The sequence below is a fragment of the Nonomuraea sp. NPDC049028 genome, assembly GCF_043197735.1.
Lineage (GTDB): Bacteria > Actinomycetota > Actinomycetes > Streptosporangiales > Streptosporangiaceae > Nonomuraea.
This window is the reverse complement of the sequence record NZ_JBICTR010000004.1, coordinates 744,893-800,869: the sequence shown is the minus strand read 5'-3', so window position 1 is coordinate 800,869 and position 55,977 is coordinate 744,893. Positions and strand designations below refer to the sequence as shown.

The window sequence follows — 55,977 nt, the reverse complement described above, 5'->3', positions numbered from 1 at the left end:
GGAGTCCCCCGCCCAGGCGAGCGTGATCCGGCCGCCTTCGACCACCACCGAGACGTAGGTGCACGCGGGGGCGTCGTCCACCGAGGTGGCCAGCTTGCCCACGGCCCGGCTGGCCAGGCCGAACGCCTCCTCGGTGGAGACGCCCCTGCCCAGGGCGGCGCAGGCCGTCTCCACCGCGGCCGCCGACGCCTCGTCCGCGCGCGGCGAGCTGCCCACGCCGTCGCAGACGACGACCACGGTCCGCGTGTCCGTGGACAGCAGCGCCATGGCGTCCTCGTTGCGGCTGCGGCGCAGGCCTTTGTCGGTCACGCCCGCCGTACCGCCGTCGAGTTCGAGCTCCGCGTGGTCGCGGCTGGTGGGCTGGCGCACGCCGCACCGCTCGCAGTAGCCCTCCGCGTCAACGGCGGGGGCGCCGCAGGACGTACAGGCAGGTGCTCCGAGTGGATGCCCGCACGCCTCGCAGAAGGAGTCGCCGGCGAACACAGGGGTCTCGCAGACCGGGCACCGGACGTCCGCCTTTGGAGCGGCGGTGTCGTCCATCACACCCACGTCCGGGGCCGGACGGCGTTGGCCTGGTCGACGAGGGCCTGGCGCTCCTGGCGGGAGCTCGCGGCCACGGCCAGGCGGCGGAAGATGCCCTCCAGCCGCTTGCGTAGGCCGGGTTCGGTGAACTCGGCGCCCGCCAGCTTCAGGCCGCCCGGTGGTTTGTTGTTGTCGAGCCAGGTCAGCGCGCTCTCCAGCAGCTCGGCGGTGAGCAGTTCGCGGCGGCGCGGGTCGAGGTCGGTGAGGTCGTCGAGGCGGTCGGCCGCGGCCGACAGCTCGTTCGGCTTGCCCGGGTCGGCCGCCCCCGTCGTTCTGGCCACCGCGGCCACGACCGCGAGCTGCGCGGCCACGCGGTGGCTCGACGTGGTCGGCACCTCGTCGAGCACCGCGATCCGGCCCGCCCTGGCCAGCCCGAACGCGGCGCTCACGTAGGAGCGGTCGGTACGCCACACGCTCTCGTACCAGCGGACCGGGTCGCCGTTCATGCACTCCAGCGCGAACGCCAGCCCCAGCTTGGGCGCGCACTCGCCGGGCAGCAGCGAGAAGCACTCGTCGAAGATCGGCGCCGCCCGGTCGGCATGACCCGAGGCCAGCAGGTGGACCGCCCGGTACCAGGTCACCCGCCAGTCGCCGGGCAGCGTCCGCCCCGCCTCGTCCAGCGCGGAGAGCGCCTGGTCCGAGCCCTGCTCGGCGAGCAGCCGGGCCTTGGTCAGCAGCGTCTCGGGCGTCCGGGCCATCCCCTCGACCTGGCTGACCAGCACGTCGGGATCGCGGCCGACGAGGCCCGCCAGCGCGCCCGCCGCCGGGTCGGCGGGGTCGGCCAGCGGCACCGGCAGCGCGGCCGCCGCCTCCAGCGGGTCGAGCCCGGCGAACACCCGCCCGCGGTCGGCGGCCAGCGCCGCCCCCGCCGCGAGCCGCTCGGGCCCGAACAGCGCGGACTGCGCCGGGTACGGCACCCCCTCCGCCAGCGCGCTGATCTCGCGCAGCACGCCGACGAGCTGTTCCTCCATCTCCTCGGCGCTCTGGAACCTGGCGGCGGGATCGGGGGCGGTCGCCCGGCGCAGCAACCGCGCGAACGCCTCGTTGCCGCAGTCCGCCGGCAGCGGGTTCTCCACCCCGCCCTTGGCCGGGCTGAACGACGGGATGGTCAGCACCGCCAGCGTCCTGGCCACCGTGTAGAGGTCGGAGGCGACGGACGAGGGCTGGGTCTCCAGCTCGGGCGCGTGGTAGCCGACCGTGGCCCAGGAGGTGCCCGGCGGCGAGCCGACGCGCTGGACCGCGCCCAGGTCGATGAGCTTGAGCCGATTGCCGACCCTGATCACGTTGGCCGGCTTGAGGTCGCAGTAGACCAGGTCGTGCTGGTGCAGGTAGCCGAACGCGCGCAGGATCTCCCGTCCGTACATGAGCGTCTCGCGCAGCGGCAGCGGTCCCTGGCGGCGCAGCTCGTGCAGCGACTGGCCGCCGACGTACTCCATGACGATGTAGCCGAGGCCGCCGGAGCGCTGGAAGTTGATGATCTTGACGATGTTCGGGTGGTCGACCGTGGTGAGGAACTTCCGTTCGGCCTCCGCCGCCGCCAGCGCCTCGGCGTCGGCGGTGTTCAGCAGGCCCTTGAGCACCACCCAGCGGCCGTCGAGGTTCTCGTCGGCGGCCAGGTAGATCCAGCCGAGGCCGCCGTGCGCCAGGCAGCCCAGCACCCGGTACTGGCCGGCCACCAGGTCGTCCTTGGCCAGCTTCGGGGTGAAGGAGAACGAGGTACGGCAGTGCGGGCAGAACCCGTCGGGCAGCCCGGCGCGCCCCTGCCTGGAGCGGCCGACCGGCTCGCCGCACGCCGGGTTGGCGCAGAACCGCTTCTCCTCGGGCACCATGGGATTGGCCATGATCGCGGTGGCCGGGTCCCGGTAGGGCACCGACGGCAGGTCGGCGAGCTCGCCCAGCACGCCCGGCCGCGACCGGCCGCTGCTCAGCGGGCCGGTCATCTGCCTGCTCACCGGCCGCGTGTCAGGGGAGTCCGAGGGGCTCGACGCCGTCGCCGGGGTCGAGGCCGCGGCGGGCGCGGCGGACGCCGCCGCGTGGCCGCACAGGTCGCAGTAGCCATCTTCGATCGTGCCCGTACAGCCTGGCTGGGCGCATCGGGTCATCGGCCACCTCCGTGGATCGCACGCTGATACAGGTCGACGGCTTGTGCCGCCTTCGTCAGATCGCAGGGAGCGCTCCACAGCAGCAGCCGCGCCCGCTCGTACAGCTCAGTCGCGCCCGGGTCCTCCGCCAGGCCCTTGCGCACCGCCATCGCCTGGCACGCGCCGAGCCGCCCGCGTAGCTCATCACGCCTGCCGAGCAGCCCCATCAGCGCCGTCGCCGTGGCCCGTGCCTGCTGGGCGGCCTGCTGGGCGCCCTGCTCCAGGGCCGTCAGCCGCCCGGCCCGGTCGAGCCAGGTGCCGGGCGCGGCGTCGAGCGCGTCCAGTTCGTCGGCCAGCGCGTCCACCTTGCTCCGCGGCTGTGCCTGCGGCGGCAGGGCTATCTTCACCACGACCCTGCCGTGGGCCACCCTGGCCTCGCTCTCGGCCGCGCGTACCCGGTCCAGCGCGGCCACCAGCTCCTCGCGCCGCCTGCCGTACTCCTGACTGACCTGTAGCGCGCGCTCCAGGTCCGCGCGGGTGCTCGCCAGGAGGCGGGTGACGCGCTCCAGTTCGTGCTCCGGCGGCGCCGAGCCGAGCGGATCTTCGAGTACGGCGGTCCGCATCCGCCGCAGATCGGTCTCCGTCTGGGTCAGGTCAAGGCTCTCACCGAGCTGCCGCCGCAGGTCGCCGACCGCGCGCAGCTCGGCGTCGGCGGCGTCGAGGCGGGGTAACGCCGCGGACCAGACCGTGTCGATCTCCGTCAGTACGTCCGTGGCCTGCTGGAAGGCCGTGTCCATCCGGGCGACCGTCTCGTCCAGGGTGAGCCGCTCGTCCGCCTGGGGGAGGAGGGATCGTTCCTCGACGGGCTTGGCGGCGGCCTTCAGCACCACCGAGCGGCCCGACAGCAACTCGGTCAGGGTGGCGAGCTGCTCCGCGCCGAGGCGGCCGCGGGCGCCCTTGACCTGCTCGGCCGCGCGTAACACCCCCCGATAGGTGTCGTAAAGCGCCCACAGCGCGGCGATGGCGCTCTGCGCGGCGGCCCAGCGGGTCTGGGTCGGGCCGCGTAAGGAGGCGCCCTTGAGTAACTGGTAGGTGGTGTGGGCTTCAAGATCGAGCAGGTCGCCGGAGATGCGGTCGCGCTCGTCGGCTCGGGCGCGCAGTGCGTACTCCGCACCCTCCCTGCTCATGGGTGGTCCCAGACTCATCACGCTCCCCGTGATACGGGCCCCCGCGCCCCGTTGTCTACCGGCTAAACGGCAAAACCGACCGGTTGGTTCCGGGAGGAGGCCGGTTGGTTCCGGGAAGTATGCCGGTTGGTTCCGAGAGTAGGGGAGACCCTGACTTGTCCCTGATTCAACCCTGCCTCACCTGCAATCCGCTTGAACGATCTCGTAACGTCAGAGACATGGGACGCATACTTCTCGCAATCCTGGCGATCATCGCCGTGTTCATCCTCATCGGCCCCCTCGTGGGCTTCGTCTTCACGCTGATCAAGTGGGGACTCATCATCGGAGCCGTGGCCTTCGGCATCATGCTCGTCTCCAAGTGGGCCCGGACGTAGCTTTCCTACGGCCTAGCGGCGCATAGTGGGTTGATGGAGGCGCGGCCCGCGGTCGACGACGCCGCGCTCGGGCGCGAGGCACTGTCCGTGCTCGAGGCGAACTGGACGGGAACCTCCACCGTTCCCGCCCCAGGTCTCTACCCGCACCAGTGGAGCTGGGACTCGGCGTTCGTGGTGATCGGCCTGGCCAGGCACCGGCCTGACCGGGCTCGTGCCGAGCTGCTCAGTTTGCTGGCCGGTCAGTGGGCGACCGGCATGGTGCCGCACATCGTCTTCCACACCCCCGAGGCGTACTTCCCGGGCCCTTCGGTCTGGCGCTCACAGGATCACGACGCCGCGCCGCGCGTGCTCACCTCGGGCCTCACCTCGCCGCCGCTGCACGCGCTGGCCCTGTGGTGGCTCTACCGGCACACCGGCGACGCCGACTTCGTCAGGCGGGCGTTTCCGGCGCTGGCCGCCCAGCACGCCTACCTGGCCGCCGCGCGCGACCTGGGCGGCTCGGGGCTCGCGGCGATCGTGCACCCCTGGGAGTCGGGCATGGACGACAGCCCGGCCTGGGACCAACCGCTCGCCGCGCTGCCCGAGATCAGGTACGGCTACCGCACCGTCGAACTTGAGCAGCGTTACCCCGACAGCGACCACGACCGCTACGTCTGGCTGGCGCTGCGCTACCGCAACGCCGGCTACCGAGCCGAATACCTGCGCGACGAGCACCCGTTCGCCGTCGAGGACCCGATGTTCAACGGGATCTGGCTCGCCTCCTGCCAGGCCATGGCCGAGCTGGCGCCGCTGGCCCGCGCCGACCCGGTGCCCCACGCCGAGCAGGCCCAGCGCATCAGGTCGGCGCTCCTCGACCGCCTGTGGGACGGCTGCTTCTACGCCCGCGACCTACGGGCCGACCGGTTGATCCGGGTCTGCACGGTCGGCGGCTTCGGCCCGCTGCTCGACCCCGAGCTGCCCAGCGACCGCGTCCACGCGGCCATCGAGATGCTCGAATCGGCCAGGTTCATGGGCGCCACGGGCTATCCGGTGCCCAGCTGCGAGATCCGCGCCGCCCAGTTCGACCGCACCCGCTACTGGCGCGGCCCGTCCTGGGTGAACACCAACTGGCTGCTGCGCCGGGCGGCCGACGTCCACGCGCTCGGCTCGCTCGGCCGGCAACTCGCCAACGGCACGCTCCGCCTGGTCAGGCAGGCGGGGTTCCGCGAGTGCTTCGACCCGTTCGACGGCAGCGGCCGGGGGTGCCGGGACTTCTCCTGGAGTGCCGCGCTCACCCTCGACCTGCTCGCCGATAGCGTGAAGGAATGAGTTTCCTTCGCCGCCTGCCCGCCGACGTCCGCAAGGCCCTGGTCACCGAGCCGGGGGAGCGGGTGCTGACCTTCGCCGCCACCGGCGACGGGCACGTGGTGGCCACCAATCTGGCGCTGCACCTGCCCGGCGGGATCCGCGTGCCGTACGAGACGATCGACCGGGCCGCCTGGGACGAGGAGGGGCTGAACATCCTCACCATGTCCGGCGAGCGGCACCGCGTGGAGCTGCCGGAGCCGCGGCTGCTGCCCGAGACGGTCCGGGAGCGGGTCAACGCCACCATCGTGGTGAACAAGCACGTGGACCTGCCCGGTCGTGGCGGGGTACGGCTGGTGGCCAGACGTCCGCCCGGCGGTGAGGTGCTGGGGTGGACCCTCGTCTTCGACGACGGCCTCGATCCGAACGACCCGGGCGTACGCGCACAGGCCGAACAGGCCCTTGAGGGCGTACGGCGCAGCATGGGGGTCTGAGGAGCCGGATCGAGCGGGCGGCATGAGTTCGGGCGCCCGGTAGACGAGCGGGACATGCGTGCGCGCCGGGCTTGTGAGTGGGGTGGGACCCCGGGCTTGTGAGTGGGGTGGCACGCGGGTGCCCCGGGCATGGGCGGTGGTTCGTCCTGCGCTCATGCCCGGGGCCCGGCGTTGCTCGCGGCAGTTCCGCGTCAAGTTCCGCGTCAGTGCGGAATGCCGGTTTGGTCGGTCTTCTTCTGGCCGGCCTGCTCGACCTCTTCGCCGGGCCAGCCGGTGCCGGTGTCGTGGTGGTCGTGGCCGTTGAGGAACGGGATCCGATGCTGGAGTGTGTCCCCCACCTTCGACTTGGCCACTCCAGCCGCCTTCGACAGCTGGGCGCCCATCACGCCCGCGGTCTCCTGGAACCTGGGGCTGTCGGCAACGCGTTGGGCGGCCCGTTTGATCTGCTCATAGCGTTCGCGTCCGGCCCGGCTGCCCAGGACATAGCCGACGGCGAGACCAATGGCGAATGTCATCCGATAACGCATATTGCACCTCCGCTGTCTCCGGGCCTACCCGAATGACGATGCGACACGCACTCCTCGAGTGCGCTAATCTATTCCTGCGCCCAGGGGAGCGGCCCGCAAGGCCCGCCGATCAGCGCGAACGTACGATCCCGCGTAGCTCAACGGCAGAGCAGCCGGCTGTTAACCGGCAGGTTATAGGTTCGAGTCCTATCGCGGGAGCTTCGGCAAGGCCGAGGTAGGCAGAGCTCAGGCCCCTCTCCGGGATCAAGGATGAGGGGCCTGAGTCGTTCCGGGAGCCACTACCCGGTTTGGTCAGCGTGGCCGAAGACGGCTTCCATGGTCTCAGCGCCATGGACGATGACCGGTCTGATCGGGTGTCGGTAGACGGTTGCGTGGTGGTGGGCGTCGAGTCCCCGACGAGATCGGCGATGCGTTCCACCGAGACGTCCCCATCGCTCAGGATCGAGACGAAGCAGTGGCGGAGCTCTCGTACCTTCCAGCGGTTCCCGATGCCCGCCCTTCTTGTGATCCCCGCAGCACGCGCCGTCACTTCCCGTGCAGATCGACGAAGCGGCCAGATGGCACGTGCCCGGAGATAGGCTGATCTGATCTTGTCCGATCGGCCTTGGAGACCACGTGGCGCACCCACTCGTCGTCGGCATCGCCGGCGGCTCCGCGTCAGGCAAGACTACGATCGCCACCTGGTTGCGTACCGCCGTCGAGCAATCCGGACGCACCGTAGACGTGCTCACCAGCGACCCGTACATGTGTCACGACGTCGATCGCGGCCCGACTTTCGTCTCCCCCACGACCGGTGAGGTGACCTTCGACTACAACCGGCCCGAGTCGGTCGACTGGCTCGCTTTCCTGCGCGACCTCGACAGCCGGACCAGCGACGTAGTAGCGCCGGACGTGCTGCTTGTCGAAGGGCTCATGATCTTGCATATCGCAGCGGTGCGCGAACGGCTCGATCTGCGGCTCTTCGTCGAACTCGACGCGGACGAGCGTGCGCTGCGTCGGCTGCTGCGGGACATGAAGGAGCCGCGCGGACTGAGCGAGCCGGAGATGATCGCCAATTACTACCGGGAGAGCGCTCGGGTCGGGCACACGCTGTATATCGAGCCGTCCCGGCAGTACGCCGACATCATTGTGCGCGGTGACGCCCCGCTGGATCGGTTGCAACCGTTGTTGCTGGCGATGATCGATCGGCTGCTCGGGGAGCACAGTGCCCGGGAGCCCTCGACCTAGCAGCCGTCGCACCTACGTCACTGAATAATTACTTTTGCCAGCGATGCCTGGTCCGAGTCCTATCGCGGGAGCAAGGCTGAACCCCCTTCCCGGGTCTCCGGGGAGGGGGTTTCTTGTTGCGGCTAGACCGCGGTGTCCCGCTTGCCGGTCAGCACTCCGTAGAGCGCCCAGCCGAGGCCGAGGAGGACGCCGCCGATCCCGGCGACCAGGCCGATGGCGCCGCTGCCGAGGAGGGCCAGAATGGCGATCAGCGCGGCGAAGACGAGCGACAGGGCGAGCATGACCGTGCGGTAGGTGTGCTTGTTCATGACCATGACGATCACGGTTCCGGCGTCGCCGGGGTATCCACCGATCGGTGGACATATAGCCATGAGGGGGTAAAACTGCAGATCATGGGGAGTCCCGTGGCGGCGCGGGCCGAGAACGCCTGGCTGCGTTCCTATCCGTTCTGGGACGCGTACTTCGCGGTGGTGCTCATCACCACCGTCATTGCGATGGTGGCGGACGGCGGCCCGCCCATCGCCGTCGGACTGGTGCTCCTGATGGCCCTCTCCTACGTCCTGTTCGGCCGCAGAGCCGTCCGCGCGGACGCCATCCCCGTGCGGGAGAGCTGGTGGTACGCGGCGAGCGTGCTCGTCCTGGTCACCGGAGCCGGGCTGCTGGAGTCGGCGGCGGCGATAGCGCTGTCCGCGCTGGTGCCGATGGCGTTCATGTCGCTGCGGGTGGCGCACGCCGTGGTGCTGACGGCGGCGTTCTTCGCCGCGCCGATGATCAACGGACTGACGACGGCGGGGGCGGATCCGCTGATGACCCTCCTCGCCCTGGCCGTCGGACTGCCGGCGAGCGCGCTGCTCGGCACGTTCATCAGCCGGCTGTACCAGCAGAACCGCGAACGCGCCGAGCTGATTGAAGAGCTCGACCGCACCCGGGAGGAGCTGGCGGAGGTCAGCAGGGAGGCCGGGGTCCTGGCGGAGCGCGAGCGGCTGGCGGGCGACATCCACGACACTCTGGCCCAGGGGTTCACCAGCATCATCATGCTCCTCCAGGCCGCTGAGGCCGGTCGGGGGGCCGAGCGGCACGTGGCGCTGGCCGTACAGACGGCGAAGGAGAACCTGGCCGAGACGCGGGCGCTCATCGCGGCGCTCGCCCCGCCCGCGCTCGACGGCACGTCACTGGGGCAGGCGCTGCGCCGGTTGGGGGAGGGGTTCGAGGTGCCGGTGGAGGTGACCGTCAGGGGCGAGCCCATCGCGCTGCCCGCCACGGCCGAGGCGGTGCTGGTGCGGGTTGCTCAGGAAGGGCTCGCGAACGTGCGCAAGCATGCCCGCGCTCGGTCCGCACGGCTGGCGCTGGACTACGGGGACGCGGCGGCGCGGCCGTCGGTGACCGACCCCGGGGGCGGGGCGGGGCGGCAGTCAGTGACCGACTCCGGGGGCGCGGCAGAGCGACTGTCGGTGAGCGATGACGGGGTAGCGGCAGTGCGGCTGTCCGTGAGCGACGACGGGGATAGAGCGGTGCGGTTGTCGGTGAGTGACGACGGTGACGGCTTTGAGCCGTCCACCACCCGTGACGGGTACGGCCTGCGGACCATGCGTGTCCGGGTGGCGCGGCTCGGCGGGACCGTCACCGTGGCGGCCGCTCCTGGGTCGGGCACGACGGTCACGGTGGAGTTGCCATGCTCGCCGTGCTGATCGTCGACGACCACCCGATGGTCCGCGAGGGCCTGCGCGGGATGCTCGTCGCCGAACCGGACATCGAGGTGGTCGGCGAGGCCGGATCCGGTGAAGAGGCTCTCGCGGTCGCGCCACGGCTGCGGCCCGACGTGATCCTCATGGACCTGCGCATGCCGGGCTGCGACGGAGTGACCGCGATCCGGCGGCTGGGCGCGGGCTACCGGGTGATCGTGCTGACCACGTACGAGAACGACGCGGACATAGAGCGTGCCATGTCGGCCGGCGCCGCCGGGTACCTGCTGAAGGACGTGTCACGAGCCGACCTGGCGGCTGCGGTACGGGCGGTGGCGGGCGGCGAGACCGTCCTGTCGCCGTCGGTGTCCGCCCGCCTGGCGACCTGGCACAAGGCCGGACCCGAAGGGTGGCGCCTGTCGGCGCGGGAGCGGCAGGTGCTGGAACTGGTCGCGGAGGGGCTGACCAATGGGGAGATCGGCCGGCGGCTGTTCATCGGGGAGGCCACGGTCAAGACGCATCTGCTGCGGGCGTACGGCAAGCTGGGCGTCTCCGACCGGACCTCGGCGGTGGTGGTGGCGATGCGGCTCGACCTGGTGCGGCGGCCCGGCGGATAGCGTCTTTCACGCTTTGTAGTCGTAAGGTCACGGGATTTTCGATTTGCCGGGACAAACGGCTGTGGACGGTGAAGGATGGCAGGAGCTGCGGGCACGTCGTGAAGGCGGTGTGGAGAGGGCGCCGCCTGCCAGGAGGTGCCGCCGACCCGGAATCGGCGGGGCGCTCCGTTGATGGAAAAGTGCTGGTTACTGCGTGCGTACCTGGATCAGGTCCCTACGTCCCTTCGATGCCATCGCCGTACAGACGCTCATCGAGCGAACGATCGACATTCGCGAGGCGGAGCGCTTCATCAGGCTCTTCCACGCCGAGAATCCCGGCGCGGGTGACGTGCACGCGCGTCTGCGTGAGGTCGCCAAGGAGATCGCCCGTCATGGGACTTATGCCCATACCTTCGAGGAACTGCAGTTCGGTGCCAGGGTGGCCTGGCGCAACAGCAGCCGCTGCATCGGGCGGCTCTACTGGCGCTCGTTACGGGTACGCGACCGCAGGCAAGTGACCAGCGCCGAGGGCGTGGCCCTCGAGTGCGTGGCTCATCTGCGCGACGCGACGGGTGAGGGCAAGATCCGGCCGACGATCACCGTGTTCCCGCCGGACACGCCTGAGCGGCGCGGACCCCGGGTGCTGAACGAGCAGCTCATCCGGTACGCCGGGTATCGCATGCGCGACGGGTCGATCGTCGGGGATCCCCGCTATGTCGACTTCACCGAGAAGGTCAGGCGGCTGGGCTGGCGGGGCGGGAAGGGCGGCAGGTTCGATGTGCTGCCCCTGGTCATCCAGCCGGGGCGCGGGCAGAGGCTGCTGTGCAATCTGCCGGGCGACGCGGTGCTGGAGGTGCCCCTCACGCATCCGGACCATCCGTGGTTCGCCGACCTGGGGCTGCGCTGGCATGCCGTGCCGGCCATTTCCGGCATGTGCCTGGAGATCGGCGGGCTCTGCTATCCGTGCGCGCCCTTCAACGGCTGGTACATGGGGGCGGAGATCGGCGCCCGCAACCTCGCCGACACCGACCGCTACGACCAACTGCCCGTGGTCGCCGGGCGGCTCGGGCTGAACACCGCCTCCGACCGGTCGCTGTGGCGGGACCACGCGCTGGTCCAGCTGAACGTGGCCGTGTTGCACTCGTTCGAGCAGGCGGGGGTGACGATGACCGACCACCACACGGAGTCGAACCGGTTCCTCACCCACCTGGGACGGGAGGAGAAGGCGGGGCGCGTGTGCCCGGCCGACTGGTCGTGGATCGTGCCGCCCATCTCCGGCGGCACCACACGCGTCTTCCACCGCTACTACGACAACCCCACGATGACCCCAGCCTTCGTCCACCACGCTGGCTGACCGGAGGTTCGTCTTGTGTTCCACCTCCCCCAACTCCAGCAACCCACTCTGACCTCTGCTTTCGTTCGCTTCGCCCGCTGGTCGGAGGGTTGTCTTGCCCTTCATCGCTAGAATATGATTCTGTTGCCCTATGGCGGAACTCGTTCTCTCCTCGGCCGATCAAGGCGTGCTCACCCTGACCTTCAACCGTCCCGACCGGCTCAACGCCTGGACGGACGCGATGGGCCGGTGTTACTTCGACCTCCTCCAGGAGGCCGAGAAGGACCCGAACGTGCGGGCCATCGTGGTGACCGGCGCGGGCAAGGGATTCTGCTCGGGCGCCGACTTCCAGACGCTCAGCGCCATCCAGACCGGAGACTACGACGAGACGCCGGACCCGCGCCCCAACACCTTCCCCACGACCATCGCCAAGCCGATCATCGCCGCCGTCAACGGCGCCTGCGCCGGTCTGGGTGTGGTCCACGCGCTGGCCTGCGACCTGATCTTCACGGCCGAGGACGCCAAATGGACCACGGCCTTCCCGCGCCGCGGCCTGATCGCCGAATACGGCCTGTCGTGGATCCTGCCCCGCCTCATGGGCCAGCAGAGAGCCATGGACATCCTCCTGTCGGGGCGGGTCTTCACCGGCGCGGAGGCCTACGAGCTCGGCCTGGCCAACCGCTCGGTCCCGGGCGACGCGCTGCTCGCCACAGCCCAGGAGTACGCCCTGGAGCTCGCCACCCACAGCTCCCCGGCCTCCATGGCCGTCATCAAGCGTCAGGTCTGGAACGACTGGGACATCACCCTGGACGAGGCGGCCAAGACGGCGACCCAGGAGATGCTCGCCTCCTTCAACCGCCCGGACTTCGCCGAGGGCGTCGCGAGCTTCCTGGAACGCCGCCCGCCGAACTTCCCGCCCTTGTAATCAGAGGGGTTCCCGAAGACCACGCAGAAGATGTCCGTGCGCACGTTGCGGCGGCGAGCCGGTGAACCGGAGGAGCGTGCCCCTGGACGGGCCCCGGCCCCGGTTGGCGGGTGGGGCCCACCGGGCCTGCCGTAACAAAAGATGTTGATCTAAAGAGAAGTCAGGAAATACGCCGAGCACCCGAAGAGGGGGTGGCGGGGAGGAAGCGGGGGGCCTGCCAGCCGCGCTCGGCGTAAGCCGCGCTCACCGACTCCTTCACGGCCTCCAGGCGCTCGTCGGACACCAGCGCGATCGCCGAGCCGCCGAAGCCGCCCCCCGTCATGCGGGCGCCCCGGGCGCCGCCGCGCAGCGACGCCTCCACGGCCAGGTCCAGCTCCGGCGACGACACCTCGTACTGGTCGCGCAGCGACAGGTGGGAGGCGTTCAGCAGCGCCCCGATCTCCGTGATCGCCCCGGCCCTGAGCAGGCCGATGAGTGCCTCGACGCGGTGGTTCTCCGTGACGACGTGCATCGTGCGCTTGCGCTCGGCGCCCTGCAGCTGGTCGAGGGCCCCGGCCAGGTCCGTGACGTCGCGCAGCGCCGCGACACCCAGCTTGCGGGCCGCCGACTCGCACTCCGCGCGGCGCTTGGCATACTCGCCGCCCGCGTGCTCGTGGTGCACCTGCGTGTCGATGATGAGGATGGTCAGCCCGTGCGCGGCCAGGTCGAGCGGGATGTTGCGGGAGCCGAGCGAGCGGCAGTCGAGGAACAGCGCGTGCCCCTCGGCGCTCAGCGCGGACGCCGCCTGGTCCATGATGCCGCACGGCATGCCGACGAAGTCGTTCTCCGCCCGCTGGCTGAGCAGGGCGAGCTCCATGGGCGTCATGCCCAGGTCGTACAGGTCGTTGAGGGCCGAGGCGATGGCCACCTCCAGCGCGGCGCTCGAACTGAGCCCGGCGCCCTGGGGCACGTCGCCGTCGATGGCGATGTCGGCGCCGCGCACCCGGTCGCCCAGCATCGCCAGGACGCCGACCACGTAGCGGCTCCAGCCCTGCGACTCCTCGTGACTGGAGATCACCAGCGGGTCGCCGGACGACTGCAGGGACAGCAGCCGGATCGTGGCGTCCTCGCGCGGGCTGACGGCCGCCGTGACGCCCCACGGCACCGCGAAGGGCAGGACGAAGCCGTCGTTGTAGTCGGTGTGCTCGCCGATCAGGTTGACGCGGCCGGGCGCGTGCCAGACCGTCCGCGGGTCGGCGCCGAAGGCGGCCCGAAAAGCATCGACAACGCGCATAATCCAACACTCCTCAACAAAGGTCCGACCGTAGACTAGCGCCATGGAGGAGTTGGTGGATCCGGCGCTCGCCTCTGTCCGGGTCTTCCTGGTCCGCGACGACAACAAGGCCCGCAAGCTCAAGTACAACCTGGGCCATCCTCGCGTGCTCACGTTCGGCGGTGCCTACTCCGGTCACATCAGGGCTGTCGCGGCGGCCGGGCGCCGGGATGGGTTCGCGACGATCGGGGTGATCCGGGGTGAGGAGACGTTGCCGCTCAACCCGTCGCTGGCGTACGCGGAGTCCTGCGGCATGCGGCTCACCTATCTCGACCGGGGGACATACCGCCGCAAGCACACCCCCGAGGTGCAGGCCGCGCTGCGCGAGCAGTGGGGTGACGTGGCGATCCTGCCGGAGGGGGGCAGCAACGCGGCGGCCGTACGCGGGTGCGCCGAGTTGCCCGGCGAGATCGGCGGCGACTACGACGTGATCTGCTGCGCGGTCGGCACCGGCGGCACCCTGGCCGGGATCGCCGCCGGGTTGCCGGAGGGCCGGCGGGCGATCGGGTTCGCGGTGCTCAAGGGGGCCGGGTTCCTCGACGATGAGGTGGCGCGCCTGCAGCGCGAGGCTTACGGGCGCGTGTGGCCGAACTGGTCGGTCAACCTGGACTACCACTTCGGGGGCTACGCCCGCTCGACTCCGGTTCTCGATGACTTCATCGCGAAATATCGGGTCGAGGGGGTGTATGTCGGGAAGATGCTCTACGGCGTCTTCGACCTGGTACGGCAGGGCGTCTTCCAGCCGGGCACCCGCATCGTCGCGGTCGTCACCGGTGAGCCGTGGAGCCCGGCGACCGACCAGCTAGGGAGCCCGGCGACCGACCAGCTAGGGAGCCCGGCGACCGACCAGATAGGGAGCGCGGTGACCGATCAGGCGTGGAGCCCGGCGATCGATCAGACCTCGACCCTGGCAACCCATCAGCCCTCGACGCCGGTCCAGGAGTGCGGCGCGCCCACCGGCTTGGACTCCGGCGATCCCCGCTGCCGTAGGTAGATCGACAGCGCCACCATGGAAAGCACGGCGAGCAGCTCAGACTGCCAGTTCTGCAGGCTCCGGTTCCAGAACTCCGGCGAGGTGAAATAGGCGCCCCACGAGACCGGATCCCGCAGGTCGAGCAGCCGCTGCGAGTTGTACGTCGCCACCCCGGCCACCGACTGCGCCAGCCACGACAGCACGAAGACGATCCCCATCACCAGCCCGAGCGAGTTGCTGTACAGCTGGAGCCGAAGCCCGCCGGCCCGCGCCCAGGCCGGGGAGTCGGGCCGGGCGTGGCGGCCGACGAGTTGCTTCTCGTCCGATTCCAGACCCGCCTCCTTGGGATCCTTGGACTCCGGCGAACCCTTCTGCACCAGCCAGATCGTCATCGTGATGAACAGGAAGAACTGCAGGTATTCGGACTGCCAGTTCTCGGCCACGTCCACGGCGAAGTCCGAGGACGTCACGTACGTGAAGACCGGCACCGGTTCCCCGCCGTTGACCAGCTGCTGGTCGTTGAACTGGCCCGTCCCCGCGATGGCCTGCCCGGCCAGCGTCAGCAGGAACATCACCAGGAACGCCAGCGACAGCCCGTTCTCCTTGATCTTCTGCTTCATAGGCGGACCAGTCCTGTCGTGAAGAACCAGATCAAACCGGTCGCGATGACGATGAGCGTGATTGTGAACATCACCCGCATCAGCTCTCCACCTCGCAGTCATAGGGGCGGTCTCCCTGCGGGCGGCAGCTCGCGGCCGTGACCCGCCACCCGTCCTGGTAGTGGTGGAGGAAGAGCGTGTCGCCCGCCAGCCGTACCTGGGCGTCGTCGCCCCAGACCTGCGCCGAGGTGACCGGTCCGGCGGCGCCCAGCTTGAGCTCGCGCAGCGCGTCGGCGCACGTCTGGCCGGGGTCGGGCAGCTTCTCCGCGGTCTGCTGGGAGAGCAGCGCGCAGGCGGCGTCCTCCTGGTGCGCGGCGAGGGCGGCGTGGAAGCGCTCGGCCGTGCGGGCCGGGGCGGTCGCGTCCACCGCGCAGCCCGCGGTCAGCGAAATCGACAGCACGGCACAGCCCGCGAGCGACGAAATCGACAGCACGGCGCGCACCATTCTCATGCGCCCCCCGCTACCCAGTTATGTGGCGGGCATGCTGTCAGCCGAGTTGGTCGAGGATGGGGGTGACCAGCTGGTTCAGCTCGCGTACCAGCACCGCCAGGGCCCGCGCCGCGCTCTGCTCGACCTCGTCATGCGGGCCCTCGGGCTCCGGCGGCAGGTCGTCGAGCGGCACCGGCACCTCGACCAGCAGCGTCGCCCGCAGGAACGGGATCCTGGCCAGGTCCTGCTGCGTCGGCTCGACGTACTGCCCGAACGTCTCCTGCCAGCCCAGCCAGCCGCGGTCGCGCCACCAGGCCCGTGAGCGGGTGAGCTCCTCGGGCAGCGGCGAGACCAGCCGGATCCGCGCGTTGAGCGTGCCGTCCCACGTGTTGCGGTGGCAGGTCGCCTCAAGGATGCGGCGGTCCCAGCGCACGTAGCCGGGGTTCAGCGACGGCGGCGTGGCCAGCCGCCAGGCCGCGCAGGCGAACCTGACCGGCGCGATGTCGCCCCACTCGAACTCTTCGAGGTTCTTGCGCACGTGTACGGCATAGCGCCCGTCACGATCCCTGTCGAACTCCTGGTCGATCCAGAACGCTTTAGCCATGGCCCCTACGCTACGGCGCTCCGAACCGGGATGGTCGGAAGGTCCCGAGATCGGGGAACGTGCTGTGACCAGAGCGACACATGTGTAGCTTTTTCACAGTATTAAATGACTGGGGAGTGCAATATGGAGTCAGAGCAGCTGGCCGCGGCGATGAAGTGCTGGGAAGCGGGGGATCCCGACGCGGCGGCCGTGCTGTTCAGGGAGATCGCCGCCGCCGGCGATCCCGAGGCGTCACACCTGCTGGCCTGCCTGCTGGAGGAGCAGGGCGATCTCGACGGCGCGGAGGCCGCGCACCGGTCGGTGATCCTTTCCGGCGATCCGGTCTTCGGGCAGCGCTCGGCCATCGCCATGGGCATGATGCTGGTCGCCGCCCGCGAATGGCCCGCCGCGCACCGGGTGCTGATGATCGCGTGCGACGGCGCCGACTTCGAGGTGGCCGCGCTCGCCGAGACGGCGCTGGTGCTCGTCCTGACCGAGCTGGGCGATGTCGAGGGCGCGAAGGAGGCGCTGGAGCGGGCGCGCCGGTGCGACAGTCCCGCCGTGGCCGCGATGGCCGCCCAGCTGGAGCTGCCCGACTTCGCCCCCCAAGATCCGGGTACGGCGCGTGACCTGTTCGAGCTGGCGGACAGCGAGGACGACTACCGTGAGCTGCTGACCTGTGGCGATCCCGATGTGGTGTCGCTGTCGGCGTTCCGGCTCTACCGGATCCACGCCGACGAGGGGGATCTCGCGGCCGCCCGTGAGGTGTGCGAGCACGCGATCGCCGTGGGACACCCCGACCACCTGGCCACCGCCCACCGGCTGCTCGGCGCGGTCCTGGTCGATCTCGGCGAGTACGCCGAGGCGGCCGCCTCCTACGCCGAGGCCGCCGAGGACCCCAGGCCCGAGGAGCGGCTGCCCGCGCTCATCGAGCAGGCCAAGGTGACCGCGCAGCTCGGCGACGTGGCGGCGACGAAGGCGATCTTCCACCGGGTGGTCGCCAGCGGCCAGCGGGAGTACGCCGTCGAGGCCCAGGCGTGCCTGGCGCAGATGCACACCGAGGCCGGAGAGGTGGCCGAGGCGCTCGCGGCGCTGCGGGCCGTACTGGAGGCGGGGGAGTCGGACTGGTCCTCGATCTCCATCACGCTGCTCGGCCTGCTGCTCGACCGGCACCCGGACGAGCGGGGGAGCGTCATGGCGCTCGTGGCCGAGGCGGCCGAGCACGACGACCCCGACGCGGCGTTCAAGGCCGCGCTGCTGCTCGACCACGCGGCACGGCAGCAGCCGCTCGCCGACCCGGTGGAGGAACAGGCGCTCCTGGACGTCGACGAGGCGCTGCGCCACCTGCAGGCGGGCGACCTGGCCGGGGCGCGACGGCTGCTGCGCGGCGCCATCGACTCCGGCGCCGCCACGCAGTCGGTCCGGGCCATGATGACGCTGGCCGAGCTGGAGCTGGGCGAAGGTGATCGGGAGCAGGCCGACGAGCTGCTGTCGTACGTCGCCGAGGGCGACGACCTGCTGCAGGGCTTCAGCGCCGAGTTCTTCCTGCATCTGCTGCGCGAATCGGGCGACGAACCGCACCCGGTGCTGCGGGCGGTCATCGACCACCAGCGCCTGGGCAGGGAGGAGGGGCTGGTCCGCTACCGCGAGGCCATGGAACACCCCGCGACGGCCGCCATCGGCACCGCGGTGTTCGCGCAGGTGCTCGCCTCCATCGGGTACGACCTGTCGGACGCGGCCCGGCTGTTCCACGCGGCGGCCGACTCGGGTGACCCGCTCGCGCTCTCCTATACGGCCACCATCTTCAAGGACGTCCTGGTGAACCAGGGCCAGAGCGAGGAGGCGGTCGCACTGCTGCGCCGGGCGCGGGCCGACGGGCATCCGGTGCTGGCGGCGTGGGTGGCGTACGGGCTGGGTGAGCTGCTCGGTGAGCGCGCGAACGAGTCCGGCGAGGGCGGCTCTGACGGTTTCGGTCAGGACTCCGACGGGGGTGTGGACGCGGGTACGCGCGAGCATGACCTGGCTGAAGCGCGGGCCGCGCTGACCGCCGCGATGGAGACCGGCCACCGGGGGCTCCGGCTCGAGGCGGTGGGCGCGCTGCTCGGGCTGTTCGAGCGCCAGGGTGACCTGCTGGCCGCGTGCCGCCTGCATGAGCGGCTCGTCGCCGAGGGCGACCCGGTCCAGGCGCCGCGTCACGCGTGGCTGCTCGGGCTCACCCGGGTACGGATCGACGACCTCGACGGCGCGCGGGCCGCGTTCGGCCGTGTTCCGGAGTCTCACCCGGAAGAGGGGGAGACGGGAAGCTACGCCCGGTTCCTGCTCGACCGTGACTTCCGTGCGGCGGCTGCGGCGTTCGAGGCGATCGCTGATGACGGCAGGTCGTGGATGGCGTCCATGCTCGCTCTGCAGGCCGCGCACGCGTGGCGGCGGCAGGGCGAGACGGCCGCTGCCGACGGGTCGCTGTCCTTGCTGGTCGGCGCCGGTCACCCGGACTTCCGGCAGGAGGCGGCCTGCTACCTCGCCGCCCTGCGCCACGACGCCGGTGACGCGCACGGTGCGATCGCCGCCTGGCAGCAGGCGGTGGCCGGTCCTGACGAGCGCCTCGCCGCCGTCGCGCGGCGCGACCTCGGCCGGGCCTGGCACGCGCTCGGCGACCTCGACGCGGCGGCGCGGACGTACCGAGAGATACTCGCCGGGGACGACGGGGCGCATGTGGCTGAGGCCGCGCTGCGGCTGGGGGAGATCCTGGTCGCGACCGGCCTGCCCGGCGAGGCCCGTGAGGTGCTGCGGGAGGCGTTCGGCGAGGTGGCGGCGGCCCCGCGGCTGGCCCGGCTGCTGCGTGACGGCGGCGACCTGGACGGAGCCCTCGTGGCGGCGGCCACCGCGGTGCGGACCGGGCCGGACGAGGAGGCGGCGGAGGCCGAGTGCCTGCTGGGCGGGCTCCTCGCGCGGACCGGCGACCTCGAGGGCGCGCGGGCGGCGTTCGAGCGGGCCGTGGCGATCGATCCTGAGGCGGCGGGGGCCACGCTGCTGGAGGCCGGGCGCCACCTGGAGGAGGCGGGTGACCCGGAGGGCGCCCGCTCGGCCTACGAGCGCGCGGCGGCCCAGGACGCGGACCCGCGGGCCGCGGCCACGGCCCGGGTCCGGCTCGGTACGGCGTCGCCGGAGGAACGGCCGTGGGTACTGGCCGCCGAGGGCGACCGGCAGGGCGCGCTGGCGGCGCTGACCGAGCTGACCGGGTCGGCGCCGATGGCGGGGCTCCTGCTCGCGCTGGACGCCGGCGACATAGCCGAGGTACGCCGTCTGCTGACGGAATCCCACGCGACCGCGACAGCCGGGGTCCTTGCGGAAGGAGCGCTCACCGAGGCGAGCGAGTTCCCCGCGAGCCGAGCTGAGGCGAGCGGGTTCCCCACCGATGACGCGTTCGCCGAGACGCTGGAGATGGCCAGGGCGAGCCGCGACGAGGACTTCGCCAGGGCGCTCTACCAACTGGTCATCGAGGTGGGCGACCCCCAGTGGGCCGCGCGCGCCGGTCTCGGGCTCGGCGCCGAGCTGGCCGGGGACGGTCAGCACAGCCAGGCCGAGCTGTGCTTCCTGCCCGCGACCGAGAGCGACGACGACGAGATCGCCCTCATGGCGTGGCGCAACGTCTCCGTCGTCCGACGCCGGCGCGGCGACCTGGACGGAGCCGCCGAGGCGCTGCGGGCCGCGCTGCCGGCCACCGCCGTCGAGCTGGCCGCCCTGCTGGAGGAGCGCGGCGACCTGGCGGGCGCCGGTGACGTGCTCGAGCGTGGCGCCGCGGCCGGCGATCTCGCCTGCCGGTGCCACCTGCTCGTCAACCTGCTCCAGCGGCAGGAGTACGCGGCCATCGCCGCCGAGGCCGAGCTGGCCGTCGGCACCGGCGATCCCGAGACGGTGGCCATGGGCTACTGGGTGTGGGGCGACGCGCGCAAGGCGACGGGTGACCTGGCGGGCGCGGTCGACATGTACCGCAAGGGGATCGACACCGGTCAGCAGATCCCCGGCATGCGCGCCGATCTCGCGGAGGCCCTGCACGCGCTGGGCGACAAGGCGGCGGCCGTCGGGCAGGCGCGGCTGGCCGTCGAGTCGGGTGAGGCCGACGCCGCGGCCAGGGGCGGCATCCAGCTCGGCTGCTGGCTGCACGAGGACGGTGACCTGCTCGAGGCGGCCGAGGCGTTCGGCGCCGCGGCGGGGACCGGGTCCGCGCTGGCCCAGACCGCCCTGGACAACCTGAACACCCTGGCCTACCAGGCGTACGAGCGGGGCGAGCACGCGCTGGCCGTACAGGTGCTGGCGCATTCGGGGCCGCACGCCGGTGCCAAGGCCAGGGAGCTCGCGGAGCTCTGCGACGACCCCGAGGCCGTCCACCTCTACTACGAGCTGGTCGGCTCCGACGCCTTCACCGAGCTGGGGGTGGCCGAGCGGCTCGCCGAGCTCGGTGAGACGGAGCGGGCGCGGGCCGTCTACGAGCGGCTGAACGAACACGAGGATCCCGATGTGCGGTTCGTCGCGGGCGGCAGGCTGCTGGCACTCCTCGACGCCGAGGGCGACTCCGCCGCCTTCTACAGCCTGGCCGAACAGCAGGCGGGGGACGCCGACAGCCCGGTGCGGTCGGTGTTCGGCAGCCTGCTCGGCATGCTCCAGGGTCGCCAGGGCGACACCGAGGCGTCGTTGCGCACGCTGCGGGAGGCGGCCGAGGGCGGTGAGCCCACCGCCCTGAGCGTGCTGGCCCAGGCCCTGGTCGGGACCGGAGAGGTGGCCGAGGGCAGGCAGGTGTACGAGCGGGTGCTGGGCGCGGGCGACGAGGAGCTGGCGGCCAGGGCGATGGTCGCGCTCGGCCACAGCTACCACGACGAGGACGAGGACGAGGCCCGCAAGTGGTACATCCAGGCGGTGAACTCGGGCACGGGGCACGTCAGCGCGCTCGGGGCGATGTACCTGGGGGCGCTGGCCAAGCGGGAGCGGGACTTCCCGGAGGCGCTCGGCTGGTACCAGCGGGTCATCGACTCGGGAGACACCGAGTCGGGCATGGCGGCCGCGCATCTGGGGGAGCTCTGTTACTGGCTGAACGACCGCGACGGGGCCGTGCGCTACTACGAGCTCACCCTGGGGTTGACCGAGCAGCCCGAGCTGGTCGCCGAGGCCGCCTTCCGCCTGGGGGAGATCCGGTACGCCCACGGCGACCTCACCGTGGCCAGGCGGATGCTCCGGCTCGCCGCCGGCACCGACGACTCGACGTTCGCGGCCGACGCCGAAGAGCTCCTGGCGAAGCTGGGGTGAACTTGCGGTTAATTAAATGACTGCATAGTCTCATCTAGTCAAACATTTGAGGTGAGACGAGATGGCCAGAGTGGGACGGCCCCCGCAGGATCCGAAGCGTCAGCTGGAGCGGGCGCACCGGATTCTCGACGCCGCCGCCGAGCTGTGCCTGCGCTGGGGCTACGACAAGACGACCATCGACGACGTGGCCCGGCAGGCAGAGGTCGCCAAGGGCACGATCTACCTGCACTGGAAGACCCGCGAGATGCTCTTCGCGGCGCTGATCCGCCGTGAGCGGGTCCTTCTGGTGCGCGAGGTCCGCGAGCGCGCGCCCGCGGACCTGCGCGAGCTGCTCCGGGAGCTGGTCGGCGGGCTCTTGCGCCGGCCGTTGATGAGGGCGCTGATCCTGGACGACTCGGAGGTGTTCGGCAAGCTCAGCAGGCAGAAGAAGAGCAGCCAGACCACGCTCGATCTGGGCGCCGCGTTCGGGACCTACCTCCAGGACCTGGCCGGGCGGGATGTGCTCCGCTCGGACCTGACTCCCGCCGAGCACCTCGCGACCCTCGCCTCGGTCATCTACGGGTTCCTGCTCACGCAGAACATGATGCCCGAGCAGATGCGGATGCCGGAGGACCGGCTCGTCGAGCTGGTCGCCGACACCGGCGTCCGCGCGATGGGCACCGGCGCCACGCTGTCGGACGACGACGCGCGGGCCGTCAGGCTGGCCACTCTCGGCTACCTCGACACCATGGAGGAGATCGCGGAGCGGAAGCTCGCGCTCTCCCTGGGCGCTAAGGAGCGTGTCACGTGAGGGTGCTACTCCCTCTCGACGATGCCGCCGCGGACCTCGCGACAGTGGGCGGAAAGGGCGCTTCCCTGGCCAGGCTGACCAGGGCAGGACTGCCCGTTCCCGGCGGTTTCCACATCACCACCGAGGCCTACCGGGCCTTCGCCGCGGACTTCCGCGACCGGATCCTCGACGCGGCCGCCGCCGGCGACGCCGCCGGGATCGCCGCCCTGTTCGCCGGGCACGACATGCCCGCCGCCGTCGCCGCGGAGATCCGCACGGCATATGAGGCGATGGGCGATGACGTGCCGGTGGCCGTCCGCTCGTCCGCCACGGCCGAAGACCTGCCCGGCATGTCGTTCGCCGGACAGCAGGACACCTACCTCAACATCAGGGGCGAGGCGCTGCTCGACGCCGTCAAGCGCTGCTGGGCGTCGCTCTGGAACGCCCGCGCCATCGCCTACCGCGAGCAGAACGGCGTGCCGCACGACGACGTGGCGCTGGCCGTCGTCGTGCAGGAGCTCGTGGACGCCGACGCGGCCGGCGTCATGTTCACCGCGAACCCGGTCAACGGCGCCCGCGAGGAGATCGTCATCAACGCCTCCTGGGGCCTGGGCGAGGCGGTCGTCGGCGGCCAGGTCACCCCCGACACCGTCGTGGTCCGCCACGGCGCCGTCACCGAGTCGCGGATCGGCGACAAGACCGTCATGACCGTACGCACGCCGTCCGGCACGCGCGAGGAGCCCGTGCCCGAGGAGCTGCGGCGCCGGGCCGTCCTCGACCCGGCGCAGGCCGCCGAGCTGGCCGGGGTCGGCTCGCGCATCGAGGAGCTGTACGGCACGCCGATGGACGTCGAATGGGCCAGGCGCGACGGCTCGTTCTTCATCGTCCAGGCCCGCCCGATCACCGGCCTCAAGCAGCCGGTCGAGGAGTGGAACGACAGCCTCAAGGGCGAGAACCTGTGGACCGGCGGCAACCTCGGCGAGGCCATCCCCGACGTGATGACGCCCGTGACCTGGTCGTTCGTCCGCATGTTCATCCATGAGGCGATGGCCGCCTCGGCGCTGCCCGGATTCGACCTGGTCGGCAACATCGGCGGCCGTTTCTACATGAACCTGAGCGTCATGTACACGATGGCCGTCTCGCTCGGCATGCGGTCACGGCTGAGCGCCGTCGAGCAGATCTTCGGCAAGCTGCCGCCCGGCCTCGACGTGCCGCTGCTGAAGGTCTCCCGCTGGGAGATCCTCAAGAAGGTCGTGCCGCTGGGGATCGACATCCAGAAGCGCGTCCGTACGAACCTCAAAGGCATGCCCGCCTTCCTCGCCACCGCGCGGCGGCAAGCGGAGGAGCTGCGCGCCCGCGTCGCCACCATGGAGACCGGCCCCGAGCTGGCCGCCCTGTGGGAGCGCGAGATCGAGCCGTACGTCGTCACCAGCTGCCGCATGCTGGAGGCCGCCGGCCGGCAGGGCGGGGCCACACTCGTCTACACCCGCGACAAGCTGCGCAAGATGATGGGCGACGTCGACGCCGAAGCCATGCTCACCGGCGTCAACATCGACGGCGAACTGGCCAGCCTCGGCCCGGTCATCGGGCTGGGCAGGCTGGCCAGGGGAGAGATCGACCGGGACACCTTCGCCCAGCTGTACGGGCATCGGGGGCCCCACGAGTTCGAGGTCTCCATTCCGCGTCCCGGCGAGGATCCGGCGTGGATCGACGCTCAGCTGGCCGGGCTCCGTGACGTGAGCGCCGACACCGAGGCCCTCCTCGCCCGCCAGAAGAAGGCGCGCGAGGAGGCGTGGGCACGCTTCGCCCAGCGTTACCCCCGCAAGGAAGCCAGGATGCGCGACCGGGTCACCAGGTGGAACAAGGTCGTCCGCGACCGCGAGACCGCCCGGTCGGAGAACATGCGGGCGTTCTGGGTGCTGCGCGCCTTCGTGCTGCGGGCCGGGGAGCTCACGGGGCACGGCGACGACCTGTTCTTCCTCTACCTGGAGGAGATCCTCGGCCTCCTGCGCGGCGACACGTCCGCGTTGGAGCGGGTTCCGGCCCGGCGGGCGACCTACGAGATGTACGCGGCGCTGCCGCCGTACCCGACGCTGATCGTCGGCCACTTCGACCCGGTGCGCTGGGCCGCCGACCCCGACCGGCGCGGCGACATCTACGACGCGCGCGGCGGGAGCGCGCCCGTCAGCGACACGGTCACCGGCTTCCCCGGCGCGCCGGGCATCGTCGAGGGCGTCGCCCGGGTGATCTCCTCGCCTGAGGACGGCGACCGGCTCAAGCCCGGCGAGATCCTGGTGACGACGCTGACCAACATCGGCTGGACCCCGATGTTCCCGCGCGCCGCCGCCGTGGTCACGGACATGGGGGCGCCGCTGTCGCACGCCTCGATCGTGGCCCGCGAGCTGGGCATACCGGCGGTGGTCGGCACGGGGAACGCGACGATGCGGCTGCACGACGGCGACCGGGTCCGGGTGGACGGTGAGGCGGGCACGGTCGAGTTGCTGGGCTGAGGGGTGCTCGGGGCGGCCATGGGGTAGGCCGGAGATCATGCACGCCACCGGCCGCACGCCCCGCACCTGAGGGAGCGGCGCGAGCACTCACGCCGGGCCACGATCGGCTGGCTGCGCGGCCGGTGGCGATGACTTGCTATGCGGCTGACTTACCGAGGAAGCCGGCGGTCTTGAGCCAGTCGGCGGTGACCTTGTTCGGCTCCTCGCCGTCGACGTCGACCTGGGCGTTGAGCTTGCGCATGGTCGTGTCGTCCAGCTTGGCGATCACCGGCTTGAGCACCTTCTCCAGCGCCGGGTACTTCTGGTAGGTCTCGTCCCGTACGTTGACCGCGGCGTTGTAGATCGGGAAGAAGCGCTTGTCGTCCTGCAGCACGGTCAGGCCGAGCGCGGAGATGCGTCCGTCGGTGGTGTACACCTCGCCGAAGTTGCAGGTCTGGCCCTTGTCGGTCTCGGTGTAGACGACACCGGTGTCCAGCTGGCTGATCTTGTTCTTCGGGATGTTCAGGTCGTACGCCTTGGACAGCCCCGGCAGCCCGTCGTCGCGGGTCGAGAACTCCGACTCGACGCACAACGACGCCTCGTTCGGGTTGGTCTTGGCGAGTTTCGCCACGTCGGAGACCGTCTTGACGCCCAGCTGCTGGGCCTTCTCGGAGCGGATCGCCAGCGCGTAGGTGTTGTTCAGCGGCGTCGGCCCGATCCAGCGGATCTTGTTCTTCGCCAGGTCCTCCTCCGCGGTGGCCTTGAACTGCTTGGCCGAGTCCGGGATGGGAGTGGCGTTCTTCAGGTGCTCGATCCAGCCGGTGCCCGAGTAGTCCCAGTACATGTCGATCGCCTTGGACGTCAGCGCCTGCCGGTTCGGCACGGTGCCGCCGAGGTTGGTCTTGTCCACGACCTCGGCCCCGTGCGCCTTGAGCAGCTGCACGGCGATCTGGCCGAGCACGATGTTCTCGGTGAAGTCCTTGGACCCGACGACGAACTTGGCGCCGGACAGCTCATTGCCCGCGCTGGCGGCCTCGACCTCCCCGCCCGAGCCACAGGCGCTCGTGGCGGTCAGAGTCAGGGCGGCTGCGGTGAGCAGGGTGAACGTCTTGCGGACACGCATACGAAAAACACCTCTTGAAGCTGGGCTTACGGTACTTGCGGTATGAGAGGGGGAGTCAGATGCCGCGCGGCTTGAGCAGGTTCTCGGCGAGCCCGCCGAGCCAGTCGATGAAGAAGGCGATGCTCGCCGTCAGCACGGCGCCCGCGATGGTCACGGGCATGCGGTTCAGCTTGAGCCCGTTGATGATCAGCTCGCCGAAGCCGCCCGCGGCGACGAACGCGCCGAGCGTGGCGACGCCGACGGTCAGCACGAGCGCGGTCCGCAGCCCGGCGAGGATGGCCGGCACGGCCAGCTTGAGCTCCACGCGGCGGAGCACCTGTCCCTTGGTCATTCCCATGCCGCGCGCGGCCTCGATGAGCGCGGGGTCGACCTGCTGCACGCCGACCATCGTGTTGCGCAGTACGGGCAGCACCGCGTAGGCGACCAGGCCGACCAGGGCGGTCTGGAAGCCGACCCCCAGCAGGAACGTGCACAGTACGAGCAGCCCGATGGCCGGGATCGCCTGGCCCAGGTTGGCCAGGGTGAGGATGATGGGGGTGATCAGCCGGTTGCGGGCCCGCGAGGCGACGATGCCCAGAGGGATCGCGATGACCACCACGAGCGCGGTCGCCACGAGCGTCATCTGGATGTGCTCCACGGCCTTGGCCAGGAGGACCTCACGGGTGAGGCTGCGGCTCTCGATCGAGTCCAGGTTCTGCGCGCCGAGCCAGGCGTACAGGGCGATCAGTACGCCGCAGAGGGCGATGGGGGTGATGACATACCGCAGACCTGTCAGGCGCCCGAGTGGGCGGGTCCGGTCCGCGCCGAGTGTCGCGGTGGTCACCTGCCGACCGCCTCCTCTCGGGCGGTGTCCGGCACGGGCGCGGCGCTCACCGGCTTCGGTCCGGAGCCCACCGACTTCAGTCGAGGGGCGGGTGCGGGTTCGGTTCCCACGGCCTCGCACAGCGCGTTGTAGGTGAGGACGCCGGACGGCGAGCCGCAGCGGTCGGTGCCGTGCGCGAGCATGACGTCCAGGGCCTCGCGCAGGCTGGCGTCCGCGGTGATCTGCGGCAGGTTCGCGCTGCCCGGCTGCTGCCGGCACTCCACGTCCGCCACGCGCAGCAGCGCGAGGCGCTTGAGTGTGGCGTCCTGGCCGATGAAGCCGGCGACGTAGTCGTCCGCCGGGTTGGCCAGGATGTTCGCGGGGGTGTCGTACTGGGCGATGTGCGATCGCTCCTTGAGCACGGCGATGCGGTCGCCGAGCTTGATGGCCTCCTCGAAGTCGTGCGTGACGAAGATGATCGTCTTACGCAGCTGCTTCTGGAGCTTGACGAACTCGTTCTGCAGGTGTTCGCGGGTGATGGGGTCGGTCGCGCCGAAGGGCTCGTCCATCAGCATCACGGGGGGATCGGCGGCCAGCGCCCTGGCGACGCCCACGCGCTGCTGCTGCCCGCCGGACAGCTCGCGGGGGTAGCGGTCGTGGTAGGCCGACGGCTCCAGGTTGACCAGGGAGAGCAATTCCTCCACCCGGTCGGCGGTCTTGGCGGGGGTCCAGCCGAGCAGCTTCGGCACCAGGCCGATGTTCTGGCCGATGGTCAGATGCGGGAACAGCCCCACCTGCTGGATGGCATAGCCGATGTGCCTGCGGAGCTCGTCGGGATGCAGGCTCAGCACGTCGTCGCCGCCGATGCGGATCTCGCCCGAGGTGGGCTCGACCAGGCGGTTGATCATCTTCATCGTGGTCGTCTTGCCGCAGCCTGACGGGCCGACGAAGACCACGAGCTCGCCGGCGGGGATGTCGAGGTCGACGTGGTCCACCGCCGGCGCGGGCTGCCCCGGGTAGTGCTTGGTCAACGCCCGCAGCTCGATGCTTGCGCCTCCGGTGTCACGATCGAACACGAAGCCCCCTAGGAATGGTCAGTTGACGTACGGCGAAGAAGAACAGGTCGAACAGGACGGCGATGACCACGATGCCGAGCGTGCCGGCGAGCGTCGCGTTCAGCGCGTTCACCGAGCCCAGCCGGGACAGGCCTTCGAAGATCTGCGTGCCGAGGCCGGGGCCGTCGACGTAGGCGGCGATGGCCGCGATGCCGATGAGCATCTGCGTGGCCACGCGCACCCCGGTGAGGATCAGCGGCCAGGCCAGTGGCAGCCGCACTTTCAACAGGACGCGGGTCCGGCTCATGCCCATCCCGCGTCCGGCCTCCACCATGGCGGAGTCGACGCCGCGCAGCCCGGCCACCGTGTTCCTGATGATCGGCAGGAACGCGTACGCGGTCAGCGCGACCAGCGTGGATCCCCAGCCGAGTCCGGTGATCGGGATGAGCAGGGTGAGCAGGGCGAGGGAGGGGACCGTCAGGATCGCGGCGGAGATCGCCAGCGAGAATCCCCGGGTTTTCGGAAGGTCGTGGGCGAGCAGTCCGATGCCGACGCCGACTGCCGTGGAGACGCCGATGGCGACGCCGACGACGAGGGCGTGTTCCCCGGCGGCCAGCGAGAGGGTGTCCCAGCGTGAGACGACGTACTCGCTGAAATTCATAGAGTGACCGCCTTTACTTACGCTTGCATGAGTCTGTAAACGTATGTGACTAATGGCCGTCAGCGCAAAGTCAGTCAAGGTCAGAGGCTTGCAATGGCGTTCGTGAGGCCCTGTCCATTGCGGAAATGCGTCCGTTTTGGCATGGTTTGACGGTGGCGTGCCCCCTTACTCTGGCCGGCCGCCCCGTACATGAGACGCTTGATCGCCAGACCACCAAACTGGCCAGGCGACTGGTGCGGAGCTTCGCCGAGGAGATCCCTATCTACCGGCGCTTGCCCAGGGAAGAGCTCGACGGCGACATCACCCGGATCACCGAGGACAACCTGCGGCTGATCTCCCGGATGTTCCGCGACGGCCGCCCGCCGACCAGGGCGGAGCTGGCGCCGCTGCGCTCCTCGTCCGCGCGCCGGGCCCGGGAGGGCGTGCCGCTGGACGACCTGCTCAACGCCTACGCCCGTGGGGCGCGGATGGTGTGGGAGCACCTGTTCGCCGCCGCGACGCCGGCCGACTTCGAGGACGTCCTGGCGGCCAACCGGCTCATCCTCGTCTACACGCAGGCGGTGACGGGCGCCGTTTGCACGGCGTACCTGGAAGAGCGCGAGAGCATGCTCAGTCACGAGCAGCACACCATGCACGCGACGGTGTCCGCGCTGCTCGCGGGCGACAGCGCGGCTCTGGCAGGGGTACGGCTCGCGCGGCGCTACCTCGTGCTGGCCGTCGCGGCGGGCCGGCACGCCGACGAGGACTCCGACGAGCCGGGCGGGTCCATCGCCGGGCGGCGCAAGCTGCACCGGATCACCACCGCGCTGCGCCGGCACGCCGCGGAGCCGGTGCTGTCGGTGCTCGACACCACGGGCGGGCTCGTGCTGGTGCCCTGCGGTCCGCTTGACGGGCGCCTTGCTCATGTCGGTGAGATGGCCGCCGCTACTCGCGCCGACATGAGCAAGGCCGCTGGGGTGCCGGTGTGGGTCGCCGCCGAGCTCGCGCCGCCCGCCGGGGTGCCGGCCGCGGCCAAGCTCGCGGAAGAGGTGCTGGAGGTGGTGCGGCTCTTCCAGCGGCCGCCCGGCGCTTACCGGCTGGCCGACGTGCTGCTCGAATACCAGCTCACCCGGTCGAGCGAGGCGACGGCGGCCCTGGCCGGCCTGCTCGATCCGCTGCTGGACAATCCCGACCTGCTCAGGACGCTCAAGGTGTACCTGGACACGGGGCTCGATCGGCGGCGGTCGGCCTCACTCCTGCATGTACACCCGAACACGGTCGACTACCGCCTGCGCAGGGCCGTCAGCCTGACCGGGCTGGATCCCGTCGACCCCGCGCATCTCCAGCGGATCGGCGCGGCGCTGGCCGCGCGTCGCCGGCTCGGGTTGGACTGGTTAGACGCCTGAGACGGCGGCCGTGACCACGGTGGCGAAGTTGCTCATGCCGAGCGCGTTCGGGTGGAAGGGCGCGGCGGGCGCGGCCGGGACGTACGGCTCGATCCACCGCACACCCGGCGACGCGCACGGGTCGTGGCCGACGCTCGGGGTCTGCAGGTCGATGAAGCCGACGCCGGCGGCGTACGCCTGCTCGGCCAGCATCTGGTTGAAGTACTTGAGGGTGGCGCGGATGTAGTTGGCGTCGGCCTTGATGATCGGGACGCGCGGGTAGCAGCCGTTCGGCGGGGCGTAGGTGGCGTAGCCGACCATGAAGATCCGGGCCTGCGGGGCGCGGGCCCGGATGTCGCCCATGAGCGTGGTCAGGCGCGAGCGCAGCGCGTCCGTCTTCACCCGCCAGCTGTCCTGGCCGTCCACGATGTAGTCGTCGTTGCAGGCGTCTCCGACGGGCGGCGGCAGCAGGTTCAGGCAGTCCTCGATGAAGCCCGTCAGACCGACGTCGTTCGCCCCGATCTGCACCGTGACGAGGGTGGTGTCCTGGCCGAGCGCGTCCAGCTGCGGCGCGACCGAGCCGAGATCCGTGCTCTGCCGCTGGTACATGTCGCCGGTGTCGGCGCCGGAGCACGTGACATCGCGGAACGTACGGGCGCCGATGGCCTGCGCCGTCAGGTGGGCGTAGTTGTGGTCGGAGCGCCAGCAGCCGAGGTCGGGGATGACCTGGTTGGGCACGAGCGGTCCCGAGGCAGCCGAGTCGCCGAGGGCCACGTACACGTCGCTCTGCGTGGCCTGGGCGGCGGGGGCGAGACCTAACACCAGGGCGGCCGCTGCGAGCACGGTCAACATCCGTCGGACCATGGAGACTCCTTCGGCGAGGGGTTGGTGGGGGGTGAGGAGTTCGAGGTGCAGACAAACGATGAGCCGCGAAGGTCATTCTGTGAATTGGACCAGGCGGTAAATCCGCGCTGTCAAATCTGTGACGCCTCACAAATCCCGGGCGCTCGCTGTTGGGCCGGTCACTTCCGTGCGCCCGCCCTCACGTAGCCGGGCGATGGGGAGCAGCATCGCGGCGGTCAGCCCGCTGAGCAGGCCGAACGCCAGGTGGAAGTCTCCTGTGGCGTCACGTAGCGCTCCCACCAGCACGGGCGCCAGCGCGGCGCAGGCGTAGCCGACGAAGAACGCCATCGCGCTGATCCGCCCGGCCTCGGCGGCGTCGCGGCTCACCACCACGGGCAGCGTTAGGACGAGCGTGAACAGCCCGCCGTGACCCACGCCCAGGGCGGCGATCCACACCCAGGTGGCCGTCGCCGGAGCCGCCGCCAGCCCCGCGAACCCGATCGCTGTCAACGTCGTCGTCAGGACCAGCCCGGCGCGCCTGTCCCGCCCTTCACCCAGCAGCGCCGGTACGGCCAGCATGGCGACTACCTGGATGGAGATCATCGCGGTCAGCAGCACGCCCGCGCCGGTGGCGTCACGGTGCCCGTCCTCGTGGAGCAGGGGGACGATCCAGGCGAGTTCGCAGTAGTACAGGGCGGAGTTGACGGCGGACAGCACGGTGATGCGCCAGGCCAAGCCGCTCCGCCAGGGCAGCCCTTTGGTGACAGGCCCGACTGGAGCCGCCGTCTGGCTCGTGCCGGTCTGGCTCGTGCCGGTCTGGCCTGCGCCGGTCCGGTTCGTACCCATGAGGGCTGGGGTGCTGTCGAGGGCCAGGGAGGTGCGGGAGGCCGACCAGATCGCCATGCCCGCCACCGCGAGCACCGACCAGGAGGCCAGCGCGCCCGGCCAGGAGCCGATGGCGTCGGCGAGGGGCGCGGTCGCCCCGGCCGCGACCGCGCCGCCCAGACCGAGGCCGGCGGTGTAGATGCCGGTGACCAGGCCCGCGCGGTCGGCGAAGCGCGTCTTGACCACGGGCGGCAACAGCGTCTGCGCGATCGCGATCCCGGCGCCGACGGCCGCCGCGCAGATCAGCTGCAGCCAGGCGGAGCCGCCGAAGACGCGGGCCGCCGTCGCCACGGCGATGACGGCCAGCCCGAACAGCACGCCGAGCCGCAGCCCGAATCTGCGGCCGACCACGGCGGCCAGGGGCGCGCAGACCCCCATGGCCAACGTCGGGATGGTCGTCAGCAGCGCCACTCCCGTGGCGGACAGGTCGAGGTCGGTTCGGATGCGGTCCACCAGTGGGGACACGGCGGCGATCGCGGGTCGCAGGTTCGCCGCGGCGACGAACAGCGCGACGGCGGCCGCGCCGAGGGCGGTACGTGTCATGGGGGCTCCCAATTGATCTCGGATATTTTCCATCCGAGTTCTATCACGGACATTCTTTGTCCGGAATGGGTAGGGTAAGAACTGTTGTCGGTGCTCGCTATGCCAGCCGGTGGTTGTCAGAAGAATTGTGGTTGGGTTTCCTGATCGACCGCGACTGAAGGTAATCAGATGGTAATGTTCAGTAACAGCCGGGTGCTTGACTGGCGCCCGGTCCCCGCCCCCATTGGTGTCCGCACCAATGGGACAGCGTCCGGCGGGGCGGTGGCCCAAGAGTCGCACTCTCTCCAGGAATGCGGAGCCAGGCCCCGACAACGCGGCTCTCAACCACGGTCCGCCCGGCTCGCCGGACGGACGCGGCATCGGCTTCCACCAGATCGCCTCCCGGCCTCGGCCAGCAGGCGACGAGGCTACGCTGATGTCCGTTTTACTCACGTAAACACAGAGAGCGGAAGACGCTGTCTGACATGAAGATGTCCAACGGAGTGGAGTGGGCGCTGCACAGCTGCGTCACGCTCAGCCAGGGCCAGGATCCGGTGCCGGCGGCGCGGCTCGCGGAGCTGCACGGCACCCCGCCGGCGTACCTGGCCAAGCACCTCCAGGCGCTCTCCCGAGCGGGCATCGTCCGGTCTACGGCCGGGCAGGTCGGCGGCTACCTCCTCACCCGGCCGGCCGCCGCGATCACCGTGCTGGAGGTGGTCCAGGCCATCGACGGCGACTCACCCGCCTACCGGTGCACGGAGATCCGGCAGCAGGGGCCGCTGGCCGTACCGGCCGAACGGTGTGACCGGCCGTGCGCGATCGCCCGCGCGATGGCCTCGGCGCAGGAGGCCTGGTCCGGCGCGCTGGCGGGCATCACGATCGCGGACCTCGCGGCGGGCATCGACGCCGACAGTGACGGTACGGCCATGGCCGACGTACGCCGCTGGCTGGCCGCCCCGGCGTGACCTGCGGCTGATAAACCTCTAGGAACATGACCGGGGGTTGAGGAGCCCCCAGGAACATGACCTGCGGTCCTGAGGCGCAGTGCGACCGGATCTACGGTGGGGCGGCAATAGCGCGTGGCAGGCCGGACGGCGACCAGCCGGGTGCGACCGTATCCAGTATGGTCGGGCCGATCAGCCGGTTGCCTGGCGCGAGAGGAACCGCGAATGGCCGGGCCGATCGGCCGGTTGTCAGGCGCGAGAGGAACCGCGAGAGGAACATCGAATGCCCCATGCGGCCAGACCCACCGTCACCTTGCACGATGCAAAGAACCCCCGGCACCTGGCCGCCCAGGGCCGTGCCGCGTTGGGGGTGAGAGCATGACGTTCCCCGGCGGGACCTCGGTCACCCGGTTGTCGGTCTACTCGGGCGCGTGTTCCGATGGTCTGGAGGGCGGTACGCCGCATATGCACACCGCCTCCACCGAGGCGTACGTCGTCATAGGCGGCAGTGGCGCGTTGCAGACCCTCGACCCGCGCGGTTTCCGGGAGACGGAGCTGAGCGGCGGTTCGACGGTGTGGTTCACGCCGGGCACGATCCACCGGGCGATCAACCGGGGCGGTCTGGAGGTGGTCGTGGTGATGCAGAACGCCGGGCTGCCCGAGGCGGGTGACGCGGTGATGACGTTCCCACCGGAGATCGTGGCGGACGCGGCCCGATACCGGGAGGCGGCCACGCTGCCTTCCGGTGCGGGCGCGGAGGAGGCCGTGCGGCATCGCCGTGATCTGGCGGTGGCGGGGTTCCTGCGGCTGTCCGAGAGCTTGGCCGACGGGGATCCGGGACCGTTGCGGGAGTTCTATGACAGCGCGGTCGCGCTGGTGCGTCCCAGGGTCGCGGGCTGGCGGCGTACCTGGGAGGACACCGTCGCCCGGCAGACCCGCCACACCGCCGAGGTGCTCGACGCGCTGGAACGCGGCGACGGGACGCACCTAGGCGAGGCCACGCTGCTCGAATCCCCACCCGAAGCCCGCTGGGGCATGTGCGGCAATCTGCACACCCACGACGTCGCCCACCCGCAGGTCCACTCGGCCCCCAGCTGATCGGGACGCGGGTGATCCTGCGCGACAGCACCCCTCCCCGGGCTCGTTGATCGCGAGCCGTATTATCCGCTTATGTCATCGCTGCGCCTCCCACCTGCCGATACCGCATTGTCCGCCTACACCGGCTGGACCCGGGCGCACTGGGAGGCCGTGGCGGATCACCTGCTGGAATCCGTGGTGCCGTACGCCACCGACGACTTCGCGCAGTACCGCATGCCGGGCAGGGAGAGCCGGTCGGGGCCGGTGAGTGACGGCCTGGAGGGGTACGCCCGCACGTTCCTGCTGGCCGCGTTCCGGATCGCCGGGGCGGGCGGCGCGGTGCCGCCCGCTCTCCTCGAGCGGTACGCCCGGGGACTGGTGGCGGGGACCGACCCGGCGCACCCGTACGCCTGGCCGCCGCTGACCGACATGTCCCAGCCGCTGGTCGAAGCGGCCTCGATCGCGCTGGCCCTGCACGAGACCCGGCCCTGGCTGTACGACCGGCTGTCCCCGGCCGAGCAGGAGCGGGTGGTGGCCTGGCTGGCGGGCTTCGTCGGCAGGCGGACACCGGACAACAACTGGGTGCTGTTCCGGGTGGTCGTCGAGCAGTTCCTGGCCGAGGTGGGCGGGCCGTACAAGCCTGACGAGATCACCGGCGGCCTGGAGCGGATCGAGGACTGGTACGTCGGGGACGGCTGGTACTCCGACGGCGCGGGCAAGAACTTCGACTACTACGCCGGCTGGGCTCTGCACCTCTACCCGCTGCTGTGGGCCAGGATGGCCGGGGACGCGGCCCGCCTGGAACGTTATAGCGAGCGGCTCCGGGCCTTCCTGGGCCAGTACCAGCACCTGTTCGCCGCCGACGGCGGGCCCGTGCACCAGGGGCGGTCGCTGACCTACCGGTTCGCCACGGTCGCGCCGCTCTGGCTGGGCGCGCTGACCGGCTCCTCGCCGCTCCCGCCCGGCCGGACCCGGCGGATCGCCGGTGGGGTGCTGCGTCACTTCGTCGAGCGGGGCGTGCCGGATGAGCGGGGGCTGCTGACGCTCGGCTGGTACGACACGTTCCTGCCGGTCACGCAGAGCTACTCGGGGCCGGGCTCGCCCTACTGGGCCAGCAAGGCGTTCCTCGGCCTGCTGCTGCCCCCCGAACACCCGGTATGGACGGACGCCGAGGTCCCGGCGCCGATCGACCTGGCGGACCAGGCGGTGACGATGCGCCCGCCGGGGTGGCTGCTGCACGCCACCTGCGAGGACGGCGTGGTCCGGCTGGTCAACCACGGCAGTGACCGGGACCGGATTCAGGACCCGTCAGGGGTGCCGGATCCGCACTATCTCAAGCTCGCCTATACAAGTCACACCGGCCCCAACCTGGCCGAGGTGACTGGCGGCGAAGGAGAGACGGCCGGCAACGAAGGGGCGGGAGCCGGTCTCGAAGGGAAGGCTGCCGGAGCCGAAGGGCAGGCGGTCGGTTTCGACAGGGCAGTGGTCGGCGTCGACGGGGAGGTGGTCGTCGTCGCGCCGGACGGGGCCGTCTCCCGCAGGCGGCGCATCGAGCCGCTCACGACGGGCGACCGGTTCGCCGCCTCCGCCTATCGCGACGACCTCCCGGCCGGGCCGGTCCACGTGGTGACGGCCTCGGTGGTGGACGGGGCGGCCGAGGTACGGATCCACCGGGTCACCGCGCCCGCCGGACACCAGGTCAGGGACGGTGGCCACGCCATCGCCGGGGAGGCGCCGCCCACGGCGCGCGGCGGCGAGCTCTGGGCGTCGGCTCGGCGGGCGGACGGGCTGGTCAGCGTGGTGCGCGGGCTGCACGGCTACACGACGGCCGGGGTGGCGACCGCGACGGGCGCGAACGCCTTCGGACGGCACTCGGCCACCCCGTACGTGCTCGCGGACGCCCACCCGGGCGGAACCGCCGTGTACGTCAGCCTTGTCCTGCTCACCGGCACGGCCGAGGCGCCGCCCTCGGAGGTGCGGGTCGACGGCGACCAGGTCACCCTCGACCTGCCGGGCGGCGACACGGCGACGGTCCGCCTCACCGAGACTCCCACCTGCGTCCGCGTCGCCGGCGGCGGGAAGAACCCGACGTGAAGTGACGGCGACGGTCTCCCTACCGGCATCCCGCGTGAGATGGCGCCCCGCCTCACCGGCATCCCGCGTGAGGTGGCACCTCGCCTCACCGAGACCGCACGTGAAGTGGCACCCCGCGTAACCGTTCACCCACCTGAGGAGCCTGCCTGATGTCACGGTCACCCGTCGCGGTCTTCGCCATCGCGCCCTGGGCCTTCCACGACGTCTTCCCCGCCGACCTCATCGAACGGTTGCGGCAGTCGGTGGAGGTCGACGCGACGGTGACGTTCACCTCGTTCGAGGGCGAGGCGGCGGCGCGGGCCCTTGCCGGGGCGGAGTTCCTGCTGACCGGGTGGGGCTGCCCGCGGATCGACGCCGAGGTGCTGAAGGCGGCGCCCGGCCTGCGGGCCGTCGTCCACGCCGCCGGCTCCGTCAAGGCGATCGTCGATCCCGTCGTGTTCGAGCGGGGGATCCTCGTGTCGTCCGCCGCGGAGGCGAACGCCGTGCCCGTCGCCGAGTACACCATCGCCATGCTGGTGCTCGGCGCGAAACGGGTCTTCGAGCGGGCCGGTCACTACGCGGCCGGCGCCGACAGGTCGGCCTGGCAGCAGGGCGCGGGCACCGGCCTGTACGACTGCACCGTGGGCGTGATCGGGGCCTCCCGGGTGGGCCGGCACGTGCTGCGGCGGCTGCGCGACTTCGAGGTCGACATCCTGCTGTCCGACCCCTACGTCTCACTGGAGGAGGCGGCCGAAATGGGGGCCGAGCTGGTGGACGTGGACGAGCTGTGCCGGCGCAGTGACCTGGTCACCGTGCACGCTCCGGCCCTCGCCGAGACCCGCCACCTGCTGGATGAGCGCCGCCTCGGGCTCCTGCCGGACCAGGCCGTCGTGATCAACACCGCCCGTGGCTCGCTGATCGACACCGAGGCGCTCACCAGGGCGTGCGCGTCCGGGCGCGTCTCGGCCGTGCTCGACGTGACCGAACCCGAGCCGCTGCCTCCGGGCCATCCCCTCTTCGGCCTGCCCAACGTGCTCGTCACCCCGCACGTGGCGGGCGCGCAGGGGCGTGAGTTGCGGCGGCTCGGCGAGTACGCGATCACCGACCTTGAACACTTCATGCGGGGACGCCCGATGCGCGGCCGGGTGACGGCCGAGCAGCTCGCTCGCCTGGCCTGACGACCTGCCGAAAGCCGAAAACAGCCGAAAACCTTTTCGCAACGCCCGCCAAGGCAGGCTGCCACGCCGATTGACAGGGCCCTTATATCGGTTTACGTTGCCGAAAACCTTTTATTTCACCGATTCGACAGAAAGGATTGTTAGCGCTACCACAACCAAGCGCTAGGTTCGATCACTCCCCCCAAGCGTTCGATCGGATCGGATCACTCTGCATGAGAAGAATCATCACGGCCCTCCTGCTCATCGCGGGATCACTCGTCTTAGGCGCTCCCGCGCAGGCTGCCCAGACCATCGGATACCCCACCTTCAACGGCCCGTCGATCCCGGCCGCGCCCGGTTCGTACACGACCGGCAACATGATGCAGGCCATCTACGACGCGGAGAGCTCGGGCACGGACTTCTGGATGGACCGGCTGCTGGCCCGCCCCGGCAACGACCCGGCCGGAACCTGGCTGATGTCCCGCGGACGCGCCCTGTTCATGAAGACCCACACACCGGGCACGCTCGGCTTCGCCGGCCAGGTGGCGTACTGGGAGAGCATCAGCAACAACGACGCCTACACCGTGGCCATCACGCCGGGCACCTTCACCGAGCAGGTCAACTCCCGCTGGCAGGCGCCGAGCTACTGGAAGAGCGTGCACACCAGCGGCTCCATCACGGTGAACCAGACGAAGTTCATCACCAACAACAACGTCGCCGTGACGAACCTGTCGATCACGAACGGCGGCTCCAGCTCGACCACGCTGCAGCTGCGGGCCACCTCCCCGTACGCCACCTCGGGGAGCGGCAGCGAGCTGACCGGGCAGGTCAACGCCTACAACAACCTCACCACGATCTATCCCCGGCTGACGGGTGACGGCTTCACCGTCTCCAGCGGCGGCCTGAACAGGTCCGTGACGATCCCGGCCGGAGGGACCGTGACCGCCAAGGTGGTCATGGGCTTCGTCACCAACGAGATCCCCGAGTCGCGGACCGAGTATGACGCCTACGCGGGATACACCAACGCCACCGCCTTCGCCACCCACGTACGGGCCTACAACCTGTGGTGGGCGCAGAACGTGCCCTACATCGACGTGCCCGAGCCCGCCATCAAGAAGAACATCTACTACCGCTGGTGGCTGATGCGCTTCAACAACCTCGACGCCGACATTCCCGGGCAGACGTTCCAGTTCCCCACCTCGACCGAAGGCGTGCTGGGCTACAACAACGCCATCGCGCTCACCCAGCCCATGCACATCGACGACCTGAAGTACCTGCGCAACCCGATCTACTCCTACGGCGACTGGCTGAGCGTCGGGCAGATCTCCAAGAACGGCCGCTTCCTCGACAATCCGGGCGATCCCGAGAACTGGTCCAACAGCTACACCCAGTACATCGCCGAGGCGGCGTGGAAGAGCTACCAGATCCACGGCGGCCAGCCGGCGATCGCCGCCAACCTGGCGCGCTACGCCGAGGGGGACGTCAAGGGCCAGCTGTCGTACTACGACCACGACAACAACAAGCTCATCGAGTACGACTGGGGCGCCCTGACCGGCAACGACGCCGACGCCGTCTCCTTCCACTGGAAGCCCGGCAACATGGACCGCGCCGAGTCGGCCTACCAGTACAGTGGCGCGCTGGCCGCCGCGCAGGCGTACGAGGCGGTCGGCAACACCGCCAAGGCCACCGAGATGCGCACGCTCGCCACGCAGATCCAGAACGCCATCGTCAACGTGCTGTGGAACCCCAACCGGCAGCTGTTCGAGCACCGGCTGAAGTCCACCAACGAGTGGGTGCCGTGGAAGGAGATCAACAACTACTACCCGTTCGCCGTCGGCGCCATCCCCAACACCGCGACGTACAAGCAGGCGCTGCGCCTGTTCGACGATCCGGCGCAGTACCCGATCTTCCCCTTCTACACGGCCAACCAGGCCGACAAGGCGGCCTCGGGCACCGGTAGCAACAACTTCTCCACGATCAACTCCACCGTGCAGTTCCGCCTGCTCTCCTCGGTGCTGCGGAACTACTCCAACTCGTGGATCGACGCGACCTGGTACAAGAAGCTGCTGTACTGGAACGCCTGGGCCCAGTACATCAACGGCAACACCCAGTACCCCGACGCCAACGAGTTCTGGGCCGACTGGAACGGCTCCTCGATCACCTACCGCTCCTGGATCCACCACAACATCCTGGGCAGCAGCAACTGGACCGTGATCGAGGACGTGGCCGGGCTGCGCCCGCGCAACGACGCGAAGGTGGAGCTCTCGCCGATCAACATCGGCTGGCCCAACTTCACCGTCAACAACCTGCGCTACCGCAACGCCGACCTGACCATCGTCTGGGACGACCCGGCGGACGGCGTGGTCCGTTATCCGGGCGTGCCCGAGGGCTACTCGATCTTCATCAACGGCAGCAGGGTCGCCACGGTCAACTCGCTGGTGCCGTTCACCTGGGACCCCGCCACCGGTGACGTCACCACGAGCGGCACGGTCACCTACCACGTGTCCTCGCCCGGGCTGCAGGCGCCCGCGCAGGTGACGCAGAGCAGCGCCCGGATGGTGGACCTGCTGGCCAAGGCCGGGGTCGACCTGACCGCCAACCTGACCAACCTGGCTCAGGGGGCGAGCGTCTCGACCTCCTCCACCGCGTCGGGCAGCAGCGCCGCGGGCGCGGTCGACGGCTTCCCGATCAACGAGCCGTTCTGGGGCGGCACGGGCGCCAGTCAGGACTGGTACGAGGTGAACTTCGGGGCTGCCCGCACGCTCAACGAGGTCCGGCTCTACTTCAAGGACAGCCGCCCGGCCAGCGCCACCTACCGGGCACCCGCCTCGTACGACATCCAGTACTACAACGGCAGCACCTGGGTCAGCGTGCCCAGCCAGGCCAAGAGCCCGTCGGCGCCGCGGGCGAACTACAACGTGGTGCAGTTCCCGGCGATCAGCGCCCAGCGGGTACGGGTGCTGGCCACTAACGCCTCGGGGGCCAAGACCGGGCTCACCGAGATCAAGATGTTCAACCGCGGCGGCACCCAGCAGCCGCCGAGCGGCAACCTGGCCGCCTCGGCGACCCCGTCGGCGTCGAACACCTCCTCCTGGGAGAGCGTCGCCGCCGTCAACGACGGGATCGACCCGCCCTCCTCCAACGACACCGTGAACCCGCGCTGGGGCTGCTGGCCGGAGACCGGGCAGCAGTGGGTGGACCTGACCTGGTCCTCGGCCCAGAACCTGAACAAGGCGGAGGTGTACTTCTTCGACGATGACGAGGGCATCGACATGCCCGCGTCCTGGAAGCTCCAGTACTGGAACGGCAGCGCCTATGTCGACGTGCCCGGCGCGAGCGCGTACGGGCTGGCCAAGAACCAGTACAACACCGTCAACTTCACCGCGACGAACACCACCCGCCTGCGGGTGCTGATGACCGGCAACGGCACCAGCTCCGTCGGCCTCCTGGAGGTCAAGGCGTACGGACCGTGACCGGCGGGGGCGTGCCTTTCGGGGCACGCCCCCTTCACGGCCTCAGCCGCGGGTGTCGATCCACACGCTGATCGTCGTGTGCGGGCTGATGCCGGTGTACGAGGTGGCTCCGGCGGGCGCCCACGGGCCCTCGATGGGGATGAGCCCGACCTCCGGCAGGAAGTGCCGCTGCAGGACGTGGATCCGGTGCTCACCGGTGCCCGAGGTGCAGTAGCTGGAGGCCCACCGCTCCGCGGTGTTGAGCTGGTAGCTGCAGCCGGTGGGGGCGGCGAAAGCGCTGGGTCCCAGGCCGAGCACCAGCCCGATGGTGAGGGTGAGCGTCGCGGCCGAGGCGGACCATTTTCTCGCGTTCATACAGGGCTCCTGGGTCGGCGAGAATCGTTTAGGAAAGTTTCCTAAGAATGGTTGCGACCGTCAATGGGAGGGGATGGTCCACGTCACGGTGCGGGTCAGCTGCCCGCGCGTGGTGTACGACCTGGCCCAGCCGAGCTCCTCGAAACGACCGTTCTCCTGGTTGATCCACCCGGTCTTGGCGCCGTTGTCGTCGTACTTGTTGAAGTTGTACCGATCGTGGGCGTGGACGGTGATCTCCATCGTCGCCTGGTTCCCGTCGATCCGGACGTTCCCGCTGCCCCAGATCGAGTGGCTGCCCAGGGCGCCGTTCCAGTTGTCCGTCTCGGTCTTGGCCTTGAGCGGCTGGCCGGTCATCTGGAACGCCGATTTGCCGCTCTCCCGGTAGAGCCGCTCGGCCTGCTCCTGCGCCTGGCGGACCGCCGCGTCGACCGACTGGCGGACGCTCTCGTCCTCGTCGTACGCCTTCTGGTAGTCGACCTCGAAGTCGGTGCCGGAACCGTCCAGATAGTGCTTGACCGTGGCGGCGGCGTCGTCCCAGCCCGGCATCGCCTCCTCGCCGTGCATGAGGCCCCGCCACTTGTACCAGTTCGCGTAGTCCTCAGCGGTGGGCTTGGCGTCGGGGTCGTACGGCCAGGGATCGTCGAAGTGGATGCCAGGGTCCTGGGGCGGGCCGATACGGTATTCCCCGGTGAACGGGGCGCCCTTGGGGGGAATCGGCGGGTCGTGCGGGTGACGCTCCGGCCGTTCCTCGTCCAGGAACAGGGCGCCTCCGGACGCCGCCAGCATTCCGGCGGGCCCCAGCGCCTTCTTGAGCCGCGAGGCCGTGGCCACGGCCGGGAACTTGGGCGGCTTGGCGCCGAGCAGGCGGCGCAGGCGGGTCTCCAGCGCCCGGATCAGCGTCCGGCCGAAGTAGCGCTCCAGCTTGCGGCGCAGGGTGGCCACGGCCTGCCTGGCGAAGGTGCGCAGCATCCCGACAGTGGCCCGCGCCCGCAGCGCGGCGAGCCCGCCGGAGATCACCGCCGAGGCCAGCGCCCAGGTCAGGGCGATGAGCACGTACATCGCGAGCAGCTTCAGCAGCAGCTTGAGTATCTCGATGAGCCGGGCGAGCAGGTCATGGGCGTCCGCCATGGCGTGCAGCGAGGCCGCGAGGCTGTCCAGGTGGCCGGAGCCGGGCTCGCTGTAGTCGGCCCAGTAGGCGTTGACCGCGTCGATGTGGTCGCCGGCGTTGTTCGTGCCGGCGCGCGCGACGGCCCCGTGTGCCGCGGGGCTCACCTCGCGCTGCAGGGAGGTGGCGCATGTACGGTACGCCGTCGCGCACGTACGGATGCCGTCCTCGTCCTCTTTCGGCCATTTCACACCGAGCAGCCGGAACCCCGGCTCCAGCTCGGGCGTGAGGGTCACCGGCATGAGGCCCGCCTCACGAACCCGTCGCCCGGACGGCCTCCTCCGCGGCGGCCACGCCCTTGCGCAGGTCGTCGGCCATCACCTCGATGCCCGTGCCGGTGGCGTGCAGGTTGTGGTGCGTCTGCCCGCACGCCTGGTGGAGCAGCTCGTTGAGCTGGTCCACGGCCGCGCCCAGAAGGGTGCCGCCGAACGCCGACCCGCCGCTGCCGCCCACGGACAGGAGCAGGCTGTCGGCATGGCGCCGGAACAGGGCGGCGGAGTCCTTCATGTGCCGCCCGGCGCCGCTCAATGCTGCGTGGTCGAAGAGAAGCTCCTGGCCCAACGGTCACCCTCATACAGACACAGGGGCACCTATAGCCCCTTTTGTCCCATGCTAGACCAGGCGTGAGCATGGCTGTTTCCTTCAAGACCGGGGCACGGTGACCGGGTCATGATGAACGCATGAACATCGATCTTTCCGTGGCCGCCGACTTCATGGCCACCCACGCACGGGTCCTGGACCGCCGTCGCTTCCAGCTTCTGATGGGCGAGCGCGATCCGGCCGCCGTGCTGGCCGCGCTCGACGGCTACCGCAATCCGGACGGCGGCTACGGCTGGGGCCTGGAGCCCGACCTGCGCTCGCCCGAGAGTCAGCCGGGGGCCGCGCTGCACGCCTTCGAGGTGTTCGAGGACGTCGCACCGGCCGCCTGCCCGCGGGCGAGCGAGCTGTGCGACTGGCTGGAGTCGGTCTCGCTGCCCGACGGCGGGCTGCCGTTCGCGCTGCCCCGCACCTCGAACGCCGGCAACGCCCCCTGGTGGGCGGGCGCCGACAGTACGGTGTCCTCGCTGCAGATCACCTCCGTCACCGCGGCCGTCGCGCACCGCGTCGCCGCCCACCTGCCCGACGTGGCCGCACATCCGTGGCTGGAGCGGGCCACCCGGTACTGCCTGGACACGATCGCCGCCCTCGACCGGCAGCCGCCCGCGTACATACTCGCCTTCGCGCTGCACTTCCTGGACGCCGTGCACGACACCCACCCGGAGGCCGCCGGGCTGCTCGAGCGGCTGGGCGCGTACCTGCCGGCCGGCGGCCAGGTGCGCGTCGAAGGCGGCACCGAGCACGAGATGCTGCGCCCGCTGGACTTCGCGCCGTTTCCGGACCGTCCGGTGCGGGCCCTGTTCGCCCCGGAGGTGATCGAGGCCGACCTCGACCGCCTGGCCGGGATGCAGAAGGACGACGGCGGCTGGACCGTCGACTACGCCCGGATCTCACCGGCGGGCGTCCTGGACTGGCGCGGCTACACGACCGTCGGCGCGCTCGGCATTCTGCTTCGCAACGGGCGGGTCTGACGGCGGGTGCGGGCGAGCAGATGGGTGGGTTTGACGGCATGTACGGGCGGACTGATCGCCCCGCCCCGGCTTCCGCGCACCGGTAGGCTGCTCCGCACTGCGGTGACGTATCCCCTGTGCAATGCTGCGCTGAATGTGCCAGAAGTGAGCAGCTCCGGACTCTTGACAGGAGCGTTGGTGCTCGATTTACTCCGAGGAACGCCGGTATCGAGCACCGGCCCCAGAGGTACGCCTAGCCGGTAAGTGGCCACCGCCACAAGCCCGGACTAAGTCGCCAGGATCGCTGTCAGCGTCCGAGGCGGGGACGTACCCCCTATCGTCTGGAGACGCGACGATGAGCCCCACCCGTAGATGCTTAGGCGCTGCCGTGGCCCTTTCGGCCGCCTTGGTCGCCGTCCCCTCGACCGCCTCGGCGGCCGCGGTGACCCTGCCCCCCGTACATGCCGGGTTCGACTACCAGATCGGCGGCGCGTACACGCCGCCGGCCGGGGTCACCGTGGTCAGCAGGGACCGGGGCGCCGCGCCCGCCGCGGGGCTGTACAACATCTGCTACGTCAACGCCTTCCAGGTCCAGCCGGGCGAGGAGGACGACTGGGACTCCGACCTGCTGCTGCGTGACGCCAACGGCAAGGTGGTCATCGACGAGGACTGGGGCGAGGCGCTGCTGGACCTGCGGACCGACGCCAAGCGCAAGCGGGTCGCCGCGAAGGTGAACGGCTGGATCGACGGCTGCAAGGCCAAGGGCTACCAGGCCATCGAGCCCGACAACTACGACAGCTACACCCGCTCGAAGAAGCTGCTGACGGCCTCGAACGCCCAGGCCTACATCCGGCTGCTCAGCACCCACGCCCACGCCCAGGGCGTGGCCATCGCCCAGAAGAACACCTCGGAACTGGCCGGATCGCGCGTCGCGAACGGGCTCGACTTCGCGGTCGCCGAAGAGTGCGGCACCTGGGACGAGTGCGGCGACTACACGGCGGCGTTCGGCAACAACGTGATCGTGATCGAGTACACCGCGTCGGGCCTGAAGAAGGCGTGCTCGGGCTGGGGCACCAAGCTGAGCATCGTCCAGCGCGACGTGGACGTCTCGCCCAAGGGCGCCAGCGGATACGTCCGCAAGACCTGCTGAACGGTCTCCTGACCCACGGTTTTTGGAGGTAAAGATGGAGCGCGTTGCCCCACCGCCCTCCCGCCGGGACGTGCTGCGCGGCGGATATGCCCTGGCGCTCACGGCGGTGGCGGGAACGGCGCTGGCCGGGTGCGCGAGCGGCGCCGGCGACGGTGTCGGCGCCGACGGGCGGGTCACGATCGAGCTCTGGCACGGCCAGACCGACACCGCCAAAGAGGCCATGGCGCGACTGGTGGCCGACTTCGAGCGGGCCCACCCCGACATCCGGGTGGACATGGGCGGGGGAGTGCTGGCCGACGCGATGCTGCAGAAGATCACCGCCGCACTCGCGTCCGGCTCCTACCCTGACATCGCCTATATCTTCGGCTCGGACCTGGCGAACGTCGCACGCAGCCCGCAGGTGGTGGACCTGACCAGCATGGTCGAGTCCGGTCCCACGCCGTGGAACGACTTCTGGGCGCCGGCGCGGGCCGCCGTCACGATCAACGGCCGGGTACGCGCGGCTCCCGCGCTGCTCGACTCGCTGGCCGTGGTCTGCAACAAGAAGGTGTTCCGCGACGCCGGGGTGCCGCTGCCCCAGCCGGGCTGGAAATGGCCGGAGTTCATCGAGACGGCCAAGCGGCTGACCGACGCGAGCCGCGGCCGGTTCGGCACGGGCTGGCCGGGCGCGGCCGACGAGGACACGGTCTGGCGGCTGTGGCCGTTGATCTGGGACCTGGGCGGCGACGTGATCGGCAAGGACGGGCGCGGCATCGGGTTCGCCGACGTGGGCGTACAGGCGCTACAGGTGGTGGAGTCGCTCGCCAAGGACAAGAGCGTCTACATCGACCCCAAGCCCGGCAGCGAGCAGATGTACCAGGTGTTCCTGTCCGGCCTGATGGGGATGTCGGTCACCGGCCCGTGGCAGCTGCCCGACATCCAGACCGCCAAGATCGACTATCAGGTGGTGCCCCTGCCCACCTTCAGCGGGCGGCCGATCACGATCTCGGGCCCCGACACCTGGACCATGTTCGACAACGGTGAAGCGCGCGTGAAGGCCAGCCGTACCTTCCTGACCTGGCTCATGCAACCCGCGCAGGACGTGCGCTGGGACGTGGAGGCGGGCAGCCTGCCGCTGAGCCGCTCCACCCAGCAGTTGCCCGCCTGGCGCAAGCCGGAGGCGGAGACCGAGGGCCTGCCGGTGTTCGTCAAGACGCTGGAGACGGCCCGGGTACGCCCCACGCACCCCGCCTACCCGCAGATCTCCCAGGCGCTCGGGCAGGCCGTCATCGCCGTGCTGCTCGGCAGGAGCACCCCCGCCGAAGCGCTGCGCACCTGTGCCGAAGAGGCCAACGCCGCCCTGCTCATCCCGCGTTGAGGAGCCTCGCATGTCGTCTCTGCCCACCCCCATCACCATCTCCGCCCACGAACTGCGGCAACGGGCCCGGCGCCAGGCCCGCCGCCAGGAGTCGGCGACCGCCTGGACGTTCATCACCCCCGCCGTCCTGATCATCCTCGGGCTCAGCATCGTGCCCACGGTCTGGTCGTTCCTGCTGTCCTTCCAGGCCGACGACCTGGTCACGCCCAGCCGCTGGGTGGGGCTGGACAACTACTACGCGCTGACCAAGGACCCGCACTTCGGCCAGGCCGTACGCAACACGCTGGTCTACACGGCCCTGTACGTACCGCTCAGCATCGTGCTGGGACTGGCGCTCGCCCTCGCGCTGAACCGGCGGATCAGGTTCGTCGGCCTCTACCGCACGCTGTTCGTCGTGCCGTTCGTCATCTCGGCCACGGCCCAGGGGACGCTGTTCTCGTTCATCCTGGACCCGCAGTTCGGGGCGGCCAACTCGGTGCTGCACTGGCTCGGCGTCTCCCCCCAGGGATTCTTCACCGACCCCGCCCAGGCCCTGCCCGTCCTGGTGGCCGTCAGCCTGTGGAGCGGCCTCGGGTTCTGCGTGGTGGTATACCTCGCGGCCCTCCAGGACGTACCGCAGCCGCTGATCGAGGCGGCGCGGCTGGACGGCGCCGGGCGGTGGCACCTGCTGCGCCACGTCACCCTGCCCACGCTCACGCCGGTCAGCGTGTTCCTGGTGCTGTGGCAGACCATCAACGCCCTGCAGGTCTTCGACCTGGTGTACGTGACGACCAAGGGCGGCCCGCTCGGCGCCACCACGGTGATCGTCTACTTCATCTGGGAGCAGGCGTTCAAGAACTTCACGGCCGGTTACGGAGCCGCCGCCGCATACGTCCTCGCCGTGGCCCTGTTCGTGATCGCCGCCGGGTTGCGCGTGATCCGCAGCCGCGAGCGCCAGCGCCTCGAAGGAGCCACCCGATGACGGCGACCGCCACCACCCAACGCCGCGCCGCGCACGCGGGCGTGCGCCGCCCGGGCCGCGCGCGGCTGCCCTTCAGCCCCTGGCACCTGCTGCTGGCGCCGCTCGCGCTGGTCTTCGCGATCCCGCTGGTCTGGCTGCTGATCAGCTCCGTGATGACCAACGCGGAGATCAACCGGTTCCCGCCCGCGCTGTGGCCGTCCGGGATCAACCTGGGCGGCTACCGGTACGTGCTCAACAACGCGCTGTTCCCGCGCTGGTTCGTCAACTCGCTCATCGTCTCCGGTGTCGCGGTCGTGTCCAACCTGGTGTTCGGCGCGCTCGGCGGCTACGCCTTCGCCCGCATGCGGTTCTTCGGCTCCCGCGTCCTGCTGGTGCTGATGCTGGCCACGATGGCCATCCCGTTCCAGCTGACGATGATCCCGACGTTCCTGGTCATGAAGAGCTTCGGGCTCATCGACACGCTGGGCGCGCTGATCGTGCCGTCGCTGGTCACGCCGTTCGCGGTGTTCCTGCTGCGGCAGTTCTTCCTCTCGCTGCCCAGGGAGCTGGAGGAGGCCGCCTGGATGGACGGCTGCTCGCGGCTGCGGGTGTTGTTCCGCATCGTGCTGCCGCTGTCGCGGCCCGCGCTGAGCACCGTGGCGATCCTGACGTTCCTCAGCACGTGGAACGATCTGACCTGGCCGCTGATCGCCATCAACCACGACACCCAGTACACCCTGCAACTGGGCCTGGCCACCTTCCAGGGCAGGCACCACACGCAGTGGGCGGCGGTCATGGCCGGGAACGTCATCACGGTCCTGCCGGTGCTGCTCGCCTTCGTCGGCGCCCAGAAGTCCTTCATCCGGTCCATCACCTCCAGCGGCCTCAAGGGCTGAAACCCATCTCCAGCTACAGGAAGTCCATGTTCGACCTGCTTGTCATCGGCGACGCCAACCCTGACGTCGTCCTCGGCCCCCTGGACGCCCCGCTCGCCTTCGAGCAGCGCGAGCAACTGGTCGGCGCCGGCGCGCTCACCCTCGGCGGCTCCGCGGCGATCATGGCCTGCGGCGCCGCGCGCCTGGGCCTGCGCGTCGCGTTCGCCGGGCGCGTCGGCGACGACGACGCCGGCCGCTACGTCCGCGACGCCCTGAACGCCCGCGGGGTCGACACCGAGGCGCTGCGCGTGGATCCGAAGCTGTCCACCCCGCTCACCGTCGTGCTCACCCGCGACGGCGGCGACCGCGCGATCCTGACCGCACCCGGCACCCTGGCCGCCACCGGCGGAGACGACGTGCCCGAGTCGCTGCTCGCCACCACCCGGCACGTGCACGCCGCCTCCTACTTCCTCATGCCGGGGCTCGCGAAGGCGCTGCCCGGCCTGTTGCGCACCGCGCGGGGCCACGGCGCCACGACCTCGCTCGACACCAACGACGACCCCGCCGGGTTGTGGGATCCGTCGGGGCTGGCCGCCGTACTCGCCGAGACCGACATCCTGCTCCCCAACGCGCACGAGGCACGTCACCTCGCGCGCTCCATGGACGGGTCTTTGGAGGGGGCCGCCGCCGCGCTCGCCGCGCGGGGTCCGCTGGTGGTGGTCAAGAACGGCGCGGACGGCGCCCTCTGCCACGACGGGCGCACGCTCGTCACCACCTGCGGCATCACCGTCACACCCGTGGACGCGGTCGGCGCGGGCGACAGCTTCGACGCCGGCTTCATCGCCGCGACCCTGGCCGGACTGCCCCCCGCCCGAGCCCTGGACCTCGCCGCCGTCTGCGGCGCCCTGTCCACCCGTGCCCAAGGCGGCACCCCGGCCCAGCCCACCTGGGATGAGGCCGTCGCACACGTCCCCAGCAAGGATCAGCAGCCGACATGAACACCCCGAAGATCGCATTCATCGGCGCCGGGAGCGTCGTCTTCACCCAGGGCCTCCTGGCGGACCTGTTCGCGTTCGCCGAGCTGAAGGAGGCCCGCATCGCCCTGCACGACATCGACGCCGAGCGCCTGAGCACCGCGACCGCCGCCGCCCGGCACATCGCCGCCGAGCGCGGGGCCAGCCCGCGGATCACCGCGCACGCCGACCGGCGCGAAGCGCTCACCGGCGCCGACTTCGTCATCAACATCGTCCAGGTCGGCATGGGCGAGGCGACCCGCACCGACTTCGAGATCCCCGCCCGGTACGGCGTGCGCCAGACCATCGGCGACACCCTCGGCGTCGGCGGCATCTTCCGCGCGCTGCGCACGTTCCCCCTGCTGAAGGCCCTGGGCGAGGACATCGCCGCCGTCTGCCCCGAGGCATGGCTGCTCAACTACACCAACCCGATGGCGATGAACGTCCAGTACCTGGCCGAGGCCACCGGGCTCACCCGCGTGGTGGGGCTGTGCCATTCGGTCTACTGGACGATGCGCGACCTGTCCGACCTGGTGGGCGTGCCGTTCGAACAGGTGACGTACCGGGCCGCGGGCGTCAACCACCAGGCGTGGGTGCTGCGGTTCGAGCACGACGGCGTTGACCTGTACCCCCGGCTCGACGCCCTGATCGCCGCGGACGAGCAGTTGCGCCGCCGCGTCCGCGTCGACATGTACCGCCGGCTGGGCTACTACCCGACCGAGACCAGCGAGCACTCCTCCGAGTACGTGCCCTGGTACCTCGGCCACGACAGCGAGATCGAGCGGCTGCGCCTGCCCATCGGCGCCTACCTGGACATCGTCGACGAGAACGTGGCCATCTACGAGCGGACCCGCGACGCCCTGGCCGCCGGAGACCCGCTGCCGGTCGACGGGACCATGGAGTACGCCCCGCAGATCATCCACAGCATCACCACGGGCACGCCCAGGACCGTCTACGGGAACGTGCCCAACCACGGCCTGATCAGCAACCTCCCCGCCCGGGGGACCGTCGAGGTGCCCTGCCTGGTCGACGCGATGGGCGTGCAGCCCACCCGCGTCGGCGAGCTGCCCCCGCAACTGGCCGCACTCAACCGTACCTACCTCAGCATGAACGACCTGGTCGTACGGGCCGCGCTGGAGGACGATCCACGCCACATCCGCCACGCCGCCATGACGGACCCGGCGACCGCCGCGGCCCTGCCCGTGGAGCGGATCTGGGAGCTGTGCGACGACATGGTACGAGCCCACGCCGATCGCCTGCAGCCCGCCCTGCGCGCCACCCTCGGCTAGGCCGGCCGCCTTTTCATGACCGTCGGCTACCCGAGCTCAGGACAGTAGAAGTCAAGATCCTCACGCATCTTGAGCTCGGGCCCCCGGTGATCGATCATCGACGGCAGTGCCACTTCCTCGATCGGGAAGGATCTTCATGATTCGCCGCGTACTGCTGGCCGTACTCCTCGCCCTCGCCACCCTCACGACCTTCACCAGCGCTCCCGCGTACGCCCGAGTCTGCGCGCTCGGCAACCACTGCGTCACCACGTACTACTCCGACTCCAGCTACACCACGGTGGTGGGCGCCATGTACGAGGACTGTGAGGGCGCCGAGTCCAGATGGGGCTCCCGCTCGATCTACAAGGACTTCGTCGAGACCCCCTGCTGAACCGGGCACCGTGGCCGGGTGGCTTCAGAAGGCGAAGCCGCCCGGCCGTCCGTTGCGGTCGGCGAGCAGACCGGCCAGCGTCGCGACGGCGATCTCCGGTGGCGTGCGCGAGCCGATGTTGAGCCCGATCGGCCGGTGCACCCGGGCGATGTCCTCCTCCCGCGAGCCCAGCTCGGCCAGCGCCTGGAGATAGGGCGCCGGATGGCGCGGGCTGCCCATGACCCCTATCCACCGGCACTTGTGCGCGAGCAGCTCGTGCAGCACAGCGGCGAGTTCGGGACGGTGGTGGTCGGTGAGCACGATGTCCGCGGTGCCGTCCAGGTCCGCCGGGGGCGTGGTGACGACCTCGAACCCCTTCGGCGCGGCGGCCCGGCCGGGGTCGGGCTCGAAGAGGATCCCGCGGAATCCCAGGTCGGCGCCGTAACGCAGCAGGTAGTCGGCGACCGGTGAGGCGAACACGGCGACGAGGGTGCGGCCTTCGGCACCGGCTGCCGCCTCGCCATGGGCGACGTCACAGAGCGCGTCCGCGTCATGCGCGTGGGCGTCATGCGAATGGGCCATGCCAGCAGTCTCGCACGCGATCGGATCGGCTCCATTACCGTGGACCCATCAACCGTTTCCAAAGCTGGGGGCATGACCATGGCAAGCGTTCTCCCGACGGTACGAGGTCTCGCCGGGGTCGCCCTCGTCGCGAGCGGTGTCGCGCTCGTTCCGGCGCCCGCTTCCGCCGCCGCCCAGCACCGCGCTCCCGCCGCCGCCCAGCACCGCCTCGCCGACACGTACCCGAACTACGCCGAGCTCGCCGCGCACGAGACCGAGGGCACCGACTACCGGCGCGTCAAGCGCTTCCCTCAGGGCGCGAAGGTGGCGCACATCGCCATCCACGGGGGGAGCATCGAGGCCGGCACGTCCCAGCTCGCGGATTACAGCGCCGAAGCGAGCCAGGCCGCCTTCTACGCGTTCGAGGGCATCAAGCCCACGGGCAACGGCACCCTGCACATCACGGCCAGCCGGTTCGACGAGCCGCGGGCGCTCACGCTGCTGTCCCGGGTCGACCGTACCGTCTCCTGGCACGGCTACTCCGACAGCACCGAGGCGAGCACGTACGTCGGCGGCCGGGACACGGCGCTGGTCGAGCGGGTCACCGCCGGGCTGCGCGCCGCCGGGTTCACGGTCGCGCGGGAGATCCCGGACGGTCTCGACGGGTCGAGCCCGGACAACATCGCCAACAAGAACCGCCGGGGCAAGGGCCTTCAGCTGGAGATCAGCAGCGCCCAGCGGAAGCGGTTCTTCGCCGACGGCGATCTCACCCGTAGCTCGATCGAGAATCCGGCGAACCGCACCAAGGCGTTCTACGCCTACACCGCGGTGATCAACAAGGCCCTGAGCGACTGATATCGGGGGCGGTCCATCGACGCGGCGCCATCAGGTGACGGGCACGATCTCCGTCGACACCAGGCGCCCCTCCTCGATCACGAGCAGACCGATCGTTCCGTGCGGCTGGCGGCGGCGGTCGGTAGGGGAGCCCGGATTGAAGATCCGCAGCCCGTCCTCGTGATGGTCGAGCGGGATGTGCGAGTGCCCGAACACCACCAGCTCGGCGTCCGGGAAACGCCGCCGCATGCGGTCCCACCGCCCCTTGGCCGTACCGCTGTCGTGGATCATCGCCACCCGGAGCCCGGCGAGCTCGAGCTCCAGCGTCTCGGGCGCGTCCACGTCGGGTCCGTCGTTGTTGCCCTTCACCGCGTGAACCGGCGCGTACGCCGCCAGCTCGGCCAGCACCGCGCCCGTGCAGACATCGCCCGCGTGCAGGATGGCGTCGGCCCCACGCAACTGCGCGGCCACCCGGTCCGGACACGACTTCCAATGCCGAGGGGCATGGGTGTCGGACAGGACCGCCACTCTCATACCGGCGCCTCCCACCGCACCTCGCCGTCCTGCCACTGGTCGGTGGGGCGCAGCCCGACGGAGGCGGCGACGGCGGCCGAGGCGGCGTGGTCGGGGTGGATGTGCGCGACGATCGTGTCGATCTCCTGGCCCGCGATCCAGCCGACCAGCGCCTTGGTGGCCTCGCCGGCCAGGCCGCGGCCCTGCCAGGGGGTGCCGACCACCCAGGCGAGCTCGGCCGTGCGGCGGTCGATCGTGGCCTGCACGTAGCCCACCAGAGCGCCGTCCTCACGCAGCTGGATCACCCAGTTGCGCCAGCCGACCGGCCCGGCGACCAGCCGCTCGTAGCGGCTGCGCAACTCCTGCGCGGTCGCGGGCGCGCCGCCGATGAAGGCGTGCAGGGCGGGATCGGCGAGCACGACGGCCATCTCGTCCGCGTGCTCGACCCGCAGGGGCAACAGGACCAGCCGTGGGGCTTCGATCATGTCCATACGCTCACGATATCCGGGCTGTTCGAGGGTCTATCCCCGGGCTTATGATGCGCTCGACACGCTCCGGGGCGGGGGGTAGTGGATGGCCGATGAGGTGACGCGGCTGACCGTGCACGTGGTCGACGGCGGCGCGGACGCGCAGGAGCTGGAGCGGTTGACGGCCGGGTTGCGCGGCGAATTACTCGAACTCGACGTACTGGACGTCGCACCCGAGACCGGAGAGCCGCCGCCGGGGGCCAGGGCGATCCTGTCATTCGCCGTTGGCGGCCTGGTCATCTCGCTGGCGGGCATGGACCTGCTCGCGGCGGTCGTGAACGCGGTGACGGCCTGGCTGCAGCGCGATCGGAACCGCTCGGTCAAGCTCGGTGTCGACGGCGACCTGCTCGAACTGACCGGGGTACCGTCCCGCGAGCAGCGGCGGCTCACCGACGAGTGGCTGCGCCGGCGCGCCGCCCGCGGCGGCGAGCGTCCGCTGAGCGGCACTCGGATGGCGCTGATCGTGGCGAGCGACGAGTACGCCGATCCCGGGCTGCGGCGGCTGCGCGCCCCGTCGCTGGACGCCCAGGCATTGGCCCGCGTGCTGGGAGACCGCCGGATCGGCGGGTTCGATGTCCGGACGATGCTCAACGAGACCACGCAGGACGTCAACGAGGCGGTGGAGGAGTTCTTCGCCGACCGCGATCCCGACGATCTCCTCCTGCTGCACTTCTCGGGTCACGGCGTCAAGGACGAATCCGGCGAACTGTACTTCGCCACGCCCACCACCAAGCTCAACCGGCTCGCGGCGACCGCGGTGCCGGCCGAGTTCGTCAACCGGCGGATGAGTCGCAGCCGGTCGCGCCGCATCGTCCTGCTGCTCGACTGCTGCTACGCGGGCGCCTTCGCGCGCGGGGCGCTGCCGCGCGCCGGACTGGGCGTCAACGTCGAGGAGCAGTTCGGCGGGCGCGGTCGCGTGGTGATCACCGCGTCCAACGCCATGGAGTACGCCTTCGACGGCACCGAACTGGCGGACACCCAGGAGCTGTCGCCCTCCGTCTTCACCAGCGCCCTGGTGGAAGGGCTGGAGAGCGGCGAGGCCGACCGGGACTCGGATGGCTATGTCGCCATCGACGAGCTGTACGACCACGTCTACGACACCGTACGGCGCACCACACCCAGCCAGACACCGGGCAAGTGGACGTTCGACGTGCAGGGCGAAATGTACATCGCCAGGAGGGCGCGGCCCGTCAGCCGGCCGGTGTCACTGCCGGAAGAACTCCAGCACGCGATCGACCACCCGATCGCCAAGATCAGGGCTGGTGCGGTCGGGGAACTGGAACGGCTGCGCCACAGCAGGCACGAAGGGTTGGCCCTGGCGGCACGGCTGGCCCTGGAGGCGCTGGCCGACGACGACAGCCGACTCGTGTCGGGGGCCGCCACCAAGGCCCTGGGCGCCGAGGCCACGGCTCCCCGGGTCGCGAAACGGGCCAGTGGGCCCGCCGAGCCCGTCGGGGCAGCACCCAAGACACCAAAGCCCGCGCCACCCACGCCCGCGCCTGCGACACCCGCGTCGCCGACACCGACGCCCGCGACACCGACACCCACGCCTGCGACCAGTACGGTCTCCCCGTCCGTGCCCGTGTCATCGGCGGCCGGGCCGTCGAGGTGGCTCATTCCCGTGCGGGCCTTGGTGCTGTTGGCGGCCCTGTTGCTGGTCAGCACGCCGATGATCGCGCTCGCCACGCCGATCGCCTCGATCTGGCTGGCGCTTCTGGTGACCGCCGCCGTCCTGGTCGGCCTGCTGCCGCCCGGCCGCCTTGAGCGCGACGTGGCCGTCGGCGCCACGTTCGGGCTCGCCGCCGTCTACCTCGGCGAGCTGTCCGTCTTCTCCTGGGCACGGGGACCGCAGCCCGTAGCCGGATGGGTGGCGGCCGCCGCGGGCGTCCTGGTGCTCGCGGCCGTGCTGTTCGAGACGACATCCGCCGCCCCCGGCCGGTGGAGATTCCTCGACCGGGTCGTGGCCGTCCTGGCTCTGGCCGCGATCACCGCCCATCTCGCCGCCCCCGAAGCCATCACGCGTGGTCCGGGGGAGACCGCGATATGGATCGCCACGGTCGCCCTCGCCGGCGGCTTCGTCGTGCTGGCCGTCCTCCACCTCGTCCGTCACGCGCGCCAGGGCCTGCCATGGGTCCCGATGGCGCTCGGGCTGGCCGCGACCCTGCTCGTGACGTACGACCTGGTCGACGTGTATCACCTGACCACCGGCAGGAACCAGCTGGCCGCCGCCTACCAGCCCGCTCTGCTCGTGATGCTGCTGATCGCCGCGTTGTCGGCGCGTCCGCGATCGTACTTCCTGGCCGCCGCGCGGCTCTCGGTGATCGTCGGGCTGCTGTACGGGGTCGGCTACTACTACAACTCCTTCCCCAATCTCTCTCAGTGGGGGCCGGAAACCCCGGAGGCGGCTCCGACTCAGCCGGCGCGACTGCTGGTCCTGTCTCTCGCGGCGGTCTGCGTCGCGGTCGGCGCCTATCTGAGCCGTCCGAGCGCCACAACGGAACGCGACCCGTCGCCTGACCCGAGGAGGTGAAAGGATCGGAGTCTTGGCGCCGGCCGCCGCCGATGGCCGGGCGCGGAAAGGTATGGGAAGAAATGGCTCCGAGGGTCGCGACCGCCCGCCGTGTCGAACTGCCCGAACTCCTCGATTTTCTCCGTCCCAGGCATCACGGCCTGCTGTCGACCACCCGTGCCGACGGGCGGCCCCAGCTCTCGCCGG

50 protein-coding genes and 1 tRNA gene (2 of these 51 only partly in view) are annotated in these 55,977 nt (G+C 70.7%); 30 read left to right on the top strand and 21 right to left on the bottom strand.

What is annotated here, in order from left to right; genetic code table 11:
* The 3 genes in view from ACGFJ2_RS19100 to ACGFJ2_RS19090 are tightly spaced (each overlapping or abutting the next) and all read right to left on the bottom strand, a layout consistent with a single transcriptional unit that may run on beyond the window.
* A protein-coding gene (locus tag ACGFJ2_RS19100; protein ID WP_393469867.1) for a PP2C family serine/threonine-protein phosphatase crosses the window boundary here: on the bottom strand, positions 1-540 show its 5' portion. It extends 534 nt beyond the left edge of the window; only the first 540 of its 1,074 coding nucleotides appear in the window; its start codon is at positions 538-540; its stop codon lies beyond the left edge, outside the window.
* Positions 540-2,684, bottom strand: a complete 2,145-nt coding sequence (locus tag ACGFJ2_RS19095) for a tetratricopeptide repeat protein (RefSeq protein ID WP_393469864.1) — start codon at positions 2,682-2,684, stop codon at positions 540-542. The genes ACGFJ2_RS19100 and ACGFJ2_RS19095 overlap by 1 nt, the downstream gene beginning before the upstream one ends.
* Positions 2,681-3,850, bottom strand: coding sequence for a hypothetical protein (locus tag ACGFJ2_RS19090; protein WP_393469861.1), 1,170 nt, complete (start codon positions 3,848-3,850; stop codon positions 2,681-2,683). Before ACGFJ2_RS19090 ends, ACGFJ2_RS19095 begins: the two co-directional genes overlap by 4 nt.
* Before the next feature lie 218 nt (positions 3,851-4,068).
* Here ACGFJ2_RS19090 and ACGFJ2_RS19085 point away from each other — a divergent pair, with 218 nt between their 5' ends.
* Genes ACGFJ2_RS19085 through ACGFJ2_RS19075 form a run of 3 tightly spaced genes read left to right on the top strand, consistent with a single transcriptional unit; the run spans position 4,069 to position 6,002 of the window.
* Positions 4,069-4,224, top strand: coding sequence for a hypothetical protein (locus ACGFJ2_RS19085; RefSeq protein ID WP_357947682.1), 156 nt, complete (start codon positions 4,069-4,071; stop codon positions 4,222-4,224).
* A gap of 33 nt (positions 4,225-4,257) precedes the next feature.
* Positions 4,258-5,532, top strand: a complete 1,275-nt coding sequence (locus ACGFJ2_RS19080) for a hypothetical protein (protein WP_357947685.1) — start codon at positions 4,258-4,260, stop codon at positions 5,530-5,532.
* Positions 5,529-6,002 carry a hypothetical protein gene (locus ACGFJ2_RS19075; RefSeq protein WP_357947688.1) on the top strand — a complete coding sequence of 158 codons (474 nt, stop codon included), beginning with the start codon at positions 5,529-5,531 and terminating at the stop codon, positions 6,000-6,002. Before ACGFJ2_RS19080 ends, ACGFJ2_RS19075 begins: the two co-directional genes overlap by 4 nt.
* A gap of 203 nt (positions 6,003-6,205) precedes the next feature.
* Here the strand turns inward: ACGFJ2_RS19075 and ACGFJ2_RS19070 are convergent, their stop codons facing one another.
* On the bottom strand, positions 6,206-6,529 hold the full coding sequence (locus ACGFJ2_RS19070; protein ID WP_357947691.1) for a YtxH domain-containing protein: 324 nt from the start codon (positions 6,527-6,529) through the stop codon (positions 6,206-6,208).
* 126 nt (positions 6,530-6,655) lie between these two features.
* Here ACGFJ2_RS19070 and ACGFJ2_RS19065 point away from each other — a divergent pair.
* Positions 6,656-6,727 (top strand) — tRNA-Asn (locus ACGFJ2_RS19065).
* A 417-nt stretch (positions 6,728-7,144) separates the two neighbouring features.
* Positions 7,145-7,756, top strand: a complete 612-nt coding sequence (locus ACGFJ2_RS19060) for a uridine kinase (RefSeq protein ID WP_393469857.1) — start codon at positions 7,145-7,147, stop codon at positions 7,754-7,756.
* A 122-nt stretch (positions 7,757-7,878) separates the two neighbouring features.
* Here the strand turns inward: ACGFJ2_RS19060 and ACGFJ2_RS19055 are convergent, their stop codons facing one another.
* Positions 7,879-8,064 (bottom strand): hypothetical protein, encoded by a 186-nt coding sequence (locus tag ACGFJ2_RS19055; protein WP_357947697.1) that lies wholly within the window; start codon positions 8,062-8,064, stop codon positions 7,879-7,881.
* A gap of 84 nt (positions 8,065-8,148) precedes the next feature.
* On the opposite strand from ACGFJ2_RS19055, the gene ACGFJ2_RS19050 reads away from it, so the two are divergent.
* The 4 genes from ACGFJ2_RS19050 to ACGFJ2_RS19035 all read left to right on the top strand — a co-directional run bounded on the left by ACGFJ2_RS19050 (position 8,149) and on the right by ACGFJ2_RS19035 (position 12,292).
* A complete protein-coding gene (locus tag ACGFJ2_RS19050) occupies positions 8,149-9,444 on the top strand; it encodes a sensor histidine kinase (protein ID WP_393469854.1) in 1,296 nt (431 codons plus the stop codon).
* Positions 9,429-10,055, top strand: a complete 627-nt coding sequence (locus tag ACGFJ2_RS19045; protein ID WP_357947703.1) for a response regulator transcription factor — start codon at positions 9,429-9,431, stop codon at positions 10,053-10,055. Before ACGFJ2_RS19050 ends, ACGFJ2_RS19045 begins: the two co-directional genes overlap by 16 nt.
* Positions 10,056-10,248: 193 nt before the next feature.
* Positions 10,249-11,388, top strand: a complete 1,140-nt coding sequence (locus tag ACGFJ2_RS19040; protein WP_393469851.1) for a nitric oxide synthase oxygenase — start codon at positions 10,249-10,251, stop codon at positions 11,386-11,388.
* 130 nt (positions 11,389-11,518) lie between these two features.
* A complete protein-coding gene (locus tag ACGFJ2_RS19035) occupies positions 11,519-12,292 on the top strand; it encodes an enoyl-CoA hydratase-related protein (RefSeq protein ID WP_357947709.1) in 774 nt (257 codons plus the stop codon).
* Between the two features lie 160 nt (positions 12,293-12,452).
* Here the strand turns inward: ACGFJ2_RS19035 and galK are convergent, their stop codons facing one another.
* Positions 12,453-13,565, bottom strand: coding sequence for a galactokinase (galK, locus tag ACGFJ2_RS19030; protein WP_357947712.1), 1,113 nt, complete (start codon positions 13,563-13,565; stop codon positions 12,453-12,455).
* A 43-nt stretch (positions 13,566-13,608) separates the two neighbouring features.
* Between galK and ACGFJ2_RS19025 the strand changes: the two genes are divergently transcribed.
* A complete protein-coding gene (locus ACGFJ2_RS19025) occupies positions 13,609-14,598 on the top strand; it encodes a 1-aminocyclopropane-1-carboxylate deaminase/D-cysteine desulfhydrase (protein WP_393469848.1) in 990 nt (329 codons plus the stop codon).
* On the opposite strand, the gene ACGFJ2_RS19020 is transcribed toward ACGFJ2_RS19025, so the two are convergent.
* From ACGFJ2_RS19020 to ACGFJ2_RS19010, 3 genes are all read right to left on the bottom strand, one after another.
* A complete protein-coding gene (locus ACGFJ2_RS19020; RefSeq protein WP_393469845.1) occupies positions 14,523-15,197 on the bottom strand; it encodes a DUF6766 family protein in 675 nt (224 codons plus the stop codon). The genes ACGFJ2_RS19025 and ACGFJ2_RS19020 overlap by 76 nt on opposite strands.
* A gap of 79 nt (positions 15,198-15,276) precedes the next feature.
* Positions 15,277-15,687: a hypothetical protein gene (locus ACGFJ2_RS19015; RefSeq protein ID WP_358174090.1), complete on the bottom strand. Its 411-nt coding sequence runs from the start codon at positions 15,685-15,687 to the stop codon at positions 15,277-15,279.
* A 37-nt stretch (positions 15,688-15,724) separates the two neighbouring features.
* The gene (locus tag ACGFJ2_RS19010; RefSeq protein ID WP_357947724.1) at positions 15,725-16,270 is read right to left on the bottom strand and encodes a hypothetical protein; all 546 of its coding nucleotides are present in this window, start codon (positions 16,268-16,270) and stop codon (positions 15,725-15,727) included.
* A gap of 123 nt (positions 16,271-16,393) precedes the next feature.
* Between ACGFJ2_RS19010 and ACGFJ2_RS19005 the strand changes: the two genes are divergently transcribed.
* The 3 genes from ACGFJ2_RS19005 to ACGFJ2_RS18995 all read left to right on the top strand — a co-directional run bounded on the left by ACGFJ2_RS19005 (position 16,394) and on the right by ACGFJ2_RS18995 (position 24,829).
* Positions 16,394-21,550, top strand: a complete 5,157-nt coding sequence (locus ACGFJ2_RS19005) for a tetratricopeptide repeat protein (protein WP_393469841.1) — start codon at positions 16,394-16,396, stop codon at positions 21,548-21,550.
* A gap of 61 nt (positions 21,551-21,611) precedes the next feature.
* Positions 21,612-22,340, top strand: a complete 729-nt coding sequence (locus ACGFJ2_RS19000) for a helix-turn-helix domain-containing protein (protein WP_358174084.1) — start codon at positions 21,612-21,614, stop codon at positions 22,338-22,340.
* Positions 22,337-24,829, top strand: a complete 2,493-nt coding sequence (locus ACGFJ2_RS18995; RefSeq protein ID WP_393469839.1) for a PEP/pyruvate-binding domain-containing protein — start codon at positions 22,337-22,339, stop codon at positions 24,827-24,829. Before ACGFJ2_RS19000 ends, ACGFJ2_RS18995 begins: the two co-directional genes overlap by 4 nt.
* 136 nt (positions 24,830-24,965) lie before the next feature.
* Here ACGFJ2_RS18995 and ACGFJ2_RS18990 read toward each other — a convergent pair whose 3' ends face one another.
* The 4 genes from ACGFJ2_RS18990 to ACGFJ2_RS18975 are packed head-to-tail and all read right to left on the bottom strand — an operon-like array spanning position 24,966 to position 28,449.
* Positions 24,966-25,931, bottom strand: coding sequence for a glycine betaine ABC transporter substrate-binding protein (locus ACGFJ2_RS18990; protein WP_357947735.1), 966 nt, complete (start codon positions 25,929-25,931; stop codon positions 24,966-24,968).
* A 55-nt stretch (positions 25,932-25,986) separates the two neighbouring features.
* Entirely contained in the window at positions 25,987-26,754 is a 768-nt protein-coding gene (locus ACGFJ2_RS18985) for an ABC transporter permease (protein WP_357947738.1), read from the bottom strand.
* Positions 26,751-27,809: an ABC transporter ATP-binding protein gene (locus ACGFJ2_RS18980; RefSeq protein ID WP_358174075.1), complete on the bottom strand. Its 1,059-nt coding sequence runs from the start codon at positions 27,807-27,809 to the stop codon at positions 26,751-26,753. The genes ACGFJ2_RS18985 and ACGFJ2_RS18980 overlap by 4 nt, the downstream gene beginning before the upstream one ends.
* Entirely contained in the window at positions 27,796-28,449 is a 654-nt protein-coding gene (locus tag ACGFJ2_RS18975; protein WP_357947744.1) for an ABC transporter permease, read from the bottom strand. The genes ACGFJ2_RS18980 and ACGFJ2_RS18975 overlap by 14 nt, the downstream gene beginning before the upstream one ends.
* A 152-nt stretch (positions 28,450-28,601) precedes the next feature.
* Here ACGFJ2_RS18975 and ACGFJ2_RS18970 point away from each other — a divergent pair, with 152 nt between their 5' ends.
* Positions 28,602-29,834, top strand: a complete 1,233-nt coding sequence (locus tag ACGFJ2_RS18970; protein ID WP_358174072.1) for a helix-turn-helix domain-containing protein — start codon at positions 28,602-28,604, stop codon at positions 29,832-29,834.
* Here ACGFJ2_RS18970 and ACGFJ2_RS18965 read toward each other — a convergent pair.
* Complete coding sequence (locus ACGFJ2_RS18965) at positions 29,823-30,677, bottom strand: SGNH/GDSL hydrolase family protein (RefSeq protein ID WP_393469836.1); 855 nt, start codon at positions 30,675-30,677, stop codon at positions 29,823-29,825. The two genes, ACGFJ2_RS18970 and ACGFJ2_RS18965, sit on opposite strands and share 12 nt — an antisense overlap.
* Positions 30,678-30,803: 126 nt before the next feature.
* On the bottom strand, positions 30,804-32,084 hold the full coding sequence (locus tag ACGFJ2_RS18960; protein WP_393469834.1) for a CynX/NimT family MFS transporter: 1,281 nt from the start codon (positions 32,082-32,084) through the stop codon (positions 30,804-30,806).
* A 464-nt stretch (positions 32,085-32,548) separates the two neighbouring features.
* Here ACGFJ2_RS18960 and ACGFJ2_RS18955 point away from each other — a divergent pair, with 464 nt between their 5' ends.
* From ACGFJ2_RS18955 to ACGFJ2_RS18935, 5 genes are all read left to right on the top strand, one after another.
* Positions 32,549-33,028: an Rrf2 family transcriptional regulator gene (locus ACGFJ2_RS18955; RefSeq protein WP_358174066.1), complete on the top strand. Its 480-nt coding sequence runs from the start codon at positions 32,549-32,551 to the stop codon at positions 33,026-33,028.
* 357 nt (positions 33,029-33,385) lie between these two features.
* Entirely contained in the window at positions 33,386-34,105 is a 720-nt protein-coding gene (locus tag ACGFJ2_RS18950) for a cupin domain-containing protein (RefSeq protein ID WP_393469831.1), read from the top strand.
* 72 nt (positions 34,106-34,177) lie between these two features.
* Entirely contained in the window at positions 34,178-36,178 is a 2,001-nt protein-coding gene (locus ACGFJ2_RS18945) for a DUF2264 domain-containing protein (RefSeq protein ID WP_393469828.1), read from the top strand.
* Positions 36,179-36,327: 149 nt separating this feature from the next.
* Complete coding sequence (locus ACGFJ2_RS18940; RefSeq protein WP_393469825.1) at positions 36,328-37,335, top strand: hydroxyacid dehydrogenase; 1,008 nt, start codon at positions 36,328-36,330, stop codon at positions 37,333-37,335.
* A gap of 212 nt (positions 37,336-37,547) precedes the next feature.
* On the top strand, positions 37,548-40,787 hold the full coding sequence (locus ACGFJ2_RS18935; RefSeq protein WP_357947778.1) for a discoidin domain-containing protein: 3,240 nt from the start codon (positions 37,548-37,550) through the stop codon (positions 40,785-40,787).
* 42 nt (positions 40,788-40,829) lie between these two features.
* Here the strand turns inward: ACGFJ2_RS18935 and ACGFJ2_RS18930 are convergent, their stop codons facing one another.
* From ACGFJ2_RS18930 to ACGFJ2_RS18920, 3 genes are read right to left on the bottom strand one after another with little or no spacing between them, the layout of a single operon-like run.
* Positions 40,830-41,141, bottom strand: a complete 312-nt coding sequence (locus ACGFJ2_RS18930) for a hypothetical protein (RefSeq protein ID WP_358174046.1) — start codon at positions 41,139-41,141, stop codon at positions 40,830-40,832.
* 60 nt (positions 41,142-41,201) lie between these two features.
* A complete protein-coding gene (locus ACGFJ2_RS18925; protein WP_393469821.1) occupies positions 41,202-42,548 on the bottom strand; it encodes a hypothetical protein in 1,347 nt (448 codons plus the stop codon).
* A gap of 10 nt (positions 42,549-42,558) precedes the next feature.
* Positions 42,559-42,867 carry a hypothetical protein gene (locus ACGFJ2_RS18920; protein WP_358174040.1) on the bottom strand — a complete coding sequence of 103 codons (309 nt, stop codon included), beginning with the start codon at positions 42,865-42,867 and terminating at the stop codon, positions 42,559-42,561.
* A gap of 119 nt (positions 42,868-42,986) precedes the next feature.
* On the opposite strand from ACGFJ2_RS18920, the gene ACGFJ2_RS18915 reads away from it, so the two are divergent.
* From ACGFJ2_RS18915 to ACGFJ2_RS18880, 8 genes are all read left to right on the top strand, one after another.
* Positions 42,987-43,874, top strand: a complete 888-nt coding sequence (locus tag ACGFJ2_RS18915; protein WP_393469818.1) for a hypothetical protein — start codon at positions 42,987-42,989, stop codon at positions 43,872-43,874.
* A gap of 367 nt (positions 43,875-44,241) precedes the next feature.
* Positions 44,242-45,003 (top strand): endo alpha-1,4 polygalactosaminidase, encoded by a 762-nt coding sequence (locus ACGFJ2_RS18910; RefSeq protein WP_357947789.1) that lies wholly within the window; start codon positions 44,242-44,244, stop codon positions 45,001-45,003.
* Between the two features lie 34 nt (positions 45,004-45,037).
* The gene (locus ACGFJ2_RS18905) at positions 45,038-46,360 is read left to right on the top strand and encodes an extracellular solute-binding protein (RefSeq protein ID WP_393469814.1); all 1,323 of its coding nucleotides are present in this window, start codon (positions 45,038-45,040) and stop codon (positions 46,358-46,360) included.
* Positions 46,361-46,370: 10 nt separating this feature from the next.
* Positions 46,371-47,321 (top strand): carbohydrate ABC transporter permease, encoded by a 951-nt coding sequence (locus ACGFJ2_RS18900; protein ID WP_393469811.1) that lies wholly within the window; start codon positions 46,371-46,373, stop codon positions 47,319-47,321.
* Complete coding sequence (locus ACGFJ2_RS18895; protein ID WP_357947797.1) at positions 47,318-48,196, top strand: carbohydrate ABC transporter permease; 879 nt, start codon at positions 47,318-47,320, stop codon at positions 48,194-48,196. The genes ACGFJ2_RS18900 and ACGFJ2_RS18895 overlap by 4 nt, the downstream gene beginning before the upstream one ends.
* A gap of 26 nt (positions 48,197-48,222) precedes the next feature.
* Positions 48,223-49,173, top strand: a complete 951-nt coding sequence (locus ACGFJ2_RS18890) for a carbohydrate kinase family protein (protein ID WP_393469808.1) — start codon at positions 48,223-48,225, stop codon at positions 49,171-49,173.
* Positions 49,170-50,477: an alpha-glucosidase/alpha-galactosidase gene (locus tag ACGFJ2_RS18885; RefSeq protein WP_393469805.1), complete on the top strand. Its 1,308-nt coding sequence runs from the start codon at positions 49,170-49,172 to the stop codon at positions 50,475-50,477. Before ACGFJ2_RS18890 ends, ACGFJ2_RS18885 begins: the two co-directional genes overlap by 4 nt.
* 136 nt (positions 50,478-50,613) lie before the next feature.
* Positions 50,614-50,847: a DUF6289 family protein gene (locus ACGFJ2_RS18880; protein ID WP_357947806.1), complete on the top strand. Its 234-nt coding sequence runs from the start codon at positions 50,614-50,616 to the stop codon at positions 50,845-50,847.
* Between the two features lie 24 nt (positions 50,848-50,871).
* Here ACGFJ2_RS18880 and ACGFJ2_RS18875 read toward each other — a convergent pair whose 3' ends face one another.
* Positions 50,872-51,408 (bottom strand): XdhC family protein, encoded by a 537-nt coding sequence (locus ACGFJ2_RS18875; protein WP_393469802.1) that lies wholly within the window; start codon positions 51,406-51,408, stop codon positions 50,872-50,874.
* A 72-nt stretch (positions 51,409-51,480) separates the two neighbouring features.
* Between ACGFJ2_RS18875 and ACGFJ2_RS18870 the strand changes: the two genes are divergently transcribed.
* Positions 51,481-52,242 carry a poly-gamma-glutamate hydrolase family protein gene (locus ACGFJ2_RS18870; RefSeq protein ID WP_393469799.1) on the top strand — a complete coding sequence of 254 codons (762 nt, stop codon included), beginning with the start codon at positions 51,481-51,483 and terminating at the stop codon, positions 52,240-52,242.
* A 30-nt stretch (positions 52,243-52,272) separates the two neighbouring features.
* Here the strand turns inward: ACGFJ2_RS18870 and ACGFJ2_RS18865 are convergent, their stop codons facing one another.
* Both ACGFJ2_RS18865 and ACGFJ2_RS18860 read right to left on the bottom strand, forming a co-directional pair.
* Complete coding sequence (locus ACGFJ2_RS18865) at positions 52,273-52,755, bottom strand: metallophosphoesterase family protein (protein WP_357947813.1); 483 nt, start codon at positions 52,753-52,755, stop codon at positions 52,273-52,275.
* Positions 52,752-53,225, bottom strand: coding sequence for a GNAT family N-acetyltransferase (locus ACGFJ2_RS18860; RefSeq protein ID WP_357947815.1), 474 nt, complete (start codon positions 53,223-53,225; stop codon positions 52,752-52,754). The genes ACGFJ2_RS18865 and ACGFJ2_RS18860 overlap by 4 nt, the downstream gene beginning before the upstream one ends.
* A gap of 82 nt (positions 53,226-53,307) precedes the next feature.
* On the opposite strand from ACGFJ2_RS18860, the gene ACGFJ2_RS18855 reads away from it, so the two are divergent.
* Positions 53,308-55,791, top strand: coding sequence for a caspase domain-containing protein (locus tag ACGFJ2_RS18855; RefSeq protein WP_393469795.1), 2,484 nt, complete (start codon positions 53,308-53,310; stop codon positions 55,789-55,791).
* A gap of 62 nt (positions 55,792-55,853) precedes the next feature.
* Positions 55,854-55,977: the start of a PPOX class F420-dependent oxidoreductase gene (locus tag ACGFJ2_RS18850; protein WP_357947820.1), read on the top strand. 341 nt of this gene lie beyond the right edge of the window; 124 of the gene's 465 nt are visible here — the first part of the coding sequence; it begins with the start codon at positions 55,854-55,856; the stop codon falls past the right edge of the window.

Coding starts and splice junctions, on each gene's coding strand:
- ACGFJ2_RS19095 (WP_393469864.1), bottom strand. CDS start 2,684: ATGACCCGATGCGCCCAGCCAGGCTGTACGGGCACGATCGAAGATGGC.
- ACGFJ2_RS19090 (WP_393469861.1), bottom strand. CDS start 3,850: ATGAGCAGGGAGGGTGCGGAGTACGCACTGCGCGCCCGAGCCGACGAG.
- ACGFJ2_RS19085 (WP_357947682.1), top strand. CDS start 4,069: ATGGGACGCATACTTCTCGCAATCCTGGCGATCATCGCCGTGTTCATC.
- ACGFJ2_RS19080 (WP_357947685.1), top strand. CDS start 4,258: ATGGAGGCGCGGCCCGCGGTCGACGACGCCGCGCTCGGGCGCGAGGCA.
- ACGFJ2_RS19075 (WP_357947688.1), top strand. CDS start 5,529: ATGAGTTTCCTTCGCCGCCTGCCCGCCGACGTCCGCAAGGCCCTGGTC.
- ACGFJ2_RS19070 (WP_357947691.1), bottom strand. CDS start 6,529: ATGCGTTATCGGATGACATTCGCCATTGGTCTCGCCGTCGGCTATGTC.
- ACGFJ2_RS19055 (WP_357947697.1), bottom strand. CDS start 8,064: ATGAACAAGCACACCTACCGCACGGTCATGCTCGCCCTGTCGCTCGTC.
- ACGFJ2_RS19050 (WP_393469854.1), top strand. CDS start 8,149: ATGGGGAGTCCCGTGGCGGCGCGGGCCGAGAACGCCTGGCTGCGTTCC.
- ACGFJ2_RS19045 (WP_357947703.1), top strand. CDS start 9,429: ATGCTCGCCGTGCTGATCGTCGACGACCACCCGATGGTCCGCGAGGGC.
- ACGFJ2_RS19035 (WP_357947709.1), top strand. CDS start 11,519: ATGGCGGAACTCGTTCTCTCCTCGGCCGATCAAGGCGTGCTCACCCTG.
- galK (WP_357947712.1), bottom strand. CDS start 13,565: ATGCGCGTTGTCGATGCTTTTCGGGCCGCCTTCGGCGCCGACCCGCGG.
- ACGFJ2_RS19025 (WP_393469848.1), top strand. CDS start 13,609: ATGGAGGAGTTGGTGGATCCGGCGCTCGCCTCTGTCCGGGTCTTCCTG.
- ACGFJ2_RS19020 (WP_393469845.1), bottom strand. CDS start 15,197: ATGAAGCAGAAGATCAAGGAGAACGGGCTGTCGCTGGCGTTCCTGGTG.
- ACGFJ2_RS19015 (WP_358174090.1), bottom strand. CDS start 15,687: ATGAGAATGGTGCGCGCCGTGCTGTCGATTTCGTCGCTCGCGGGCTGT.
- ACGFJ2_RS19010 (WP_357947724.1), bottom strand. CDS start 16,270: ATGGCTAAAGCGTTCTGGATCGACCAGGAGTTCGACAGGGATCGTGAC.
- ACGFJ2_RS19005 (WP_393469841.1), top strand. CDS start 16,394: ATGGAGTCAGAGCAGCTGGCCGCGGCGATGAAGTGCTGGGAAGCGGGG.
- ACGFJ2_RS19000 (WP_358174084.1), top strand. CDS start 21,612: ATGGCCAGAGTGGGACGGCCCCCGCAGGATCCGAAGCGTCAGCTGGAG.
- ACGFJ2_RS18990 (WP_357947735.1), bottom strand. CDS start 25,931: ATGCGTGTCCGCAAGACGTTCACCCTGCTCACCGCAGCCGCCCTGACT.
- ACGFJ2_RS18975 (WP_357947744.1), bottom strand. CDS start 28,449: ATGAATTTCAGCGAGTACGTCGTCTCACGCTGGGACACCCTCTCGCTG.
- ACGFJ2_RS18965 (WP_393469836.1), bottom strand. CDS start 30,677: ATGGTCCGACGGATGTTGACCGTGCTCGCAGCGGCCGCCCTGGTGTTA.
- ACGFJ2_RS18960 (WP_393469834.1), bottom strand. CDS start 32,084: ATGACACGTACCGCCCTCGGCGCGGCCGCCGTCGCGCTGTTCGTCGCC.
- ACGFJ2_RS18955 (WP_358174066.1), top strand. CDS start 32,549: ATGAAGATGTCCAACGGAGTGGAGTGGGCGCTGCACAGCTGCGTCACG.
- ACGFJ2_RS18950 (WP_393469831.1), top strand. CDS start 33,386: ATGACGTTCCCCGGCGGGACCTCGGTCACCCGGTTGTCGGTCTACTCG.
- ACGFJ2_RS18945 (WP_393469828.1), top strand. CDS start 34,178: ATGTCATCGCTGCGCCTCCCACCTGCCGATACCGCATTGTCCGCCTAC.
- ACGFJ2_RS18940 (WP_393469825.1), top strand. CDS start 36,328: ATGTCACGGTCACCCGTCGCGGTCTTCGCCATCGCGCCCTGGGCCTTC.
- ACGFJ2_RS18935 (WP_357947778.1), top strand. CDS start 37,548: ATGAGAAGAATCATCACGGCCCTCCTGCTCATCGCGGGATCACTCGTC.
- ACGFJ2_RS18930 (WP_358174046.1), bottom strand. CDS start 41,141: ATGAACGCGAGAAAATGGTCCGCCTCGGCCGCGACGCTCACCCTCACC.
- ACGFJ2_RS18925 (WP_393469821.1), bottom strand. CDS start 42,548: ATGCCGGTGACCCTCACGCCCGAGCTGGAGCCGGGGTTCCGGCTGCTC.
- ACGFJ2_RS18915 (WP_393469818.1), top strand. CDS start 42,987: ATGAACATCGATCTTTCCGTGGCCGCCGACTTCATGGCCACCCACGCA.
- ACGFJ2_RS18905 (WP_393469814.1), top strand. CDS start 45,038: ATGGAGCGCGTTGCCCCACCGCCCTCCCGCCGGGACGTGCTGCGCGGC.
- ACGFJ2_RS18900 (WP_393469811.1), top strand. CDS start 46,371: ATGTCGTCTCTGCCCACCCCCATCACCATCTCCGCCCACGAACTGCGG.
- ACGFJ2_RS18895 (WP_357947797.1), top strand. CDS start 47,318: ATGACGGCGACCGCCACCACCCAACGCCGCGCCGCGCACGCGGGCGTG.
- ACGFJ2_RS18890 (WP_393469808.1), top strand. CDS start 48,223: ATGTTCGACCTGCTTGTCATCGGCGACGCCAACCCTGACGTCGTCCTC.
- ACGFJ2_RS18885 (WP_393469805.1), top strand. CDS start 49,170: ATGAACACCCCGAAGATCGCATTCATCGGCGCCGGGAGCGTCGTCTTC.
- ACGFJ2_RS18880 (WP_357947806.1), top strand. CDS start 50,614: ATGATTCGCCGCGTACTGCTGGCCGTACTCCTCGCCCTCGCCACCCTC.
- ACGFJ2_RS18875 (WP_393469802.1), bottom strand. CDS start 51,408: ATGGCCCATTCGCATGACGCCCACGCGCATGACGCGGACGCGCTCTGT.
- ACGFJ2_RS18870 (WP_393469799.1), top strand. CDS start 51,481: ATGACCATGGCAAGCGTTCTCCCGACGGTACGAGGTCTCGCCGGGGTC.
- ACGFJ2_RS18865 (WP_357947813.1), bottom strand. CDS start 52,755: ATGAGAGTGGCGGTCCTGTCCGACACCCATGCCCCTCGGCATTGGAAG.
- ACGFJ2_RS18860 (WP_357947815.1), bottom strand. CDS start 53,225: ATGGACATGATCGAAGCCCCACGGCTGGTCCTGTTGCCCCTGCGGGTC.
- ACGFJ2_RS18855 (WP_393469795.1), top strand. CDS start 53,308: ATGGCCGATGAGGTGACGCGGCTGACCGTGCACGTGGTCGACGGCGGC.